Source organism: Zoogloea sp. (assembly GCF_041911615.1).
Taxonomy (GTDB): Bacteria; Pseudomonadota; Gammaproteobacteria; order Burkholderiales; family Rhodocyclaceae; genus Zoogloea.
The window spans coordinates 1-51,815 of sequence record NZ_JAYROR010000139.1; the positions used below are offsets into that span (position 1 = coordinate 1).

Sequence of the window (51,815 nt, forward strand, 5' to 3'; positions counted from 1 at the left end):
CATTGCGACGGGTGCTCGCTGCGCTGCTCGAACACCATCCGCACTGAACGCTCGCGCACTTCCGGGGCGTATTTCGTTGTCTTCTTCATGGCTCCATCTTCTCAAGAGTGGGAGCCTCCGCGAAACCCGGGGCGATTCAGAACTTTTTCCCCATCCATAACTTCCGCTCTCCGTAGCCGGAAAACCTTGGCCAGGATGGGCCCACCGCATTATTACAAAGTATTTATTTACTCTCTAATCAACCACGCATCAAGATCACCACCGTTATCCAGATAAGTTTGAATCCACGCCGGCTTGCGCCCCTTACCCGTCCACGTCAAAGATGGCTCGAGAGAGCTGCGATACTTGGGCGCCCCCTTTGCCTTTTTCTCAACAGGCCCCTTCTCTGCACGAGCCTTTCTCTTCTTAGGCTCCGCAACCGTCAAGCCTAGAATTTCAGCAATCTCGCTCTTATCGATACCGAGAGCATTCATTTTTTCAAAAATTTCATTCAGCGCAGACTTTTTGAATGCGCGCTCAGCATCCTTCAACTCAACCTCAACCTGCGCCTTTTCTGCAGTCAGTTTTGCAAGCTGCTCATCAAGCGTCGCAAGCTTAGCCTTCAGTTCATCAACTGTACTCATTAGCATTCCTTTCGTTATAGACATAACCAAGCTAACATAACGCAAAGAATACAGTCAATCGAATTGCCACGCACAGCGACTAGATACATATACGCATCATTACGGGCTAACACACGCCCATACAATACTTGACAAAAACAGTCAAGTATTGTATATTGGACACACCTGTTAAAGTCTTCCGACTCTGACTGTCTCTAGAGCGCAACGCTCACTCTCAGCCCCTCTTCTCGCTCCCCATCTCTTCTGAAAGATCACTATGAACGCAACTTTTGCGTCGGTGAGGCCCGTTCACGTCTCTGATACGGATGCTCTCGCTGCGCTTTACATTGCACGCTTGCTGCAGAAGCAAATTGTTCCTATCAGAGTATTCAACGACAGTCTCTATACAGAAGAGATTCGCGCTCTTGTTGGCATATCGCCCAGCGAAGGCAACATTCCAAAGGCCAAGGCGCTTCAATTACTGAAAGTGCAGCTGCCCCAACTCAACACCATGACGGAAAAGCGCACGCCGCGTTTACAACGCAACATCAGCATGCTCGGGAGACTGCTCAGCCTGACGGACATCGAAGAAGCGATCCTGACGTTCTTTGTGTTGGTGGACCATCATTTTGTGCTAGCAGATTTATTGTCAAGCGTAGTGATTATGGACAAAGACGCACTCGTGCGGCTCATGTCAATTGCACTCTCAATAGAGCGTGAAATAATCAATGCGCACATGCAGTCGAGTAGTACTCTGTTCGCGACAGGCTTGTTAGCGCAAGAGCTTCGTCCGGAAAGAATCGGCGTGAATATCAAGATTCCCCGAGGTATCAAAGACGCGCTGCTCAGCGAAGCAGATAGCATTGAGTCGCTGATGAAAGTTGTGCTTGAGCCAAGCCCCAAACCCACACTGCGCGCTCATGACTTCGAGCACCTGGGTGCCGAGACAGACCTCCTGCACACGTACTTGGCAGAGGGGATTCAGCAAGGCGTTACCGGAGTCAATGTGCTGATCTACGGGCCGCCTGGAACTGGCAAGACAGAATACGCCCGCTGGCTTGCCAACATGATCAAGATTCCGCTGTATCAAGTTCGTGCATGCAACGATAGCGAGGACTCGATCTCTGGCTCAGATCGCCTGTCGTACTTCCGGCTTTCACAACGTTTCCTTCAATGCAGCACGGCACTGATCTTGTTTGATGAGATTGAAGATGTGTTTCCCGATCCAGACATGGTCAATCCATCGAGTCTCGCAGCGCAAAAATGGCCGGGAAAGCTCTTCATCAACCGCCTCCTCGAGACCAACCCGGTCCCAACGATCTGGATTGCCAACGAGATAAGCCACATCGACAAAGCCTACCTGCGCCGCTTTGATTACTCGATAGAACTCGCCATCCCCCCGGTTCAAGTTCGCCGCCGCATCGCTAAACGTCACCTGCAGAAGCATCGACTACCGCCCACATTCCTTGAACACCTCGCCCAGCAAGACGAGCTGAGTGCGGCACAGATCAGCAAGCTTGCGAAGGTTCTCCACGTAGTCGGTAGCGACGACAAAACAGCACGTCACGACATCGCAGAGCAAGTCATAGAGCGCAGTATGTCTCTGCTCGCTCAGAAGCGCAGACAAGCCCGCACGGGCGCGGATACGTACTCGCTTGAGTTCTTGAACACAAGTCATGACGTCAGCGCGCTCATCCCGGCGCTACGCAGCGATCAAACCTCTTGTCGCGGCGCAATATGCTTTTACGGCCCGCCCGGCACCGGAAAGACAGTCCTGGCCCACCATCTCGCATCGGAACTCGGGATGCCGATCCACGCCAAGCGCGCATCCGACATTTTGAGCCCCTACGTTGGCGAAACCGAAGCCCGGATTGCCAAGATGTTTGCCCACGCAGCCGACACCGGCGCCCTCCTCCTGCTCGACGAGGCAGACAGCTTTCTAAGCGCACGGCAAGGCGCAAAACAGCACTGGGATGTCACGGCAGTCAACGAACTCCTTGTTCAGATGGAGCAGTTCGACGGGCTCTTCATCTGCTCGACAAACGCAATGACCTCGCTCGACAGCGCAGCGAAGCGCCGATTCGTGCTCAAGATCAAGTTTGACTACCTGAAGCCCGAGCAGCGTTGGCGCCTCTTCCTTCGTTACATCCAACAGAAACTCGGCGCATCAGAAAGCACTCGATTTCGCAGTGTCCTCGATACGCTGACGACGCTCACCCCAGGCGACTTCACGACCGTCAGCTGCGGAGCCAAACTCTTCGGAAGGAAGCAGCTTTTGCCCGAAGAGCTTCTAAATGGCTTGATAGAGGAGTGCAAACTGAAACGCGGAAACGCTGCCCAAGGTATCGGCTTCGTACCCAGCTACTAACCGCTGCCTTCAAACACGCCTTATATCCGTTTCTAAGCATTAAAACTTCAGCACTTCCTGTGCCGACGTAGTCCCTCCCTCTCCTGCAGTAACCAACCCCCGTTTTCACCTCAGATCGACAAACGCGCTTTCGCGCCTTTGTCTGCTTTCGCTCGCCTTTTGAAAAGGAGCCTCGACTCATCATGAACTTTGAATTCACAGACTCGAACCGTCCGAAGTCGCTCTTCCAACTCGGTCAAGTTGTTGCCACTCACGGCGCTCTTGATCTTCTTGATCGTAGCGCAACGAACGCTTTCGCGCTTCTGCAACGTCATCAATCGGGTGACTGGGGCGATATTCACCCAGATGATGTCACTGCAAATCGCGAAGCTGTTCAAAACGGCTTTCGCATTCTTTCTAGCTATCCGCTCGGCACTCAAGCAGAACGGCTCTGGATCATCACTGAAGCAGATCGAAGCGTAACGACGCTGCTACTGCCGTCTGAATACTGAGCACGCTCCGAACATCCGTTTGCTTGCGCTAAACGCGCAATCGTTCGATTACTGAGATGACGCTCTCCGGGGCGCAAACTCGAGAATTCGCATAAATTCGGAAGGTCATGTGTGAGATAGCGATATATCGCTTCCTCTGAGCGTCAGCCGGATTTATGCGAATTCTCGAGTTTGCGCCCCGAGATGCGTCGAACACCTCATCGAACAAATGCGCGCTGAGCGCATCAACGCTGATCACTACTTTTGCGCTAACTAGCGATAACAGTCATTAGCAAAGTGACTTGCAAGTACTGAGTTCGCTCATCAGCGCATTGAAAGAACACAATGAAAGACAACGAATTTTTTGACGCAAAACCACTAACAAACGCGATCGTTGAGTTCTCAAGAAAAGACGGCAACGCGTTTCTGATTCTTGGCCTCGTGCGTCGCGCAATCTTGCAAAGTGATAGACCCGAGCTTGCTGCTCAGTTTATCAAAGAAGCAACAGCGTACGATTACGACCACCTGCTGATGAGCTGCGCGAAGTACGTAACGATTGAATAGAGCGTGAAACATGAAAACACGTAACAACAATAGTAGCACTCGGCGCGAAGCGCACATTGAACAGGACGACGTATTTTCAAACAACGCACTGCTTGCGCTGATGGCAGACGACGAGCTTGATGCTGAGATACGACAATACTTAACCTCTGCGTTTTCAGACAACACAAAGCGGGCGTATCGCGCGGATTTAGCGCACTTCGAGGCATGGGGTGGCACAATACCCGCTTCACCAGCAATGATTGCACGCTATATCGCAGATCACGCACGAGAGCTCTCAAACTCAACGCTTTCCAGACGACTCGTAGCAATCGGACACGCACACACGGCACAGGGCCATTCCAACCCCACAGATGCGTTGCTTGTACGCGCTACGCTCAAGGGCATCCGGCGCACGGTTGGAACTGCTGTTAAACAGGCTGCGGCGCTCAAGTACGAAGACCTACTCAAAATGGTGCGAAAACTGCGTGGGCTACGCGGCAAGCGGGATGCAGCACTGCTGTTGTTCGGCTTTGCTTCTGCAATGCGGCGCTCGGAACTCGTCGCGCTCAACGTTGAGGATCTGCAATTCTGCGAGCAAGGCGTCATCGCAAACATCAGGCGCAGCAAAACGGATCAAGATCAGCGCGGGCGACTCGTCGCGATACCACGTATGAAGGCCGACGCGAACCGGCGGAGAACTCGGTACTGCCCGGTGCAGCATCTCGAGAACTGGTTGAAGGCTGCGGGTATCACCTCCGGCGCGCTCTTCCGGTCAGTGAACCGCTTCGACCACGTCATGCCCAGTCGGCTTAGCGGCCAGTCCGTATCGCTCATCATCAAGCAACGAGCCACCGAGGCCGGCATTGACGCGTCCCGGCTGTCAGGGCATAGCCTGCGGGCTGGGTTCGTCACCGCTGCGGCGCAAAGCGGCGCGCCGACAACTCGGATCAGGGCTCAAACTGGGCACGCGTCAGACTCGATGCTGCAGCGGTACATCAGGGACGCAGAGCTGTTCAGCAACAATGCGAATGCGGACCTTTGGCAAGGGCGTTGAAGGCCAAGGCCACCGAAACCAGTTGAGTCGCTAAGTACAAATCATACCCTTAGCATGCCATTAAGCTTTCCGTGTGCGCTACTATCGGCGTTCGCTCGGGCATCTTGAAAGACATCAGGACCAACAGCGGCTTCCTGCAGACTAGATTGCGCAACACACCTCCTAATCTGTGAAATGCAGTACATTTACAGTACAAAAGTTGGTGGGGGCAAGCAGCTATGAGGCAACTGAAGGTGGAGACGTTGTCCATTCGTACTTCTGCAAACATCAAACAGCTTCTGAAGCTGGCGGCGGCCAAAGAACACCGATCAGTCGCATCAATGATCGAGGTGCTCGTCTTGGCCTACGCGCAAGAGCACGGGTTGAAGGTTCCGGCAGAAGCTGAACGCAACATCGAGAAGCCGGAAGACACGCATGGAACTGATTGACAACATCACCCGCCTGCTTGGTGACGATCTCAAGACGACACTGAAGCCCAAGGCACGACTCAAGATCGCCGCTTCGTGCTTCTCGATGTACGCCTTCGAGGCCTTGAAGGCCGAGTTGGAGAAGATCGACGAACTCAGCTTCATCTTCACCTCTCCCACCTTCACGGCCAGCGAGGTCACCGACAAGATTCGCAAAGAGCGCAAGGAATTCCACATCCCCAAGCTCGACCGCGAGCGGAGCCTGTACGGCAGCGAGTTCGAGATTCAGCTGCGCAACAAGCTGACCCAGCGTGCCATCGCCAAGGAATGCGCCGACTGGATGCGCCGCAAGGCGCGGTTCAAGAGCAACCGCACCAAGGCACCCATGCAGCCTTTTGCCGTGGTCCAGGCCAACGGCGCAGACACCGCCTACATGCCGCTCCACGGCTTTACGGCAGTGGACTTGGGCTACCAGCAAGGCAACGCGGTGTCCAACCTCGTCAACAAGATGGACGAGCCCGCCTTCGCCGCCACCTACCTCAGCTTGTTCGACCAGATTTGGAACGATCCCGAGAAGCTGGAGGACGTGACCACGCAAATTTGCGAACACATCGCCTCGGTGTACCAGGAGAACTCGCCCGAGAGCATCTACTTCCTGATGCTCTACAACATCTTCAACGAGTTCCTGGACGAGATCGACGAGGACGTACTCCCCAACGACCGCACCGGCTACCAAGACACGCTGATCTGGAAGAAGCTCTTCAACTACCAGCGAGACGCAGCCACCGGCATCATCAACAAGCTGGAAACCTACAGCGGCTGCATCCTGGCCGACAGCGTGGGCCTGGGCAAGACCTTCACGGCGCTGGCCGTGGTCAAGTACTACGAGCTGCGGAACAAGTCCGTCCTGGTGTTATGCCCCAAGAAGCTGGCCGACAACTGGCTCAACTACAACCGCAACCTCAAGACCAACATCTTCGCCAAGGACCGTTTCAACTACGACGTCCTTTGCCACACAGACCTCAGCCGCACCAGCGGCGAATCCTTCGGCACGCCGCTGAACCGGATCAACTGGGGCAACTATGACCTCGTGGTCATCGACGAATCCCACAACTTCCGCAACAACGACGCCTACAAGGACAAGGAGACGCGTTACCAAAAGCTGATGAACAAGGTCATCAAGGAAGGCGTGAAGACCAAGGTGCTGATGCTGTCAGCCACCCCGGTCAACAACCGCTTTGCCGACCTGCGCAATCAGCTGGCGCTGGCCTACGAGGGTGACTCTGAAATCCTCAGCAAGAAGCTCAAGACGGGCAAGAGCGTCGAAGAAATCTTCCGAGGTGCGCAGACCGCGTTCAACAACTGGGCCAAGCTGCCCCCCGAGGAGCGCACCGCACGCGCCATCCTCGACTCGCTGGACTTCGACTTCTTCGAGTTGCTGGACAGCGTGACCATTGCACGCTCGCGCAAACACATCCAGACCTTCTACGACACCAAGGACATCGGCCAATTCCCCGAGCGCCGCAAACCCTTGTCGTATCACAGCCCGCTGACCGCACGCACGGACGTGATGGGCTTCAACGACATCTTTGCCCAGCTGTCCTTGCTGAAGCTATCGGTGTACGCACCGGTCAGCTACATCCTGCCCAGCCGGCTCAAGAAGTACGAAGAGGCCTACGACACCAAGGTGGGCGGCAAAGGCACCCTCAAGCAAGCCGACCGCGAGAAGAGCCTCCAGGCCCTGATGACGGTGAACCTGCTCAAGCGGCTGGAAAGCTCGGTCGAATCGTTCCGGCTGACTTTGAACGCCTTGCGCCGCAATCACCAAGGCACCCTGGCGAAGATTGCCACCTTCAACCAGTCGGGCGCGTCGGCCAGCGTGGGTGATCTGACCGAAGTGCTGGCGAACCTTGAAGGCGACGACGACGAACTTCCGATCCTCGACGATGAATCCGGCGAGATCGGTGGCAAGGTCAAGATCAGCCTCGGCGACATGGACCTGCCGTCGTGGGAGCGCGACCTGAAGGGCGACCTCGAACTCATCGACACGCTGCTGGCCTCGATGAACAAGATCACACCAGAGTGCGACGCCAAGCTCCAACACCTCAAGGCGCATGTGCTGGAGAAGATCGCTAACCCAATCAACCCTGGCAACAAGAAGGTGCTGATCTTCACCGCCTTTGCAGACACGGCCGACTACCTCTATGCCAACCTCGCCCCCGTGTTGCAAGAAGCCCATGGTCTGCACACCGCCAAAGTGACCGGCAAGGGCGCGCCGAAGTCCACGCTCAAGAAGGGCTACGACTTCCAGGAGTTGCTGACGCTGTTCTCCCCGCGCTCCAAGGAGAAAGCCGTTGTGCTACCAGGCGAGCCCGCCGAGGTCGATTTGCTGATCGGTACGGACTGCATCTCTGAAGGCCAAAACCTTCAGGACTGCGACTACCTCATCAACTACGACATCCATTGGAACCCCGTCCGCATCATCCAGCGGTTTGGCCGCGTGGACCGCATCGGTTCGCCCAACACCAGCATCCAGCTGGTCAATTACTGGCCCGACATCACCCTCGACGAGTACATCAATCTCAAGGACCGGGTGGAGAGCCGCATGATGATTGCGGACGTGACCGCCACCGGCGACGACAACGTGCTGTCCGCGCAAGCCAACGACGTGTCGTACCGCAAGGAGCAGCTGCGCCGCCTGCAAGATGAAGTCATCGAGCTGGAAGACCTGAAGACCGGCGTATCCATCACCGACCTCGGCCTCAACGACTTCCGCATGGACTTGCTCAACTACGTCAAGGAGCATGGCGAACTGAACAACGTGCCCAACGGCATGCATGCCGTGGTGCCCGCCAAGCCCACCATGGGCTTGCACCCCGGCGTCATCTTCACGCTGCGCAACCTCAACACGGGCGTCAACGTCAACCAGCACAACCGGCTGCACCCCTACTACCTCGTCTACATCGACCGGGCTGGCCATGTGGTGCACGACCACACCGAGGTCAAGCGGCTGCTGGACTTGGCTCGCACCTGCTGCAAGGGCCAAGACAAGCCCATTCCGCAAGCGACCCAGCTTTTCAATGAAGAGACGGCCGAGGGCCGACAGATGCAGGTGTACTCCGACCTGCTGGGCAAGGCCATCCGCTCCATGATCGAGGTGAAGGAAGAGAAGGACCTGGACAGCCTGTTCACCGGCGGCAAGACCACGGCGCTGACCAACACCATCTCCGGCCTAGACGACTTCGAACTCATCACCTTCCTGGTGATCCAGGAGGCGGAATGAGCGCCTTGTTCGCCTACCCCAAGCAAGCGGAGTTTGGCCGCGTACTGCCCAAGAACAAGATTTACGAGCACAGCGGCGCCAACACCCGCTTGAAAGACTTGTTTGTGGAGCAGGTGGAGCAGATAGTCTGGCGCTACAAGCTGGCACCAGAGACGATCAACCTAGCCGCAAAGCCGGATGTGCCGGAGATTCAAGTCTTCGCGATCCAACTGAAGACGGCAGAACTTCACCGAGAGGTACTGCGGTGCATCGACGGCGCAGTGCAATTCCCGATCATCTTTGAACTGACTCGGGGCCAAGGGGCCGAGGCCAGCATACAGGTGGTGGCCGCTTACAAGCGGCCCAGCGAAACCGATGCGGCAAGCTGGGTCTGCTCCGATTACTTTGAGTCAGGGTGGATGCCCGCAACGTCCGAGCGCGCAAGGCTGCCGCTGGCCCTCGACCTCGGCGGGCTCTATGAGCAAATGCTGCAACGGCTAATGCCAATCGCGGCCAGAACGCATGAGCCCTTACGCGACTTGATAGTCCGGGCTGAACAAGTGATGGCGAAGAAGCGAGAGATATCTAAGACGGAAGCTCGTCTTAACAAGGAGAAGCAGTTCAATCGCAAAGTGGAAATCAACGCGGAATTGCGCGCACTCCAAAACCTAGTCAAAGCACTTACAACCAACTGAGCAAATAACCGGCTCCCCATCAATCCAAGAAATCAATCGGAGGTCTCAATGAATATCAGTTTCTTTCCCGCAAACGTGACAGGCGCTTATTTGGAAGCAGAGGTGCATCCAAACGGAATTGAACAATTCGATGCCGATTACCTTCAGATTACTGGGGAAATGCCAGTGATCGGTCGTGGCTATCAGCGGCAACCAAACAAGTGGGGGACAGAGTGCCGCATTTACTTCAACTGCAACGGGGATCTCAATGATGAATTTGCGATGCTCGGTATCGACGTAGAGGAAGGCTCACGCCCTTACAAGCAAGAATGGCGATTTCGCGTGAACAACAATGAATTTTTCTGGGCATTGGTTCGAGCTGGCTACAGGCTCGGAAAAAACTAAAGAGTCAACTACATAAGTAAGCCGCGCCCATGAACCCCTTAAAAATGCACTCGCCGGATCTGGTTGAAAAAAACATTTCCCATCTTCGAGAACTATTCCCTCATTGTGTGACAGAGGGACGCGACGATGCCGGCAACCTAAGGCTGTCCGTTGACTTCGAGCAACTACAGCAAGAACTCTCCCCTGTATTGCTGGACGGGACACAGGAAAGATACCAACTAAATTGGCCCGGTAAGCGCGAGGCTGTTTTGACAGCGAATGCGCCCATCGCAAAAACATTGCGACCCATCCGAGAGCAAAGCGTTGAGTTCGACACTACGAAAAACTTGTTCATCGAGGGTGACAACCTAGATGCACTGAAAATGCTGCAGGAGACATATCTTGGACGGATAAAGATGATTTACATCGATCCGCCCTACAACACAGGCAGCGATTTCATTTATGAAGACGATTTTGCCCAAGAGACAGAAGAGTACCTGCGCGCATCTAACCAAAAGGACAACAGCGGTAATAAGCTGAGCGCAAACACTTCTGCGAATGGCCGCTTTCATTCAGATTGGCTGAGCATGATGCTGCCACGACTTCGGTTGGCAAGACATCTCCTGCGTGAAGATGGGGTCATCTTCATCTCTATCGACGATTCTGAGGCAGCAAATCTTAAGGTTCTTTGTGATGAGATTTTCGGGGCCCAAAACTTTTACTGCGTCTTTGTCTGGAAGCGCCGAAGTGGTGCAATGGACTCCGTGGATAACACCAGCGTAGATCACGAATATGTACTTTGCTACGGCAAAAATAAGGACCGGCTTGCAGGTATTGGCCGAACCTATGCTGGGTACACGAACCCGGACAATGATCCTCGCGGCCCTTGGAAAGCAGACAACCTGAGCGCGGGCAAGGCGGGTGGCGATGTCTACTACCCCATTAAAGACCCGAACACGGGAAACGAATTTCTACCGCCTCAGGGCCGCTATTGGCCTTACAGCAGAAAGACCATGGCAGAAAAGATATCCGAGGGCAGAGTCATCTTCCCTGCGGATGCATCTGGCCGACCTATGCTAAAGCGTTTCAAGAATGAGGCGAAATTCGACACGGTGCCGGTTTCAACTTGGATGGTTTCTAAAGCGGATGACAAAGTATCGAATTCACTGATCGCACCACCCAACACCCAGGCCACGCGAGAACTTCAGGACATATTTGACGCAAAGCTATTTCCGCACCCGAAGTCCACGCAGCTGATTGAATCGTTGGCCTCTCAGTGTCTTTCAGGCGATGAGGATATAGTCCTCGACTTTTTCTCAGGCTCTGGCACAACCGCACACGCGGTGTTTGCTCGAAATGCCGCGTGCGGCACGAACACAAGATTCATTCTTGTTCAGCTGCCCGAGCCTTGCCCACCAGAAAGTCCCGCAGCGGCCGCAGGATTTGCCTACATCTCAGATATAGCAAAAGAACGAATTCGACGTGCCGGCAATACATTCAGAAGCTCCAATACGAAGATTGACATCGGATTTCGCTGCCTAAAGATCGACACTTCGAATATGGCGGATGTGTATTACGCGCCAGACGCACATGAAAAGTTAAATCTAGACATGTTCGTTGACAACATCAAGCCCGATCGCTCGCCAGAAGACCTGCTGTTCCAAGTGATGCTCGATTGGGGCGTTGACCTTGCGCTGCCTATCGCCAAGCAAGCCATCCAGGGCAAAGACGTGTTCCTGGTGGACGGCAATGCACTGGCAGCTTGCTTCGATGCGCACGGCGACGTCGATGAGGAATTCGTGAAAGAGCTGGCCAAGGTGCAGCCGCTGCGCGTTGTGTTCCGCGACGCGGGCTTCAAGGACAGTTCGGTCAAGATCAACGTGGAGCAAATCTTCAAGCTGCTATCGCCCGCCACCGAAGTGAAGTGCATCTGAAGGGCCGACGATGAAACTCAAGTTCAAGACCCAGGCCTACCAGTCTGCGGCGGTGCAAGCCGTGGTGGACTGTTTCAAGGGCCAGCCGCCCGCATCCGCAGAGACCATCACCTATCGCATCGACCCCGGCCAAGCCAAGAAGGGTACGGAAGACCTGTTCTCCGACTCCGGCTTCAAGAACGCAGACCTGGCGCTGACCGACCTTGCTCTGCTGGACAACATCCAGCAGGTGCAACGCGGGCAGAACCTGCCCATGTCTGGCGCACTCGACGACTTCTTTACTGTCAACAGCAATCGCGAGCGAGTGCCAGCAACGAAGCAATACAAAGACATCGCGAAGGCCATTTCAAAGGTCCATCTTGATGTTGAGATGGAAACCGGGACGGGCAAAACCTATTGCTACATCAAGACGATCTTCGAGCTAAACCGCTGCTATGGCTGGAGCAAGTTCATCATCGTCGTGCCCAGCATTGCCATCCGTGAGGGCGTGGCCAAGTCGCTGGAGATCACCGCCGATCACTTCCTGGAGACCTACCAGAAGAAGGCGCGCTTCTTCATCTACAACTCCAAGCAGCTGCACCACCTGGAGAGCTTTTCTTCGGATGCGGGCATCAATGTCATGATAATTAATGCGCAGGCTTTCAATGCGCAGAAAAACCTGAAGGCCAACGCAAGCGATGAGGCACGACGCATTTACTCAGTGCTAGATGACTTTCAGTCTCGACGCCCGATTGATGTCATTAAAGCCAACCGCCCCATCGTCATATTGGATGAACCTCAGAAACTAGGCGGGGACAAGACGCTGGAAGCTCTGGTTGAATTCAATGCCTTGATGGTGCTGCGCTATTCAGCCACGCACAAGACAACGCACAACAAGATTCACCGCCTGGATGCGCTGGACGCCTACAACCAGAAGCTGGTGAAGAAGATCGCCGTGCGCGGCATCGCGGTGAAGGGTCTGGCGGGCACCGCAGGCTACCTGTACCTGCAATCCATCGAGATTTCGAGCAAGAAGCCGCCCGAGGCCCGTGTCGAGTTCGAGCAGAAGCTGAAGGACGGTGAACCCAAGCGCATCGTCCGGAAGCTAAAGAAGGGGGACAACCTATATGAGCTGTCCAACGGGTTGGAGCAGTACCGCGTGGGCTTCGTGGTGTCGGACATCAATGCCAACACCGACACCCTGAGCTTCACCAACGGGCTGCAGTTGACGGTGGGAGATGCCACCGGCGACGTGACCGAGGCCGCACTGCGCCGCATCCAGATTCGCGAGGCCATCAAGGCCCACTTCGACAAAGAGCAGGCCCTGTTCCAGCAGGGCGTGAAGGTCCTGACGCTGTACTTCATCGACGAGGTGGCCAAGTACCGCGACTATTCCCAGCCCGACGAAAAAGGCGAGTACGCCCGCATCTTCGAAGAGGAATACAACCTGTATCTCAACGAGATGCTGGACCTGGACGAAACGCCCTACGTCAATTACCTCAAGGGCATCACCGCCGAGCAGACCCACAGCGGCTACTTCTCCATCGACAAGAAGACGAAGAAGCTGGCCGATCCGACCGTGGCGGCACGAGGGGAGAACGCAGGCCTCTCTGACGATGTGGATGCCTATGACCTCATCCTGAAGGACAAGGAAACGCTTCTCTCGTACCCCTCGCCCAGCGACAGCCCAGAACTGCACGCAAAGAAGTCCGTGCGCTTCATCTTCTCGCACTCGGCCCTGCGCGAAGGCTGGGACAATCCGAACGTGTTCGTGATCTGCGCGCTCAAGCACAGCGACAACACGATCTCCCGCCGTCAAGAAGTCGGCCGGGGCCTGCGCCTGTCCGTCAACCAGCACGGCGACCGCATGGACCACCCGGCCATCGTCCACGACGTGAACGTGCTCACCGTGGTGGCCAGCGAGAGCTACAAGGACTTTGTCGCGGCGCTGCAGAAGGACATCAGCGACTCGCTGTCTGCCCGTCCGAAGGTGGCCGATGAAACCTTCTTCACTGGCAAGGTGTTGAAGACGGCCACCGGCGACGTGGAAGTCACACCGCAGCTAGCCAAGCAAATCTACAAGTACCTGCTCAAGAACGACTACACCGATGATGCCGACCGCATCACCGGCACCTATCACGATGCGAAAAAGGCTGAGACACTGGCCGAACTGCCGCCTGAACTGAAACCCTATGCGGCCCAGGTCTATCAGTTGATCGACAGCGTGTTCAGTGCCAGCCAGTTGCCAGAAATCGGCGACGACCGCCGCCCCAAGAAGAACCCGCTCAACGCCAACTTCGACAAGCAAGAGTTCAAGGCCCTATGGAGCCGCATCAACCGCAAAGCGGCTTACAGCGTCAGCTTCGAAGAGGCAGAGCTGGTCCAGAAGGCCGTGGCCGTGCTGAACGACAAAGACGCGGGCCTTCGCGTCACCCCTTTACAGTACACGATCCAGCGCGGCGAGCAGGCCGAGGCCGTCACCTACGACGGCATCAGGTCTGGCGAATCGTTCAAGCTCAAGGCCACGGAAACCGAGGTCAACCGGTTGTCGGTGCACTCAGCCGTGAAGTACGACCTGATCGGCAAGCTGGCCGAAGGCACGCAGCTCACCCGCCGCACGATTGCTGAAATTTTGAAGGGCATGAACGTCGCCGTCTTCGCGAAGTTCAAGACCAACCCCGAGAGCTTCATCGCTGAGGCCATCCGCTTGATTAACGAGCAGAAAGCCACGGTCATCATCGAGCACTTGGCCTATGACCCGGTGGAAGACAAGTTCGACCTCGACATCTTCACAGCGGGCCTGACCAAGCAGGACTTCAGCAAGGCTGGCGACAAGCTGCAACGGCACATCTACGACTACGTTCTGACCGACTCCAACATCGAACGCCAGTTCGTGAAGGAGCTGGACACCAGCAGCGAAGTCGTGGTTTACGCCAAGCTCCCCCGTGGCTTCCTGATTCCCACACCAGTTGGCGACTACAACCCCGACTGGGCCATCTCATTCAAGGAAGGCACGGTCAAACACGTCTACTTCGTAGCAGAGACAAAGGGCTCGATGTCCAGCATGGAACTGCGTGAGATCGAGAAAACCAAGATCAAGTGCGCCCGCAAGTTCTTCGACGACATCAATCAGAAGTTCGCCCCGGAACAGGTCAGGTACGACGTGGTGGACAGCTTCGGCAAGTTGATGGAGTTGGTGAAGTAACTAGAACATCAAATTTCAGGGAAAAAAAATGACAAAACACCTTCTGATCTTGGGCGCTGGCGTTGACCGAACGACCGGTATTGACTTTCCACTGGCCAACACCTTGTTGGCCGACGTGACCCGGTATCTCGATGGACCCGGCAAGGACGTGGAGACGGCGCTGCGCGACATGCTCCCAGGACTGCGATTCAACTTCAACAGCATGATCGCCCGCGCTGTGGACAAGATCGCCACCAGGGAGCCCCATGAACAGAAGGCTATGGTTCAGCGGGTGCAGGACGCCATTGCGCATCTTGGAGCCGACCAGGAAGGCATCCGCAAGCATGGCGAACTCATCATCCGCCTGTTCAATAAATTGGCCACCATCGCAGAAGAGAGCCAACTTGACGCGGACACAGAGGCCTTGATCCGCGAGGTGTTCCCGAAGGATGCCGACGAACTGATCGACAGCGACTCGATCCTCGACATTCACAAGCTCTCGCTGTCCGACACCTTCAAGACGGTGTTGAAGAGAACCTTGAAGCTGGGACTCAGCTCCGAGCGCCACGAGGTTGCTGCTGCGCTGGGCGCAGACATGCTCAACATCGAAACGCTGCTGATCGAGAAGTTCTTGGGCTTCTACAACGACAAGCCTGCCGACATCAAGAACTACCTGTACATCGCTTGGGCATTGTGGGCGTACCTTGTCGCGAAGCAGAAGGAGGTTCTCGAAGCGCATGCCGAAACGCCATTGCCGTTCTACGGTAACGTGCCCGACGACCTCCGTGCGATCACTCTGAACTACACCGCGTTCCTGGAGCAGAGCCTTGGTACCACGAAAACCATCTACTTTCACGGCGGCCTGAGCGACTACGTTCGCATGGACACACGCGATCTGCTCCCGGTTGACGACATCCTCAATTGCGACCCCGCGAAGTTTATTCGAGACGTCGTGACTCCGAACGTGGATGTCAGCGCCGAAGACATCCGGCAGCAGCGACATGTGATTCCCGCTTTAGTGCCGCCACTCCGGCTCAAGCCGATTCTGTCCCACAAGTACATAGAGCTCTGGAGCCAAGCATCCGACTGGGTCAAACAAGCGGAACACGTTGTAGTCGTGGGATATTCATTCAACAATGCCGACGAACACTTCAACGACATTTTGCGATGCCACCCCGGCCGACGCATCGATATCGTCGTTCCTGAAGCAACAACACAGCGATTCGTTGAAAGAATGGAAAAAGTCTTTGGCACCGCAACAAATCAATACAGCAGAATCAAAGTCGGTGACTTCAGTGCATTGAAGGCAAAAAATATTCGACTAATCGCCGCAAAAGCAGGAGATATCAATATATCGGAGCTATTTAAAAACTAGAAGCAACAGCCCATATATATAACTATCGATAAAGTTCGTTATCCCAAATCAGCATAACTGATAACATGCCATCGACCGACACCTCTCTTAATGACAATTAAAACTGTTCGTCCGTACACGCATAGTCTTTGCTGACCGAACCGGACGTGCAGAACACCTTAATCGAATCAAGTAAAGATCGCAGCACCTTCACTGCGACAACTTGGTCGCGTGTATATCGTCCCTGCGCCATCAGCGTTCCTGTTGTATAGAAACTCAAAACAATGCCGCAGGCCAACTTTATCTGCCACCCTGACGATATTTCTCTAGCCAAACATACTCTTAGGCCAATCTCAGACAAGAACTTTGTCCACAAAGCCACTGAGCGTTCTACATTCCCAAAGTCAAAAACAAGCCCCTGAACCCCATCGCAACCTAGTCGGCCGATCAACCCGCCTAGATCTGGCTCTAAATTGCTTCTTTGAGAAGCCCTATGCGCCGTCACCTCGACAACATTCCAAACAATCTTCACCATAACCTACTCTCTAAGAAGACAACGCAGGCCGCATCACACTAAAAAGCATCAGCCGGGAACAGGCTTGTTCGCTGCAACTGATCAAGGACCTGCCGCCATACCTCATCGGGCTTCCACCACAAAAAGGGGGTTTCCTTCAGCAGATTTCGATATCGAGACCTTCTTTGCCGATCCTTGATCAACTGCAACATTCCATCTGCACCGTACTTCTCCACTGAAGTCAAAAAGAAAAACAAATCACAGCTATCCCTACCTGAGCGGACATCAAAACTCCCAATAGCCAACGGAGCAAACGGATTTTTCAGTCTCTTGAAATCCGATACAGTTAAGCAACGACCGCGCTCCCTCTCTCTAAACCTAATCTCTACACGCCGCACTCCACTCATCGATTCATCGAACTTAGTATTCCACCGCTCAACCCCCTTATCGTAAATAATCACCTGATAGTCACTAAGACTTGACCCAAAGCAAAGAGTCTCAACCTCCCACGATTGAAAGTCTGCACCTCCACGTCGAATCCAAGTGGTCATATCCCTTGCTCGATTCGTAACAAAAAGCAATTTATTAGCCGAATTCAGAATATCAACAGTTGCATCAAAGCGTGTGATGCTTGCATTTGAGATTGCTTCTTTGTACTGCCCACCAAACGCAGACTCTAAAATCAAATGAACAATTTCGGAGTACTCCGTACGTAATGACCTTCCCGTGAACTCGACTCGGAAGAGGCCGGCACGTTTTCTCCGGGGCCCGCACTCAATCAGAAGTAGCAGCTCTGCCTCTTCCTTCAGCCGGACCTCAAATCGCTCTTTATAAGTGGCCGGATATCCTGAATACTTCTTTACAATTTTCGCTGCACCACCAGCTACGCTCCCGCCATCCGTTGCGAATTCTTGAAGTGTGGCCTTTTCCCCCTTGGACGGATTGAAGGTTATGGTCAGTCGATCACAGAATGCAGGCGAAAGATAAGTTGGGCTCAAGGCGGTTGCTACACATTCGTGCTCAAGATCAGAGCCTGTAGGTACAAAGAGACTATGGCTCTCAATCACAGGCCTCTGGCTCTTGCTTTGGTGGAGAGGTGTTACGTTTACGTGCTTGTTAGACGCCCTCGTATCCGCCCCTCCAGCCTTCGGGCGCAGGCAGCTATCTTGCGCACTTCTTGAAGCAGGTTTCTGCTGATCCGAACGTCGATTCTCGATGTACGCAGGAGATGTTACGTTTGCACTTTTGTTCAGGCTGCTAGACCTGCTGAGCAGATCGCGACGCTCTTGAGTTCTGCCTACAATGGGGCGCATGGATCGATCGTCAAACTCACCTGGTCTCATGATTTTTACAGGTCGGCCTACAGGGCGAGCAGGCTTTGATTTGGGGGCGAAGTAACTAGGAATATTTTTCATATCGGCTTTAAAGTCACGCAACAGAGGTCTAGAGGCATGAGGCTTGCATTTGATTAAGAATGAACTGATCTTGAAAGCAAGAAGGACTACTTTCAACCTTCTCTCAGTGACCTCAGGCGCTCTCTTAGATCTCCTACACGCCATCTTGTAGTGCGTGCTCCAAGTCTTATAGGTGCTGGCAATCGCCCATCTTTGCACCACCGCCATACCGTTGCCACCGAACACGAGAAAAGGTGACAAACATAACGTTTGTCAACGAGCACATCATCAGACAATTTCTCAAACACTTGATACCGATAGAGGTTGTTCAAATAGACCTCTTCTGCTTCGCACCTCTTCACCATGGGAACCTCAACACACCTTACAGGCATCCCATCTTCTTCATTTTGCCAACCACTGCAATCAATCGACTTCACATCATCCTCCTACATCGCTCCAAAGATTCGAGATGAAGTCTACCTACCTCGAAGGCACTCGATAAAGCCCCAAAGTTTTCAGCTCATAGTTTGGGGGTTGACAAGTGCCCCGCACTCAAGGAAAAGACGGAATGTCTTTGAGAGTGCGAGTCAAGCCACCGGACCAGCAGGCAAGAGCGGCCTGACCTACGCCCTCCAGAGAGAAGTCCAAGTCAAATAGGAGATTGATCTGATGGCATCAAAAATTGAGGAGGAGTATAGGGAGCGTCTTGCTAGAACTGCAGCAGGCCTTGGGATCACCAGCGATAGCGACTCAAGTGCAGAGTCGTCAGCCCTCATCGAGCTCCCACTCAGAAGCGAACTATCGCTTGGCTATATGGATGTCACAGAGGCAGAAAATCTATCCTATACGGAGTTCGCATGGAAGTTTCTTTGCCTTAACCGTATATTCATAGAAGAATCCAACGAAAAAATAAATGGGACCAAGGAAGAAAAGGCCGACGTTGCCGCCTTTTTCTCTATGAAACATTTCAAACACCACTCGGAGTCATTCCAGACGGGAATCACTCCAAGATTCAACAGCTCCTCAATTTCTTTCTGGAGCAATATCGACACAAAGACCCACGGAGAGAAACGCTCAATTCCTAGAAAACTAAGAGAGGAAGAGGTATTTGTGCTTTTCAACCTAAAGGAAGCCTCCGAGATAGCAGAGGAGTCGCTAGACATTCAACTTCGCCAAGCTGCATATAGACTAAGGAGGCTACTAAAGAAATACAAAGAAATAAAACACAGAGAAATAAAAGATACCAAAAAGAAGAAACCAAAAAGACTCACACTCGCGCCGCTTTATAGAAAAGCCTCACTTGCAAAGTACTACAATTTATATTTAGCTACCCAATTTCATCCAAACCTAAACAATAAAGAGGCATACAAGATTCACTTCCCTTTGGAGAGCGAAGAGTGCAGTGAATTTGACGATCCAGATGAAACTCTAAAAGACAGATCCACTCGCGCAATGGATCACGCGAGGCTCATAGTCTTTGAGGACTATAGAAAACTCGCGCTTTTTGATCAAAAGGAGTAAACCAGCAACAAAATTTTAATTCACTGGCATTTCACTCACAACCAACGACAAAATTAGAGAGAAGCTTCATTGCCGACCGCCGCTCCTCAAGATAGTCATGCTGATCATAAATATCGACCAGCGCACCGAGCGAGTGATTCAAACAACGCTCTGCGATCAACAGATCAACCCCGAGCCTACTGAGATGACTTCTCGCAGTAGAACGTAGGTCATGCGGCGTAAACCGCTGAGTGCTTTCTGAAAGGTGGATCTTCCAAAAATTGTTGAATGCTGCGTTGAGCGTCACCGGCTCCATATGAGTGTCACCAATGGCCTTTTTTCGAGATCGAATCGGAAGCACATAGGCTGATCCGAACGCGAGATCCTTGAGATCATGGAACCAGCCGACAACAGGCTCTGAAAGCGGTATAGAGAAGCCGCGCACGTCTTCACCGTTGCGTGCCCGCCCCTTCTTGCCCTTGATGTCTGTTGGCGGGATAAACCAGACGCGCTGCTCGAGATCAACGTTCTCCCACTTCGCGCCCACCAGTTCTCCGATGCGCACAGCAGTACAGAGCAGAATCTTGGCCATGAGCGCGTTCTGAATGCCCATCTTAGGAAGCAAGGGCAGGATGATTTTCAGCTCCGCTTCCGACAGCATCACCCGCGTCCTTGCGACAGGTCTCGGGCCAAGGACAGCGTTTGAACGAAGCTGAAATGCGGGGTCAACATCAATGACATGCCGCCCCACGCCATGAGCAAATATCGCCTTCTGGATACCCAGCACGAGCTTTGCTACGTGAAGGGACTTCTTGCTCGCTCGTTCGATGATTTTGATGAGATCAATCGGGCGCACTTCGTCGGCAGGAGTCGTACCCAGCACGGGGTAGACGTAGTCACGCAGGCGCTGCCGATGCCCCTTGAGCGTTGACTCTTCCAGTCGTCCAACCGACTTCTGCAGATAGTCCTCTGCGAGCTGACGAACGGTCCAGGCCGTAGAAGCTTCACGTTTCGCTTTCTGCTTCTCAGCAGCTACGTCCACGCCCTGCTGGACACGCGCCCTGTTTTCCGAAGCGAGCTTTCGTGCCTCAGCCAAAGAGATGTCGGGGTACTGCCCCAGCGTCTTCTCTCTGGCTTTGCCCCCTACTCGGTAGCGCAGCACCCAAGCGGCCCGCCCTGCCTTCGAGAGCGTGAACGTCAGCCCTCCCCCGTCTGCCTTCGCCACTTCAGCCGCGGACTTGATCCACTGCTTGATCTGAATGTCTGTCAGCGCCCCCACTCTCATACCCCTCATCTAAACATCATCTAGCTACACACGCCCCGCGCAGCTACACACCTAGCTACACAGGACTACTGCGATGCAATGATATTGAGAGGTTCGCTCCGAGGCAATAAATTCCTTTAAATCAAGAACTTACGACACTATCAGAGCCTACTTGAGACTAGCTGAAATGCACCTAAAGATTGCAGAAAGTCAGCTCGAAAGGCACATCCACCTCCACCTGCCCCGGCCGCGTAACGGTTTCGGCGTGCATGAAGCGGATGTTGAGGGCGTATTTGTTGGCGCTGGTTTCGGGCAGACACATCGCGCCGCTTTGCAGCCGGATGCGGATCATCTGCACCGTGCGCCCGCCCATCGTCTGCTGGAAGGCGCCGCGCTGGGCAACCAGGCCTTCAGGCCGGCCGCTGGCGCGCAGCAGGCGCAGCACGATGGCGAGCCCGTCGCGGATCGGCAGCAAGGGCTGCACCCAGGCCATCAGATCGCGACGACGCAGCTCGACATCGCGGTTGAGCCAGTGATGATAGGACGGCAGGTCGAACTCGCAGGCGCCACCGGGGATCGCCGCACGGCTGCGGATGTTCATCAGCCATTCGTTCTCACGTAGGTACTGGCCGGTCTTGCCCGCCATGGCGAGCAGCGACGCCGAGGCTTGTTCGATCTCGTACAGCGCGCCGGAGAGCGCTTCTTCGGAAATCTGCGGATTATTGCGGAAGGACAGGAGAATCTGGCGCTGGCGCTCGAGCTCTTGCACCAGATCGACCTTGAGGTCGGCGCGACAGGCGACTTCAAGAATTTCGAACAGGGTGACGAGTGCCACGTGGTGTTCGAGTGAGCCTTCGGCCCGGACGAAGTACATGACCTTCTCGAACAGGTCTTCGAGTCTCAGAAGCGTGCGGATCCTCTCGTTGAGCGGATATTCGTAAGTGATCACGCGCGCGCCTGAATGGGGAATGAAAGTTTGACAGACCGACCGGCCCGAATCATATCACAGGCCCTTCGCCCGCGCGGCCCGCGCCAGATAGCCGACATGCAGCGCATCGATGCGGGCCTGCAGTGCCGCCACGGTGCCGGCGTTGTCCACCACATCGTCGGCCACCGCGAGGCGCGCCTCGCGCGTCGCCTGGGCGGCCATGATCGCCCGCACCTGATGCGCGTCCAGCCCGCTACGCGCCATCACCCGCGCCACCTGGACCGCCTCCGGGCAGTCGACGACGCAGAGCCGGTCGATGCGCTCGCGGTAGGTACCCGACTCGACCAGCAGCGGCACCGCGAGGATGACGTACGGCGCCGCCGCGCAGCGGCAGCGCCGCTCGCTTTCGTCGCGGATCATCGGATGCAGGATCGCCTCGAGGCGCTTGCGCGCGGCGGTGTCCTCGAACGCCAGCGTGCGCATCGCCGGGCGATTGAGGGCGCCGTCGGCCGCGACCACCCCCGCCCCGAAGGCCGCCTCGATGGCCGGCATCGCGGCGCCGCCCGGAGCGGTGAGCTGATGAGCGATCTGATCGGTATCCACCACCGCGGCGCCCAGCGCGGCAAAACGGTCGGCCGCGGCGCTCTTGCCGCTGCCGATGCCACCGGTCAGACCGACGACGTAAGGCCGGGCACCGGCGCTCACGGGGCGCACTCCAGACGGGTCGTGCCGGGCAGGTTGCCGGACAGGTCGCTGGCGAGCGTGGCGAGACTGTCGCTCGGGCCGCGCACCTCGATGCGCAGCGCGCCGGCGCCGCGGGTCGCGATCTGCGCACTGCGCACGCCTTTTTCGCGCAGCAGGCTCAGGTGGCGGGTGGCTGCCGCCTCGCTCTTGAACAGGCCGAGGGAGATCGCGTACTGGGCCGCCCCCGCATCCTGCACGATGAACAGATCGTCGACGCCCAGCCGACGCACCTCGGCGGCCTTGCGGTCCGCCCCGTCCTTGCTGCCCTGGCTGGGAATGAAGACCCACCACGACGAGGGCGTGCCGGCCCGGCTCTCGGAAAGCTTGAAGCCGGTGCCGGCCTTGGCGATACGCGCGGACAGCTCGGCGGCCTGCTCGGCACTCAGACCACCGAACGCGACACAGGCCGGTGGCGCGGCGTCGGCGACTGGCGGCGCCGACACTGGCGGCACGGGCGCTTCGGCCTTGTCGACCGGTGCAGGCTCGGCGGCGACAGGTGGCGACACCGGTGCGGCCACTGGGGCACGCGCTTCCGACACCAGGCGAATTTTCTCGGGATTGAGCTGATTGCTCAGGCGCTCCGGCTCGCCGTGGGAAACACCGCCACCCAGCCAGCCTTTCCAGACCGCCAGGGCAAAGAGGTTCGCCAGCGCGAGAACGAGCACCGCTACACGTAAAGAGGCCATGACCGCAAGACTAACCGATCACGGTCGACGGGAAAAGGCACCGAACGCCCTGCAGGCGCGGCGAAACGCGGCGTCACAATTCGCGGAGCATGCGCGCGAGACCTTCGAGCACCAGGTTGTCGACCACCCGAAGCGGACATTCGAGGTGTGGCGCCAGACTGGCCGCCGCGCCGCCGTTGAGCAGGCAGAGCGCGCCCGGATCGGCGGCAACGACGCGGAACATGCGTTCGATCGCGCCGAGCTGGGCGTGCAGACAGCCGCTCACGATGGCATCGGCGGTGCGCCGGGGGGTGGCCTCGAAGCGTCCGTCGGCAAAGGGCAACTGGGCGGTGTCGCGGGCGAGGGACATGCGCATCAGGTCGAGCCCCGGCAAGATCACACCCCCCTGGAAGACGCCGGCCCCGTCGAGCACGTCGGCGGTCGTCGCGGTGCCGGAGGTGACCACCAGCGCGGCGGCGCCGTGGAGCGCCCGGGCACCGACCAGTGCAGCCCAGCGGTCGGCACCGAGCCGGGCGGGATCGAGGTAGGCGTTGCGCACCCCGAAGCCTTCGGCCCGCGGGCGGATCCACGCCGCCTCGAGCCCCCGGTCAGCCAGCAAGGCACCGATCCGCCCTCCCACAGTGGCACCAGCGACGTTCGCGCCGAGCATCCGCCGCAGCGGGCCGAATGCCGCCAGTACGTCGGCGAAGCCATCGAGCGCCGACAGCAGCACCGCGCCCTGCCCCTGCCAGCCGGCCCCGTCGTGCAGCCCCCACTTGAGGCGGGTATTGCCCACGTCGATGAGCAGATCCATCACGCCAGCCTCAGGGAGACTTCGCCGGACAACACCCGGCGCAGGCCGTCGGCGGTGTGGACGAGGAGCGCGCCGTCGTCATCGACCCCCGCGCAGGTGCCCACGATCTCGTCACGCTCGCCGAGGATGCGCACCGGCAGGTCGGCAAAGGCGTTGCGCTGCAGCCAGGCGCCGCGCAGGGCCGTGAAACCGGCCGCGGCATACAGCTGGAGCAGGGGCTGAAGCTGGGCCAGCAGCGCCGCCAGCAGGCGGTTCGGGCCGGGCGGCCCATCGAGACAGCTCGTCAGGTCGGTGACGCCGGTGGCGGCGTCCACCACGGCGTCGGGCGGCAGGCGCAGGTTGAGACCGATGCCGATCACCGCCGCCGTTCCACGCCCCCGCCCCGACGACAATTCGACGAGGATGCCGGCAAGCTTGCGGCCGTGGATCAGCACATCGTTGGGCCACTTGAGCTGCACGCCCTCGACGCCGAGCGCCTCGAGCGCGCGCGCCACCGCGAGCCCCACCACCAGCGAAAGCCCGGCCGGCACGTGAGGCGCAGGCACGAACGGCCAGCGTAGCGAAAAGGTCAGCCCGGCCCCGGGCCACGACAGCCAGCTGCGCCCGCGACGCCCACGCCCGGCGGTCTGCCGGTCGGTGGCGAGCACGGCGATGCGACCGTCCTCGGGCGGCGGGCTTTCGAGCAGCCGCGAATTGGTCGAGTCGCATTCGGGCACGACCGTCAGCACGAAAAGGCCGGCCAGTTCGCCCAGCGCGGCCGCCACCGCCCCCGCGTCGAGGGCTTCGTAATCGGTAGGTTTCAAGACGGATTATCCGATCGTTGCAACGAATCGGTAATTATGGCGGACGCGGGCGCCCCGTGACAGGCTCGATCGCTCCGGCTGGCCAGTCGACGACCGCGCCGCGCGGGCGAAAGACCGCGAGGCGGCACGCGTCATGCGTCGTCAGGCGTGGTCGGACTCTTCGAGGCCGAGCTCCTGGATCTTGCGGGTGATGGTGTTGCGCCCGATACCGAGGAGCTGGGCGGCCTCGATGCGTCGCCCGCCGGTGGCCGACAGCGCCCGCCGGATCAGGATTCGCTCGAAATCGCGGGACAGCATGTCGAACACCTCGCCCGGGTGCTGGGCCAGCGCACGGTCGGCCTCGGCCATCAGCGCGTCGCCCCAGTTGGCCGGCTGCTCGCGGGTCGGCTGATCCTTGAGCTCGGGCGGCAGGTCGGCCACCTCGACCGTCTGGCCCGGGGCCATCACGGTGAGCCAGTGGCAGAGGTTCTCGAGCTGCCGCACGTTGCCGGGAAAATCCAGGCTCTGCAGGTACTTCAAGGTGGCATCGGAGAGCCGCTTGGCCTCGACGCCGAGCTCCTGGGCTGACAGCGAGATGAAGTGCTTGGCCAGCGGCGCAATATCCTCGCGGCGCTCGCGCAGCGGCGGCAGCCGCAGGCGGATCACGTTGAGACGGTGGAACAGATCCTCGCGGAACAACCCCTGGCGAACGCGCTCCTCCATGTTCTGGTGGGTCGCGGCAATGACGCGCACGTTGGCCTTGATCGGCTGATGTCCGCCGACCCGGTAGAAGTTGCCGTCGGAGAGCACGCGCAGCAGGCGGGTCTGCAGTTCGGCGGGCATGTCGCCGATTTCGTCAAGGAACAAGGTGCCCCCTTCGGCCTGCTCGAAGCGCCCGCGGCGCATCGTCTGGGCACCGGTGAAAGCGCCGCGCTCGTGGCCGAAAAGCTCGGATTCGAGCAGGTCGCGCGGGATCGCCGCGGTATTGATGGCGATGAAGGGCGCATCCTTGCGGGGGCTGTGGCGATGCAGCGCGCGGGCCACGAGCTCCTTGCCGGTGCCCGATTCGCCGTTGATGAGCACGGTGGCGTGGGAATGGGCGAGGCGGCCGATGGCGCGGAACACCTCCTGCATCGCCGGCGCCTGGCCGAGGATCTCGGGCACCGAGCTGAGCGCCTCGACCGCGCCGGCCTGGTGGGCACTCTCGTCGATGGCGCGGCGCACCAACTCGACGGCCTGATCCACGTCGAAGGGCTTGGGCAGGTATTCGAAGGCGCCTCCCTGGAAGGCCGCGACGGCGCTTTCGAGATCGGAGTAGGCGGTCATGATGATGACCGGCATCTGCGGAAAGCGCGCCTTGACCTTGGACAGCAGCGCCAGACCCGATTCGCCGGGCATGCGAATGTCCGACACCAGCACCTGCGGCGGCTGGCCGGCACCGTCGAGCGCGGCCAGCACGTCGGCGGCGGTGCCGAAGCTCTTGAAGGGGATGTCCTCCCGCGCCAGGGCTTTTTCGAGCACCCAGCGGATCGAGCGGTCGTCATCAACAATCCAGACTGAATTCATGGCATTCACGCGTACAAAAGTGACACAGGACAAGGGTTATCGCCGGGCGGACGGCGGGCTGCAGGCACCAAAGCGGTGCGCGCTCACGACGACGCGTCGGCATGACCGTCACGCGTGATCGGCAGGTAAATGGTGAAACAGGTGCGCCCCGGCCGCGAATCCACATCGATGGCGCCGTGGTGCTGCTCGATGAAGCTCTGGGCCAGCGACAGACCGAGCCCGCTGCCGTTCTCGCGCCCCGACACCAGCGGGTAGAAAATCTTGTCGCGGATTCCCTCGGGGATGCCCGGGCCGTTGTCGATGACCTGCAGCTGCAGGGCGAGCTTGAAGCGGCGCTTGGCCATCGTCACCTGGCGCGCGGCACGGGTACGCAACACGATCTCGCCGGTGCCCAGCAGCGCCTGGGCGGCGTTGCGAACGATATTGAGGATGGCCTGGATCAGCTGCTCGCGGTCGCCGGTGACGGACGGCAGGCTGGTGTCGTAGTCGCGACGCACCTCGACCGCCGGAAACTCGGCGAGGATCAGGCGCCGCACCCGCTCGAGCACATCGTGCAGATTGAGCTGGGTGGGCTGCATCATCCGGTGGGAGGTGAGCAGGCGGTTCATCAGATCCTGCAGGCGGTCGGCCTCGGCGATGATGACCTGGGTGTATTCGCGCAGCTGCGGGTCGTCGAGCTCACGTTCGAGCAGCTGGGCGGAGCCGCGAATACCACCGAGCGGATTCTTGATTTCGTGGGCAAGATTGCGGATCAGCTCCCGGTTGGCCTGCTGCTGGTGGGCGAGCTGCTCTTCCCGCGCCACCTTGAGATGCGCATCCATCGGCCGGAACTCGAGGAGCAGGCGGGCGTCGTTGCATTCGACCGGCGTCACCGTGCAGTCGAGGTGCAGGGGCTCCAGATCGGGGCGCAGCACCGTGAGGTTGTGGCCGGTGTAGCTCCAGTTGTCGCGCAGCACGTTGTTGAGCGCGTTCCCCAGGCCCGCCGGATCGCCGAGCAGGCGATGCAGTGCGTAGCCGACGATCTTGCGGCTGCTGACGGCAAAGAGGTTTTCCGCGCCCGGATTGAGATAACGGACGACCAACTGGTCATCCACCAGCACGACTGCCGACGAAAGCAGTTCGAGACCGGAAAAGGCGGGAGGCGTGGAATCGGGCTGGTCGTTTTGCATATCGATACCAATGCAAGAAGCAGACCATGTCTGCGGGGCGTCCGCCTCCGGCGCCCCGAAACCCGCGTCAGCGCAGGTTGCCGATCTCGCGCTTGAGCGCCTCGATGTTGCGCTCGTGGAGCTGGACCTTGTCTTTGTACGGCTGAACCCGGTCGATCACCTTCTGGTAGTTGCGTTCGTTGCCGTAACGCACCGATTCCTGCTCGTCGAGTTCCTTGCGGGCAGCCTCGAGGCTACGCTGCTCGGTGGCGAGTTCTTCTTCGAGAATGCGCCGACGGTCGTTGTCGCGCGCCTTCTGAGTGCCCGAATCGACACGCGGGAAACCCGCACTCCCGGATGATGCACCACTTTGGGGCGCAGGCACCACTGCCGGGCGAGTCGCAGGTGCGCCACCGGGCACCGACGAAACCGCCTGATCACGGGACAGGGTATTGCACCCCTTACCCGATGGCTTGTTGTTGGTGTAGGTAACGTGCCCCGCCTCGTCGACGCACTTGTAGATGTCCGCCATGGCAAGCGGAGAGCACAACAGGACGGCCAGCAGCAGGGGAATTCGTGGATTCATGGTCGGCACAATAGGCGGCAGAGTCCCGATTAGTTTAGAGGCGCGGCCCGCCGATGACAAACCTCGGCAGCATGGGGTTACAAAAAACAAGGGGACGAGCCACAGCCCGTCCCCTTGTTCAACGCACGAACCGGCCAGCACGCTGACCGGCTCCGATCCGAAGGATCAGATGGCGTAGTACATCTCGAACTCGACCGGGTGCACTTCGACGCGCAGACGGTTCACTTCGTCCTGCTTCAGGGCGATGAAGGAGTCGATGAAGTCGTTGCTGAAGACGCCGCCACGGGTCAGGAACTCGCGATCCTTGTCGAGGGCGTCCAGCGCCTGATCGAGGCTGGAGCAGACGGTCGGGATGAGCGCGTCTTCTTCCGGCGGCAGATCGTACAGGTTCTTGTCGGCCGGATCGCCCGGGTGGATCTTGTTCTGGATGCCGTCGAGGCCGGCCATCAGCAGTGCGGCGAAGCACAGGTAGGGGTTCGCGCCCGGATCCGGGAAACGGGTCTCGATGCGGCGGGCCTTCTCGCTGTTCACGAACGGGATGCGGATCGAAGCGGAACGGTTCTTGGCGGAGTAAGCCAGCTTCACCGGGGCTTCGTAGTGCGGAACCAGACGCTTGTAGGAGTTGGTCAGCGGGTTGGTGATCGCGTTCAGGGCCTTGGCGTGCTTGATGATGCCGCCGATGTAGTACAGGGCGGTTTCGGACAGACCGGCATAGCCGTTACCGGCGAACAGGTTCTTGCCGTCTTTCCAGATGGACTGGTGCACGTGCATGCCGGAACCGTTGTCGCCAACGATGGGCTTCGGCATGAAGGTGGCGGTCTTGCCGTACTGGTGGGCGACGTTCTGGACGATGTACTTCAGGATCTGGGTCTGATCGGCGCGGCGAACCAGAGTGTCGAACTTGGTACCGATTTCGTTCTGACCGGCGGTCGCGACTTCGTGGTGATGCACTTCGACCGGCACGCCGCAGGCTTCGAGGGCCAGACACATGGCGGCACGCATGTCGTTGAAGGAGTCGACCGGCGGAACCGGGAAGTAGCCACCCTTGACGGCGGGACGGTAGCCGGTGTTGCCACCTTCGAACTTCTCGTCGGAGGCCCAGGCGCCTTCTTCGGAGAAGATCTTGTGGTAGGCGCCAGCCATGTTCACCTTCCACTCGACGGCGTCGAAGATGAAGAATTCGGGTTCCGGACCGAAGAACGCGGTATCGCCGATACCGGAGGACTTCAGGTAGGCCTCGGCGCGGTTGGCGATGGAGCGCGGATCGCGGTCGTAGCCCTTGCCGTCGGCCGGGTCGATCACGTCGCAGGACAGGACCAGGGTGGTTTCGTCGAAGAACGGGTCGATGTAAGCGGTCTTGGGATCCGGCATCAGCAGCATGTCGGAGGCCTGGATACCCTTCCAGCCGGCAATCGAGGAACCGTCAAAGGCGTGGCCGCTTTCGAACTTGTCTTCGTCGAAGGCGCTGATGGGCACGCCGACGTGATGTTCCTTGCCCTTGGTGTCAGTGAAACGGAAGTCGACGAACTTGACTTCGTTTTCCTGGACGATCTTCATGACGTCTTGCGGGGTCATATAACTCACTCCTAACGGGTTGAAGCTGCTGCGCTGTGGAAAAGATTTCAGTAATACGACAATTCAGTCTTCGAACGCAGCAAGCAGAAAACGTGCCAACGCTCAAAACCAAAACACTTCATTGTGCCACAAGGCACTAGGGCCGCGCCCCGACATTTGGAAAGCACCAACACGGTGCATCCGCGCGCCGTGCGCACCATCACGGTGCAACACGGCAGAGCAACGCGATCCGCCCCCAGTGCGCCGATGCCTCGACGCGCGCCTTCACGCGGCGCTGCAGGGCATCCAGACGCGCCGCATCGGCACACCACTCGAAAGGCAGGAACACCTCGGCCTCGACCTGATCGCCGACGTAATGGAGCACCGCCGGCGCCGCCTGGGGCACGTCGCCGCCGAGCACGTCGTCGAGCTCGGCCACCAGCGCCGCCCGGCCAGGCAGCACGCGCCCGGCCGTTCCCATCTGATCCTCCTCGGTATCGACGTGCACCAGCACGTCGAGCACGTCCGGATGGGCGCTACGGACGCGCGCGCGGGCGAGTTCGGCAATCCGATGCCCCTCCGAGACGCTGATTCGCGGATCGACGCGGACGTGGGCATCCACCAGCACCCGGTGAGCCATGCGGCGCGTGCGCAGCTCATGGACGTCGAGCACGCCGCAGGTGGCGGTGACGGTGTCGCGGATCTTCGCCACCTCCTCGGCGTCGACGCCGGTGTCGATCAGCTCGCGCAGCGCCTCGAAGGCGAGCAGCACGCCCATCCGCAAGATCATGAAGCCCACCAGCGCCGCCGCCAGGGGTTCGAGGAAGCGATAGCCGGCGAGGCTGCCGCCGATGCCGACCGCCACCACCAGCGACGAGGCCGCGTCGGCGCGGGCGTGCCAGGCGTTGGCCACCAGCATCGGCGAGCGCAGGCGCTGGGCGACGGCCAGCATGTAGCGGAACAGGCCCTCCTTGCCAGCCAGGGTGACCAGCGCCATCCACAGCGCCGCCGGATGGAGCTGCGGCAGGGCGTCGAGGCTCTGCAGCCGTCCGGCCGCGGTGAGCAGGAACCCCGCCCCGACGCCGGCGAGGATCAGACCGAGCACCATCGACGCGGCGGTCTCATAGCGGCCGTGGCCGTAGGGGTGACGCTCGTCGGCGGGATTGGCGCCGTGGCGACTGGCGAACATCACCATGAAATCGCCGAGCAGGTCGGACAGGGTGTGCATGCCGTCCGCCACCAGGCTCTGGGCGTGGGCGAACAGGCCCACGGCGATCTGACACACGGTGAGGACGATATTAATCGCGATGCTGACCCAGGTGGCACGCTGGGCCTCGCGGGCGCGGTCGGCGTCGAGGGCGGGGTCGCCCGCGTGGGCGTGGTGTGAGGCTTCGTGAGACATGACTTGCAGGCCGGGGGGCCGGCGGTATACTCGCAGGTCCGCCATTTTAGCCGGATGTCAGCCATGGGAAAATTAAGCGAAACCCTCTCCCTCGCCCAGGAGCGCGCGCGCGGCTTGAGCCTCGCCTACGCCGGCGCCCTAGCCCCCCGTGAGGCCTGGGAGGTGCTGCAGCTCGCCCCCGGCGCCAAGCTCGTCGACGTGCGCACCCGCGCCGAGTGGGACTGGGTCGGCCGCGTCCCGGGCGCCGTCGAGATCGAGTGGATGCTCTACCCCGGCAACGAACCCAATCCTCACTTCCTCGCCCAGCTCAAGCGCCAGGTCGATCCCGAGGCCCTGGTGATGTTCCTGTGCCGCAGCGGTGCGCGCTCCAACGCCGCCGCCAACCTGGCCGCCGCCTCGGGTTTCACCAACGCCTACAACATCCTGGAAGGCTTCGAAGGCGACAAGGACGCCAACGGACACCGCAACCGCGTCGGCGGCTGGCGTCACGCCAACCTGCCGTGGACCCAGGGCTGAACACCACAGGACCCCATCGATGCAAGTCGCTCCGATCAGTTTCGACCGCTTCAACACCCTGGCCGACGCCGACGCCCACGAACGTATCCGCGCCGCCCGTGCCCGCCTGGGCGACAAGGCCGTGCTGCTGTGCCACCACTACCAGCGCGCGGATGTTTACCAGTACGCCGATCTCACCGGCGATTCGCTGAAGCTCTCGCGCCTCGCCGCCGAGACCGACGCCGAGTTCATCGTGTTCTGCGGCGTGCATTTCATGGCCGAGGTGGCGGACATCATGTCCAAGCCCCACCAGCAGGCCATCCTGCCCGACCTCGCCGCCGGCTGTTCGATGGCCGACATGGCCAACCTCGCCAAGGTCGAGCGCTGCTGGCGCGAACTGACCGAAGTGCTCGAAACGCCCGACGCGCAGATCACGCCGGTCACCTACATCAACTCCGCGGCCGATCTCAAAGCCTTCTGCGGTGAACACGGCGGCATCGTGTGCACCTCGACCAACGCCCCGGTGATCCTCGACTGGGCGTTCAAGCAGCGCGAGAAGGTGCTGTTCTTCCCGGATCAGCACCTGGGCCGCTGGACCGGCTTCAACAAGGGCATTCCGCTCGACGAGATGGTGGTGTGGGATCCGGACCAGGAGTACGGCGGCCTCACGCCCGAGCAGATCAGGAAGGCCAAGATCCTGCTCTGGAAGGGCCACTGCTCGGTGCACCAGATGTTCCAGCCGGCGCACATCATCAAGTTCCGCAACCAGTACCCGGAAGGCAAGGTCATCTCCCACCCGGAGAGCGCCCTCGAGGTGTGCCGTCAGTCCGATTTCGTCGGTTCCACCGAGTACATCATCAAGGTCGTCAAGGAATCCGCCCCGGGCACCCGCTGGCTGGTGGGCACCGAGCTGAACCTCGTCAATCGCCTTGCCGAGGAAGTGAAGCACGAAGGCAAGATCGTCCAGTTCATGGCCCCCACCGTGTGCATGTGCTCGACGATGCAGCGCATCGACCCGCAGCATCTGGCCTGGACCCTCGAGAACCTCGCCGACGGCAACGTGGTCAACCGCATCACCGTGCCCGAACACGAAGCCGCGCTGGCCAAGGTTGCCCTCGAGCGGATGCTCGCGGTCTCCTGAGGCCCTCGCCCCACGGCTCAAGACGGCGCCCCAGGGCGCCGTCTTCACGTCCGGGAAGCGCGTGCAGAAGCCGGCCCGAACGCGCAGAATGAAGACAAAGACAGGAGGCCCGATGAATACCCTGCGCATCTGCACTTACAACATCCACAAAGGCTTCTCCCAGTTCAACCGGCGCCTGTCGATCCACGACCTGCGCGAGCGCCTGCGCCTGCTCGGCGCCGACGTGGTCTTTCTGCAGGAAGTGCAGGGCATGCACCTGCGCCACGCCCAGCAGCACCCGGACTGGCCGGGCCAGCCGCAGCACGAGTTCCTGGCCCGCGACGTCTGGCAGCAGACCGCCTACGGCGGCAACGCGATCTACGACCACGGCCATCACGGCAACGCCATCCTGAGCCGACACCCGATCCTCTCCCAGGCCAATCAGGACGTCTCCGACCACCGCTTCGAGAGCCGCGGCCTGCTCCATTGCGAGATCAATGTGGTCGGCGTCGCCCAGCCGGTGCACTGCGTCTGCGTGCACCTCGGGCTCACCGCCGGCAGCCGACGGCGCCAGATGGCGGCGCTGGTCAAGCGCCTCGACGCCCTCGCCCCGGACGGCGCGCCGCTCATCATCGCCGGCGACTTCAACGACTGGCGCAACCACGCCGACGACTGCCTCACCGACCAGCTCGGCGTCGCCGAAGCCTTCGTGTCGGTGCGCGGGCGGCCGGCGCGCAGCTTCCCGAGCACGCTGCCGGTGCTGCGCCTCGACCGCATCTACGTGCGCGGCTTCGCGGTGGACAAGGCCGAGGTGCACTACGGCCAGCCCTGGAGCCGCATCTCGGATCACGCCGCGCTGACCGCCCAGCTGCGCCCGCAATGAGCAGCGCCTGGCAAACCGGCAACGCGCTGACGCTGCTGGAGAACGGCACCGAGTTCTTTCCGGCCCTCGAGACGGCCATCGACGGGGCGACGGTCGAAATCTTCCTCGAGACCTATATCTTCGCCAACGACGAGATCGGCCATCGCATCGCCGCGGCCCTCGGCCGCGCCGCCGGCCGGGGCGTCACCGTACGGCTGCTGGTGGACGGCTTCGGCGGACGCGAATTCGTCGCCACCCTGATGGACGGCCTCGTCGCCGCCGGCGTGCATGTGCTGATCTACCGGCGCGAGGTCGCCGCCTTCTCCCTGCGCCGCCATCGCCTGCGGCGCCTGCACCGCAAGCTCGCCGTGATCGACGGGCGGATCGCCTTCGTCGGCGGCATCAACATCGTCAGCGACTACGATCCCCCCAGCCTCGCCGCCCCACGCCAGGATTACTCGGTCCGCGTCGAAGGCCCGCTCCTCGCGCCGATTCACGACAGCGTCGCGCGCGTCTGGGAGATCGTCGCGTGGGCCTCGTTCCGCCAGCGCCGGCGTCTCGCCGCCAGCCGCCCGGTGTGTCCGCTGCCCTGCGGCGACGTGGAAGCCGGCTTCCTGATCCGCGACAACATCCGCCACCGGCGCGACATCGAGGACGCCTACCTCCTCGCCATCGCCGCGGCCCGGCGCGAAGTCGTGCTCGCCAACGCCTATTTCCTGCCCGGCCGACGATTCCGCCAGGCGTTGCTGGCCGCCGCCCGGCGCGGCGTGCGGGTCACCCTGCTGACCCAGGGCTGGACCGACCACCCGCTGCAGCAGCGCGCCACCCGCGCGCTCTACGGCCAGTTCCTCGCCGGCGGCGTGCGCATCTTCGAATACCACCGCAGCCACCTGCACGCCAAGGTGGCGGTGGTCGACGAGCGCTGGGCGACCGTCGGCTCGTCCAACATCGACCCGTTCAGCCTGCTGCTGGCCCGCGAGGCCAATGTCTTCGTGCGCGACGGGCGCTTCGCCGGCGAACTGCGCCGCCGCCTCGACCGCGCCATGCACGACGGCGGCCACGAAATCCACGCCGACGCCTGGGAACGCGGCCCGCGCCTGCAGCGCTTCGTCAACTGGCTGTCCTACGGGCTGGTGCGGGTGATGATCGGCCTCGCCGGCTACGGCGGACGGCACTGAATCCGCGCAAAGTGGGACAATCGTCCGATCGTCCGCCCACCCCCACCGCCTCCACGCCATGTACCCCGCCCCGTCCTTCGAAGCCAAGTGCTGCCCGCCCGACCAGCTCGTCACCCGCGTCGCCACCCTGCCCCGCCCGCTGGTGTTCACCAACGGCTGCTTCGACATCCTGCACCGGGGCCACGTCACCTACCTCGGGCAGGCCCGTGCCCTGGGTGCCGCGCTGGTGGTCGCCCTCAACAGCGACGCCTCGGTGCGCCGTCAGGGCAAGGGGGCCGACCGTCCGATCAACACGCTCGAAGACCGCCTCGCGGTGATCGCCGCCCTCGACTGCGTCGATCTCGTCACCTGGTTCGACGAGGACACCCCGATCGCGCGCATCCTCGAATGCCATCCCGACGTGCTGGTCAAGGGCGGCGACTGGCCGGTCGAACGCATCGTCGGCGCGCCCGAAACCCTGGCCCGCGGCGGCAGCGTGCACTCCATCCCCTTCGCGCATCAACGCTCCACCACGGCCCTGCTCGAAAAGATCCGCCGGTTATAAGCGGCCTCTTCTGAAAGGATTCTTTTCTTATTCCAATTTCAGCTATTGACGCAGATCAATGCGCACTAGAATCAATAAGTGAATGAAATCCCGCCGGGAAGAAGGAGAAGCCTGATGCGTATCGCCAACAACGTCGCCGAGCTGGTCGGCAACACCCCGCTCGTCAAACTCAACCGCCTCGCCCCCGCGAGCGGCGCCACCGTCGCCCTCAAGCTGGAGTTCTTCAACCCGGCCCACAGCGTCAAGGACCGGATCGCCGTCGCCATGCTCGACGCCGCCGAAGCCGCCGGCAAGCTCAGCGCCGACACCATCGTCCTCGAGCCCACGTCCGGCAACACCGGCATCGGGCTCGCCATGGTGTGCGCCGCGCGCGGCTACAAGAGCGCCTTCGTGATGCCCGAGACCATGAGCCGCGAGCGCAAGCTGCTGCTCAAGGCCTACGGCGCCGAACTGATCCTCACCCCGGGCGCCGAAGGCATGCCCGGCGCGATCAAGAAAGCCAACGAGCTCGCCGCCGCCGATCCCCGCTACTTCATCCCGCAGCAGTTCGACAATCCCGCCAACCCGGCCGTCCACCGCGCCACCACGGCCGAGGAGATCTGGGCCGACACCGACGGCCAGGTGGACATCTTCGTGGCCGGCGTGGGCACCGGCGGCACCGTCACCGGCGTCGGCGAAGCCCTCAAGGCCAAGAAGCCGGGCGTCAAGGTCATCGCCGTCGAGCCCGCCGCCAGCCCGGTCCTGTCTGGCGGCGCCCGCGGCCCGCACCCCATCCAGGGCATCGGCGCCGGCTTCGTACCCGGCATCCTCAACACCCAGGTCTACGACGAGATCGTGCAGGTGCCCAACGACGCCGCCCTCGACACCGCCCGCCGCCTGGCGAAGGAAGAAGGCCTCCTGGTCGGCATCTCCTCCGGCGCCGCGGTGTGGTCCGCCCTGCAGGTGGCCGAGCGCCCGGAAAATGCCGGCAAGCTGATCGTGGTCATCATCCCGTCCTTCGGCGAGCGCTACCTCTCCACCGTACTCTTCCAGCACCTGGAAGTCTGAGCCGCCGACGCACCCAACCGCGGGGGCCGACGTTCGCGTTCGCCCCCGCGGGCCGTTTACACTTGCAACCTTCCCCCTATTCCCGGATGCCCGCGTGACCGCCTTCGACTTCTCCACCGGCCCCGAGCGCGCCGGCTCCGACAGCATCAAATGGCGGCGCTATGCCGGCCGCGACGTGATCCCGATGTGGGTCGCCGACATGGACTTCGCCGCTCCGCCGCCGGTGCTCGACGCCCTGCGCGCCCGGCTCGACCACGGCGTGTTCGGCTACGCCGACCCGTGGCCATCGGTGCTTGACGCGGTGATCGAAGGCATCGCCCGCGACCACGGCTGGCGCATCGAGCCCGACTGGCTGGTGTGGCTGCCGGGCGTCGTCACCGGCTTCAACGTGGCCGCCCGCGCGGTGGGCCAGCCGGGCGACGGCGTCTTCACCGCCACGCCGGTGTATCCGCCCTTCCTCCACGCCCCGGCCCATTCCGATCGCCGCCTCGTCACCACCCCGCTGGTGCGAAACGGCACGCGCTGGGAGTGGGACTGGTCCCGCACCGAGGCCGCGGTGGCCGACGGCGTTCGCCTCTTCATGCTGTGCAACCCCCACAACCCGGTCGGCCGCGCCTTCAGCCGCGAGGAGCTCGGCCGCATCGCCCAGCTCGCCGAACGCCACGACCTCGTCATCTGCTCCGACGAGATCCACTGCGGGCTGGTGCTCGACCCGGCCACGCCGCACATCCCCATCGCCGCGCTCGACGAATCCGTCGCCCGCCGCACCATCACCCTGATGGCGCCGTCCAAGACCTGGAACATCCCGGCGCTCTACTGCGCCTTCGCGATCATCCCCGACGCCACGCTTCGCACCCGCTACAAGCGCGCGATGGCCGGCATCGTGCCCCACGTCAATGTGCTCGGCCTCACCGCCACCGAGGCCGCCTATCGCCACGGCGGCCCGTGGCGCGCGGCGCTCATCGACACCCTGCGCGCCAACGCCGCGCGCGTCGTCGAAGCCATCGACGCCCTGCCCGGCCTTTCAACCACGCCCGTCGAGGCCACCTACCTGGCCTGGATCGACTGCCGCGACCTGCTTGCCGAGCGTGGGCTCGCCAACGCCGCCGCCCACTTCGAGGCCCACGGCGTCGGCCTGTCCGACGGCAAGGACTTCGGCCTGCCCGGCTTCGTGCGCCTCAACTTCGGCTGCCCGCCCGCACGCCTCGACGAAGGCCTGGCCCGCATCGCACGCGCCGTCGCCCCGTGAGCCCGCGGCCGACGCCGGCCCACAACCGCGACTTCCGGCTGTACCTCGTCATCAGCGTCATCAACGCCATCGTCCACTTCGGGCAAGGCGTCGCGGTCGGCTGGTCGGTGTATGAGCTGACCGGCTCGTCGATGGCCCTGGGCCTCGTCGGCCTCGCGCAGTTCCTGCCGATCCTGCTGTTCTTCCTGCCCGCCGGCCACCTGGCCGACCGCTTCGAGCGGCGCCGGATGGTGGTGGCGAGCCTCGCCTTCACCGTCGTCGCCACCGGCCTGCTGGCGGTGGCCGCGTGGCGCCAGCTGGGGGTCGGCTGGATCTACGGCGCGTTGCTGTGCTCGGGCACCGCCCAGATTCTCAACCGCCCCGCGCGGGACGCCCTGCTGCCCGCGCTGGTGGGCGCCGAACACCTCGCCCGAGCCATCGCGCTCGCCACCTCGCTGCATCAGGTCGCGTCGATGGCCGCACCGGCGCTGGCCGGCCTCGTCCTGGCCGCCTGGCACTCGGCGCTGCCGATCCATGCCGCCAACTGCCTGCTGTCCCTCGTCGCGGTGGTCGCCACCCTGGCCATCCGCCAACGCTCCCGCGGCCAGCCGGCGGCGGCCGGCAGCGGTCGGCTGGCCGAGGTGCTGGCCGGCTTCGCCCACGTGTGGCGGGCGCGCCTGCTGCTGGCGGTGATGTCGGTGGATCTCGTGGCCGTACTGTTCGGCGGTGCGGTGGCGCTGCTGCCGGTCTACGCCAAGGACATCCTGCAGGTCGGCCCGGCCGGGCTCGGCATCCTCAGCACTGCGCCGGCGGTCGGCTCGGCGGTGGCCGGGCTGCTGATCGCCCGCTTCGGCGTGGCGCTGGACGGACGGCTGTTCCTCGGCGCGGTAGGCGGCTTCGGGCTGATGACCGTGGTGTTCGGACTGAGCACGTCCTTTCCCCTGTCGCTGGCAGCCCTGGCCCTGCTCGGCGGGCTCGACAGCATCAGCGTGGTGATCCGCCAGACCGTCATCCAGCAGGGCACGCCGGACGCGCTGCGCGGCCGGGTCGGCGCGGTGAATCGGGTCTTCATCAGCTCGTCCAACGAACTCGGCGCCCTCGAATCCGGCCTGCTCGCCGCCGCCATCGGGCCGGTGGCGGCGGTGGTCGGCGGCGGGGCGGTGACGTTGCTGGTCGCCCTCGCCAGCCCCCGCGTGTTCCCCCAGCTCCGATTGCTGCGCCGCAGCGCAAACACCTGATCCGTCAGCCTTTTCTGATCTGGCTCAACCCCGGCCCCGGTGCCGGGCGCATACTCGTCAGGGTGCGCTCCGCAGGAGAAGTCCGTGACGAACACCGTTCAGCCCAGTCTGGCCGATCTCGACGCCGTCCTTGCCCGCCACGGCCATGATCCCCATCGCCTGCTGCAGATCCTGATCGACACCCAGGATCTCGCCGGGTGGCTGCCCGCGCCAGCCCTGACCCACCTCGCCGCCGCCCTCGGGCTCCCCCGCGCCCGCGTCGAAGGGGTGGCCGGCTTCTACAGCTTCCTCTACACCCGGCCCGTGGGCCGCTACCGGGTGCTGTTCTCCGACAACATCACCGACCGTATGCTCGGCAACGCCGGGCTGATGGACGCCCTGTGCCGCAAGCTGTGGGTGGAGCCCGGCCACGTCTCGGAAGACGGGCTGGTGAGCGTCGCCACCACGTCCTGCACCGGCCTGTGCGACCAGGGCCCGGCGATGCTCGTGAATGGCCACGCCATCGGCCGCCTCAGCCACCAGCGCATCAACGAGATCGCCGAGCTGATCCGCCAGCAAAAGCCGCTCGACCAATGGCCGGCGGACTACTTCCGCATCGACGACAACATCCGCCGGCGCGATGCGCTGCTGGGCCTCGAGATGCCGCCGGGCGACGCCCTGCGCGCCGCCATCGCCCGCGGCCGGGATGGCTGGCTGGGGGAGATGCGCGCCTCGCGCCTGCGCGGCCGGGGCGGCGCCGGGTTTGCCACCGCAGTGAAGTGGGAGAGCGCCCGCAACGCGCCGGGCGCCGACAAGGTCATCGTCTGCAACGCCGACGAAGGCGAGCCCGGCACCTTCAAGGACCGCGTGCTCCTCCACAACTACGCCGACCTCGTCTTCGAGGGCATGACCCTCGCCGCCTGGGCCATCGGCGCGCAGACCGGCTTCCTCTACCTGCGCGGCGAGTACCGCGACCTGCGCCCACAGCTCGAAGCCGTGCTGGCCCGCCGACGCGCGGCCGGGCTGCTCGGCGCCGGCATCCTCGGCACGCCGGGCTTCGACTTCGACATCCAGATCCACCTGGGCGCCGGCGCCTACGTGTGCGGCGAGGAATCCGCGCTCATCGAATCCCTCGAAGGCAAGCGCGGCACCCCGCGCATCCGCCCGCCTTTCCCCGTCACCCACGGCTACCTCGGGCGGCCGACGGCGGTGAACAACGTCGAAACCCACGCCAAGACCTGCCTCATCGCGCTCTCTGGCGGCGAAGCCTTCGCGGCCACCGGCACCGCCCAATCCACCGGCACCAAGCTGCTGTCCATCTCCGGCGACTGCGCCGCGCCGGGCATCTACGAATACCCGTTCGGCGTGCCCATCACGCGCATCCTCGAAGACTGCGGCGCCAGCGACACCCAGGCGGTGCAGGTGGGCGGCGCGGCGGGCGTGTGCATCGCCAGCTACGAATTCCACCGCCTCATCGCGTATGAAGACGTGCCCACCGCCGGCGCCTTCATGATCTTCGACGGCAGCCGCGACCTCTTCGACGTGGCCCGCGCCTTCGTGCATTTCTTCGCCCACGAGAGCTGCGGCTTCTGCACCCCGTGCCGGGTCGGCACGGCGCTGCTCAAAGGCTTCATGGACAAGCTGGCCGACGGCCACGGCGCCCGGGCCGATCTCAACGACATCGAATGGCTCGACCGCCTGCTCAAGAACGCCAGCCACTGCGGCCTCGGCAGCGCCGCGCCAAACCCGGTGATCGACACCCTGCAGAAGTTCCGCCCGGCCTACGAGCGGCGGCTGGTGTCGCTGGATTTCGAGCCTGCCTTCGACCTGGACGCCGCACTGGCCGAAGCCCGCCAGCTCACCGCCCGCGACGACCCCGGCGCCCACCTGCAAACCCACGAGGAGGATGCGCGATGAAACAGTTTCTCCTCGACGGCCAGCCCGTCCCGTTTGACGACGGCCAGACCATCCTCGAAGCCGCCCGCGCCGCCGGCCATTACATCCCCAGCCTGTGCTGGCACAAGGATTTTCCGCCCCACGGCAGCTGCAAGCTGTGCGTCGTGAAGAGCGCCGGCCGGCATGTTTCGGCCTGCGCCACGCCGGCCAAGGACGGCGCCGAAGTCGAGAGCAACACCCCCGAGATGAACGGCGAGCGCCGCGGCATCCTGCAGATGCTGTTCGTCGAGGGCAACCACTTCTGCCCGTCCTGCGAGAAGAGCGGCAACTGCGAGCTGCAGGCGCTGGGCTACGAGTACGAGATGCTCACCCCGCGCTTCCGGCACTTCTTTCCGGATCGCCCGGTGGATGCCTCGCACCCCGACGTGCTGCTCGATTTCAACCGCTGCATCTTCTGCGAGCTGTGCGTGCGCGCCAGCCGCGACATCGACGGCAAGTCGGTGTTCGCCCTCACCGGCCGCGGCATCGACAAGCATCTGGTGGTCAATGCCGAATCCGGCCGCCTCGCCGACACGGATTTCAGCAAGGACGACCGCGCCGCGAACATCTGCCCGGTGGGCGTGATCCTGCCCAAGCGCACCGGCTTCGCGGTGCCCATCGGCGAACGCCGCTTCGACAGCACGCAGATCAGCGCCGAGACGCTGAAGGAGGAACCATGAGCGCCCACGCCCGGCCGCCCGAAGTGGGCGCGAACCCTCCCTTGGGGAGGTGGTCACGCAGTGACCGGAGGGTCATCCAATGAGCGCCCCCCGCAAGCTGCGCATAGCCACCGCCTCGCTGGCCGGCTGCTTCGGCTGCCACATGTCCTTCCTCGACATCGACGAGCACCTGTTCGAACTGGTGGATCTGATCGAGTTCGACCGCTCGCCGCTCACCGACATCAAGCACGTGGGGCCGTGCGACATCGGCCTCATCGAAGGCGGTGTGTGCAACGCCGAGAACGTGTACGTGCTGCGTGAGTTCCGCCGCAACTGCAAGACGCTGATCGCGCTCGGCGCCTGCGCCGTTACCGGCGGGCTGCCGGCCCAGCGCAACCAGCTGTCGCTGTCGGAGTGCATGCGCGAGGTCTATCAGTTTCGCCCCGGCGTCGAGAACGGCCAGATCCCCAGCGACCCGGAGCTGCCGCTGCCGCTGGACAAGGTGCGGCCGATCCACGAGGTGGTGCGCATCGACTACTTCATCCCCGGTTGCCCGCCCTCCGGCCCGGCGATCTGGAAATTCCTCACCGACCTGATCGCCGGCCGCACCCCGCGGCTGACGGGCGGGCTGCTGCATTACGACTGAAAGACGATGAGGCGTCAGGCGTGAGGAGACCTTCATTGAGCCTTGTGCGCTGGCGATCGTGAGCGCCACAAGATTCAGAAAGACCTCCTCACGCCTCACCGCCCCAAAGGAGCCCCCATGAGCTTCGAACTGGAAACCGCCGCCAACCGCGAAAACCTGCGCCGGGTCGCCATCGACCCCGTTTCGCGGGTCGAAGGCCACGGCAAGGTCACGCTGCTGCTGGACGACGCCGGCCACGTGAAGGAAGCGCGGCTGCACATCGTCGAGTTTCGCGGCTTCGAGAAATTCATCCAGGGCCGGCCCTACTGGGAAGTGCCGGTGATGGTGCAGCGCCTGTGCGGCATCTGCCCGGTAAGCCACCACCTCGCCGCCGCCAAGGCGCTCGACCCGGTGGTGGGCGCGGTGCCGATCACCACCAGCGCCGAGAAGATCCGCCGCCTGATGCACTACGGCCAGATCCTGCAATCCCACGCGCTGCACTTCTTCCACCTGTCGTCGCCGGACCTGCTGTTCGGGTTTGAATCGCCGGTGGAGCAGCGCAACATCGTCGGCGTAGCCGCCGCCTATCCCGAAGTAGCGCGCCAGGGCGTGCTGCTGCGCAAGTTCGGTCAGGAGGTGATCCGCGTCACCGCCGGCAAGCGGGTGCACGGCACCGGCGCGGTGCCGGGCGGCGTGAACAAGCACGTGAGCCGCGAAGACCGCGATCTGCTGCGCGCAGATGCCGACCAGATCATCGCCTGGAGCCGCGACGCGGTGCACCTCGCCCGCAAGCTCCACGAGACCAACGGCGCGCTGTACGACGAGTTCGGGCTGTTCAGGAGCCACCTGCTGAGCCTGGTGCGCGCCGATGGCGCCCTCGACCTCTACGACGGCGTGCTGCGCCTGCGCGACGCCCGCGGCCTCATCGTGCGCGACGGCGTGCCCTGCGCCGACTACGACGTGTACCTGCGCGAAGAGGTGAAGAGCTGGAGCTACATGAAGTTCCCGTACGTCGAGGCGCTCGGCCCCGCCAAGGGCTGGTACAAGGTCGGCCCGCTGGCCCGGGTGCAGAACTGCGACTTCATCCCCAGCCCGCTGGCCGAGGCCGAGCGCCTCGCTTTTATTGACCACGGCGAGGGCGAGCCCATCCACGCCCCGCTGGCCTACCACTGGGCACGGATGATCGAGATGCTCCACGCCGCCGAGGTCATCCGCGATCTGCTCGACGACCCGGACATCCTGACCGGCGAGACGATGACCGACGGCCCTCGCGCGAGGGAAGGCGTCGGCATCATCGAGGCGCCGCGCGGCACGCTGATCCACCATTACCGGGTGGGCGACGACGATCTGGTGAGCTACTGCAACCTGATCGTCTCCACCACCCACAACAACCAGGCCATGAACGAGGCCGTGCGCCAGGTGGCGCGGCGCTATCTGGATGGCCGCCAGCTCACCGAGGGCCTGCTGAACCACATCGAGGTCGCCATCCGCGCCTTCGACCCGTGCCTCTCGTGCGCCACCCATGCGCTGGGCAAGATGCCGCTGGCGGTCGAATTGCTCGACCCCGACGGCACGCCCCTCGACGCAGCCAGCCGCGGCGCCTGATCCGCCATGACCGTGGTCGTCTTCGCGGTCGGCAACCCGTCACGGGGCGACGACGCCATCGGCCCGCAACTGCTGGCCGAACTCGAAGCCCGCGCCCTGCCCGACGTGCGTCTGGTGGGCGACTTCCAGCTCCAGATCGAACACGCCCTCGATCTGGACGACGCCGATCTGGCGCTTTTCATCGATGCCGGTACCGGCACGCCGGGGCCGTTTCGGTTCTACGAAATCGCGCCCCGCGCGAACTGGCAGGTCAGCTCCCACGCCATCGCGCCGGACGCCGTGCTGCAGGTATTCGCCGATCTGCGGCGCAGGCCACCGCCGCCCGCCTTCGTGCTGTGCGTGCGGGGTGAAGCGTTCGAACTCGGGGAAGGATTGAGTGCCGCCGCCCGGCAGCACCTGGACGCCGCGCGGCGTCATCTGGAAAGCTGCCTTGCCCACCCCGACGCCGCCCAATGGCGTCGGGGTGGGCACTGCGAGCCTCTCGCCTAAACCTTGGCCTGCTGCAGGTGACGCCGGCCGTATTCGTGCAGGAACAACGCAATCGCCTCGTCGGCACCGCCCGGCAGCCCGTCCGGACTGCGCAGTTGCGCCGCCAGCGCCACCCGTCCCTGCCCCCGCACCACCAGGTCGCCGCGCACCAGCAACAGGTGATCGCAGGGCCAGTCGTGCCAGGCCGCCGACTGCACGTCGATGTCCACCTCCAGCGCAAACTGTCCCGTCGCCAGCCAGTCCTGCACCGCGTCGGCAAACCCGGCGCACGACAAGCTCCGCGCCGATTCGCCGCAGCGACCGAAACCACTGGTCCACGCCAGCGACTCGTTGAACGTCTCCCCGGTGGCGTGCATGAATCCGATCGCGACCCGCTCGGCGCCCAGCGCCCGCAGCAGTTGCCGCAACGCGCGCAGGCTGGCGAAGCGGGCGTCGTCGAGATGCCGTACCAGTGCCGCGCCGGTGATCGCCGCCTCGGTGACCGGATCGCTCAGGCCGCGGCCGGCATCGGACAGCGCACCGAAGGGCACGCCGTCGAACAAGGACACGGGGGACTGCTCATTCCACAACATTCGTTCCACCACCGTTCTCGGGACACCCGCCCGTCGAGGAAGTCGTCGGGCCGGAGTGCAGCGCCGGGCAATCGTCAGAAATTCACATATCTACAAAAAACACAAATAAATTGTGATTTTCTATTAAATCGTGACATCTGAATAAATTTAGCATTCGACCCGCCAGAGGACTCCGTGAAATATTCGAAGCCGCTTGCGATTTGACGAAATTTTATAAATCAGACGAATATTCTGGCGTGCCAAATTGCCCACGGCGGGGTGGTCGGCCGGGGAATATGTCACGGCCAATCCCAAAATCATGCCGGCTGCGGAGCGCCATGCCAGCGCCGTCGCACGGACGGCGGCCAGAAAAGCAAAAGGCCGGCAAATGCCGGCCTTGCGGTGAAACCCCTCGTGGCAACGCCTTCAGGCGGCGCGCCCCCGACGCTGCATGGCCATGATCTTGGCCTGCACGTAGCCCTTGAGCTCGCGGAACGGCACGGGCTTGCTATAGAAGATCACGTCCGGCGGCAGGCCGCCGTTCTCGAGGATTTCCTCTTCGGTGAGACCGCTGACGACGACGATGTCCAGCTCCTGGAGCTGCGGGTCGGCGCGCAGGCGGCGGATCATCTCGAAGCCGTCGATGCCAGGCATTCGCAAGTCGGTGATGAGCAGATCGGGCGGCACGCGACCGATCTCCAGCAAGCCGTCGATGCCGCTGGAGACCATGCGGATCTGCAACGGCAGGCCCCACGACGACAGGGTGTGCTCGTAGAGCTTCTGCAGGATGCGGTCGTCCTCCGCCACCAGCACCTGCAGGCTGTTGGGCGACGGGCGCGGCTGGCTCTGGGCGCTGTTGCCGGCCATGGCCCGCGCGCGGAACTCTTCGATCGAACTGACCCGGATGCGCCGATGGCCGCCAGCCGTCTTCCACCCCTCCAGCTGGCCGTTCTCGACCATCTGCTGGACGGTACCCAAAGACAGGCCCAGACGCTGGGCGGCTTCGGAAGTGCTGCAATATTCCTTTTCAGGAGATTCGGGCGTAACGGCCATGGAACGATGAAGGGGAAAGAACTAAAAATTTCAAGGATGGTAACAGTTTAGCCGGGAATATCGCCAAGCCAAGCCGGGACCACGGGTCAGGATGGATTTTGGCAGAACGACCAGCGTTGCCAAAACAGTGTAATCAAACACTCGCCTTCGTCAAAATCAACAATTTACTCAAAATCAAGGCACAAATTGGCGGGCGATTCGATAAGTCTGGCGGGCCCATGACCTGCGGCGACCGTCAGATTCATCAAAGTATATCGCCCCCCGGCCTTGCCTGCCCCCAAGCCTGTCACGCCCGACAACGCGTCAGTGTACCAGTTCGCCCGCATCGCGCCGGACTTTGCCCATTATGGGTTCGATCTGCACTCACCACGGTCGCCCGCGAGCTCAGCGCAGCGGTGGGTGGTTGCAGCAGGCGGCCGGGGCGACGTGGGCCGCGCTCGCGCGCTCGTTGTACTCGGCATAACGCCACAGCCCCCGCCGCAACGCATGTAAGCCGCCGCGCAGCACACCGCCGGCCGCCCGGATCGCCGCTTCGAGCTGGCGAAGCGTCACCCGGCGCAGATCGTAATCCACGACCAGCCCCGCCCCCGCCGGCCGTGCCGCGTGCACGCCGTCGATGGCCTGGAGCACGCGGCACAGGGTGCCGGCCCCGTCGCCGCCGGCTACGACGAGCCGCAGGTGACGACGCTTCGGGATCGCCGTCTCCGCGCGCGGCAGCGCGACATAACGCCCCGGCGCCGCCAGGAAGCGCGCCCGACAGCGGGGCGAACAGAAATGGACCACCCGCCCCCGGTACGTCGCCCGGCACGGGGACGGGAGCTGCGACAGCGCCTCGCCACAGACCGGATCGCGCGCGTCGTGCACCTCAGACCTCCCGCCCATGCCGCAGCCGCCACGTCTTGACCAGCGCGTAGAGCGCCGGGATCACCGCCAGGGTCAGCACGGTGGACGACAGCATGCCGCCGACCATCGGCGCCGCGATGCGGCTCATCACCTCCGAGCCGGTGCCACGACTCCACAGGATCGGCAACAGGCCCGCCATGATCGCGACGACGGTCATCATCTTCGGGCGCACCCGCTCGACGGCGCCCTCCATCACCGCGGCGTAAAGGTCGTCGACGCCGGGCGAGCGCCCTTCGGCCCGACAGCGCGCCTGCCGGTCGGCCCAGGCGTGGTCCAGGTAGATCAGCATCACCACGCCGGTCTCGGCCGCCACGCCGGCCAGGGCGATGAAACCCACCGCCACCGCCACCGACAGGTTGTAGCCGAGCAGCCACATCAGCCACACCCCGCCCACCAGCGCGAAGGGCACCGACAGCATGACGATCAGCGTTTCGGTGAGGCGCCGGAAGTTGAGGTAGAGCAGCAGGAAGATGCTCGTCAGGGTGATCGGGACGACGATCTTCATCCGCGCGATGGCCCGCTCCATGAATTCGAACTGCCCGCTCCAGGCCACGTAGTAGCCCGGCGGAAACTTCACCCGCGCGGCCACCGCCAGCTTCGCGTCGGCCACATAGCCGGCGATGTCGCGGTCGCGGATGTCCACGAAGATGTAGGCCGACAGCAGCGCGTTCTCGGTGCGGATGCCCGGCGTGCCGCGGGCGATGCCCACCTTCGCCAGCTGGCCGAGGGGCAGCATCGCGCCGCCCATCACCGGCACCAGCACCTCGCGGGCGATCTGCTGTGGGTCCGCGCGCAGCTCGCGGGGGTAGCGCACCGTGACGCCGAAGCGCTCGCGGCCCTCGACGGTGCTGGTCACCATCTCGCCGCCCAGGGCGCTGGCGATCACATCCTGCACCTCGCCGACCGTCAGGCCGTAGCGGGCGAGTTGCGCCCGGTCGGGCTCGATGTCGAGGTAGTAGCCGCCGGTGATGCGCTCGGCGAAAGCGCTGGTGGTGCCCGGCACGGTCTTCACCACCGCCTCGATCTGGCGGGCCAGCGCCTCCATCTCGCCCAGATCCTTGCCGAACACCTTGATGCCGATGGGCGTGCGGATGCCGGTGGACAGCATGTCGGTGCGCGCCTTGATCGGCATCGTCCAGGCGTTGGCGACGCCGGGAAACTGCAGCGCCTTGTCCAGTTCGGCGATCAGGCCGTCGGTGGTGAGGCCCGGCCGCCATTCGGACCGCGGCTTGAGATTGATGACCGTCTCGAACATCTCGGTGGGCGCCGGATCGGTGGCGGTGGCGGCGCGCCCGGCCTTGCCGAACACCGACGCCACCTCGGGAAAGCTGCGGATGATCTTGTCCTGCACCTGCAACAGCTCGGCCGCCTTGGTGATCGACATGCCCGGCAGCGAGGTCGGCATGTACAGCAGCGTGCCCTCGTCGAGGGTCGGCATGAACTCGGCGCCCAGCCGCGACGCCGGGTAAAGCGTCGCCGCGAGGGCCAGCAGCGCCAGCCCGACGGTGAGCTTCTTCCAGCGCATCACCGCGGCGATCAGCGGGCGGTAGAGCCGGATCAGCAGCCGGTTTACCGGATTCTTCGCCTCGGGCATGACCCGGCCGCGGATGAACAGCAGCATCAGTACCGGCACCAGCGTCACCGACAGCAGCGCCGCGCCGGCCATCGCGAAGGTCTTGGTCCAGGCCAGCGGCGAGAACAGCCGGCCCTCCTGCCCTTCCAGCGTGAACACCGGCAGGAAGGACACGGTGATGATGAGCAGCGAGAAGAACAGCGCCGGCCCCACCTCGCGGCACGCCGCCAGCATCGCCGCGGCGCGCGCGCTCGCCGCGGCGTCCTCGGGCAGGCGTTCGAGGTGCTTGTGGGCGTTCTCGATCATCACGATGGCGGCGTCGATCATCGCGCCGATGGCGATGGCGATGCCGCCCAGGCTCATCAGGTTCGAGTTCATGCCCAGCAGGCGCATCGCGATGAAGGCCATCAGCACGCCCACCGGCAGCATCAGGATCGCCACCAGCGCGCTGCGCACGTGGAGCAGGAACACCACGCACACCAACGCGACGATCAGCGACTCCTCCACCAGCGTGGTGCGCAGGGTGTCGATGGCGCGGTGGATCAGCTCGGCGCGGTCGTACACCGGCTGCACCGTGACGCCCTCCGGCAGGCCCGGGCCGATCTCGGCGAGCTTGTCCTTCAGGTTGTGGATCACCGCCAGCGCGTTCTGGCCGTAGCGGGCCATCGCGATGCCGGCCACCACCTCGCCTTCGCCATTGAGCTCGGCGAGGCCGCGCCGCTCGTCGGGCGCCAGCTCCACGCGGGCGATGTCGCGCACCAGCACCGGCGTACCGCGCTCCGCCTTCACCACCAGTTGCTCGATGTCGGCCGCGCCGCGCAGGTAGCCCCGCCCGCGCACCATGTACTCGGTCTCGGCCATCTCGACCACGCGGCCACCCACGTCGCGGTTGGAATCGCGGATCGCCTGGGCCACCTTCATCAGCGGAATGCCGTAGGCGCGCAGCTTCACCGGATCGACGGTGACCTGGTAGGTCTGCACGAAGCCACCGATCGACGCCACCTCGGCGACGCCCGGCGCCTTGGCGAGCTGGTAGCGCAGGAACCAGTCCTGGATCGTGCGCAGTTCGGCGAGGGTCTTGTCGCGGGCGACGAGGGCATACTGGAACACCCAGCCCACGCCGGTGGCGTCCGGGCCGAGCTGCGGCGCCACGCCCCGGGGCATTCGCCCGGCCGCGGCGTTGAGATACTCCAGCACCCGCGAACGCGCCCAGTAGATGTCGGTACCGTCCTCGAAAATCACATAGACGAAGGACGCGCCGAAGAACGAGAAGCCGCGCACGACCTTCGAACGGGGCACCGCCAGCATCGCGGTGGTGAGCGGGTAGGTGACCTGATCCTCCACCACCTGCGGCGCCTGCCCCGGGTATTCGGTGTAGACGATGACCTGCACGTCGGACAAATCGGGCAGTGCGTCGATGGGCGTGCGCAGCACCGCGAACACCCCGGCGGCCACGATGAACGCGGTGACGAGCAGGACCAGGAAGCGGTTCCGGCCCGACCAGTCGATGAGCCTCGTCAGCATCGCGCCCCCGTCAGTGCCCGGCGTGGGCGCCGGACGCCGGCACCGCCGAAGTGATGACCCACTCGCCGGGCTGACGCTCGACGAACTCGATCGCCACCGTCGCGCCGGGCTTCAGGGTCGCTCCCAGCGCGGGGCTGGCCAGCTTGAAATCCATCGTCATCGCCGGCCAGCCCAGACTTGCCACCGGGCCGTGGCTGAGGCTCACCGTACCGTCGCCGGCATCGACGCCCTCCACGCGACCGACCGCCCGGTGCCCGACCGCACGCGGCGCCGACGGCGGCGCGCTCGCCGCCCCGGGCGCTGCGAAGCCGGCCAGGGCCGCCTTCAGATTGCTCTCCGCGTCGATCAGGAAGTTGGCGGCCACCACCACCTCGTCGCCGGCCTTGAGCCCCTCGCGCACCTCCACGTAGCCCTCGCCGCGGGCGCCGAGCCGCACCTCGCGCGGTTCGAAGCGCCCCTCGCCCCGCGCCAGCAGCACGATCTGCCGGATACCGCTGTCGATCACCGCCGAACCCGGCACCGTCAGCCCGCGCGCGCCCTCGCCGGCCGACAGTTCCACCCGGGCGAACATCGCCGGCTTGAGCAGCAGGCCTGGGTTGGCCAGCTCCACCCGCACCGGCACGGTCCGCGTCTCGGCGTTGAGGGTCGGGTACACGTAGCTCACGCGGCCCTCGAAAACCCGCTCCGGATACGCGTCGACCCGCACCTTCGCCGATGCGCCGGGGCGCAGCGCGCCCGCCTCCTGCTCCGGCAGGTCGGCCAGCACCCACACCGCCGACAGGTCGGCCACCTGGTAGAGCGTCTCGCCGGGCATGAAGCGCATCCCCTGCACGGCCTTCTTCTCGGTCACCACGCCGGCCACCGGCGAGCGGAAAGTCAGGGTGCGGCGGGCCGCGCCGGATTTCGCCAGGGCGCGCACCTGCTCGTCCGGAATATCCCAGTTGCGCAACCGCGCGAGGCTCGCCTCGGCGAGCTGGCGCATCCCGCCGAGGGCGTCGCCACCCGCCTCCTTCAACGCTTCGACGCCCTGGGCGGCGATCGCGTACTCCCGCTGGGCCGACACCAGTTCGGGGCTGTACACCTCGAACAGCGGCTGGCCCCGGCTCACCGGCTGGCCGGTGACGCTCACGTGGAGGCGCTCCACGTAGCCTTCGAACTTGGGCGCGATGGCGTAGCTGCGCCGCTCGTCCACCTCCACCCGACCAGCCGCGCGCAGCGGACGCTCGAGGCTGCGCACCGCCGCCACCTCGGTGCGCACGCCGAGTTGCTGCACCTTGGCTGCGTCGATCCGGACGGTCCCGGGGGCGGCATCACCCGGCGACGGGGCGTCGCCCTCGTACACCGGGATGTAATCCATCCCCATCGGGTCCTTCTTCGGCGTCGGCGAGGTATCGGGCAGCCCCATCGGGTTGCGGTAGTAAAGCAGTGCACGGGCCGGCTTCGCCCCGGCGGCGGGGGCCTTGGCAACCGGCGTGCCGCCCGCGGGCTGGCGCCCCAGCCAGTAGCCGCCCGCGGCGGCCAGGGCGACGGCAAGTCCGACCGCCAGCGCGGCACCGGCTTTCATAGGTCTTCTCCAACGAGACGTTCGACGTCCGCCAGGCGTAGCTGCGCCTCGGCCTGGGCCTTGATGCGACGCTGGCGGGCCTCGCGGATCTGGCGCTGGGCGTCGAGCACGGTGGCGAAATCCACCCGTCCGGTCTCGTAGCCGGCCAGTGCCGCCTTGAAGCCAAGTTCCGACTGGGGCAGCAGACTGGTCGCCACCAGCGCCTCGGTACGCCGCGCCGCCTCCAGCCCCGCGAGGTTTTCGGCCAGCTCGCCCAGCACCTGGTTGGCGGTGGCGTCGCGACGCGCGCGAGCGGCCGCCAGCATCGCCTCCGATTCACGCTCCTGGGCCCGCCGCGTGCCTTGCTGCAACGGCAGGTTCAGCTCGACCATCAGTTCCCACTCGCGCACCGCGCCCTGGTACTGGATCGGCGAGACACCGAGGGTGAAGTCCGGGTAGCGGTTGGCGTAGGCCAGCTCGCGGCCCTTTTCGGCGGCACGCACGCGGGCCTCGTCGGCGAACAGCTGCGGGTTGCGCGCCCGCACCCGCTCGGCCAGCGCCACCGGGTCGAGGCGGGCCGGCGGCGGC

46 protein-coding genes are annotated in these 51,815 nt (G+C 62.7%); 25 read left to right on the forward strand and 21 right to left on the reverse strand.

Annotation, left to right across the window (positions count from 1 at the left end; translation table 11 throughout):
• Nucleotides 1–227: 227 nt before the first annotated feature.
• Nucleotides 228–623 (reverse strand): H-NS family nucleoid-associated regulatory protein, encoded by a 396-nt coding sequence (locus ACE3P2_RS18575; RefSeq protein ID WP_374267227.1) that lies wholly within the window; start codon nucleotides 621–623, stop codon nucleotides 228–230.
• Nucleotides 624–879: 256 nt separating this feature from the next.
• Between ACE3P2_RS18575 and ACE3P2_RS18580 the strand changes: the two genes are divergently transcribed.
• From ACE3P2_RS18580 to ACE3P2_RS18630, 11 genes are all read left to right on the forward strand, one after another.
• Nucleotides 880–2,970 (forward strand): AAA family ATPase, encoded by a 2,091-nt coding sequence (locus tag ACE3P2_RS18580; protein WP_374267229.1) that lies wholly within the window; start codon nucleotides 880–882, stop codon nucleotides 2,968–2,970.
• 182 nt (nucleotides 2,971–3,152) lie between these two features.
• Complete coding sequence (locus ACE3P2_RS18585) at nucleotides 3,153–3,461, forward strand: hypothetical protein (RefSeq protein WP_374267231.1); 309 nt, start codon at nucleotides 3,153–3,155, stop codon at nucleotides 3,459–3,461.
• Between the two features lie 324 nt (nucleotides 3,462–3,785).
• A complete protein-coding gene (locus ACE3P2_RS18590; protein ID WP_374267233.1) occupies nucleotides 3,786–4,004 on the forward strand; it encodes a hypothetical protein in 219 nt (72 codons plus the stop codon).
• 10 nt (nucleotides 4,005–4,014) lie between these two features.
• Complete coding sequence (locus ACE3P2_RS18595; protein WP_374267235.1) at nucleotides 4,015–5,037, forward strand: site-specific integrase; 1,023 nt, start codon at nucleotides 4,015–4,017, stop codon at nucleotides 5,035–5,037.
• A 218-nt stretch (nucleotides 5,038–5,255) separates the two neighbouring features.
• Nucleotides 5,256–5,465, forward strand: a complete 210-nt coding sequence (locus tag ACE3P2_RS18600) for a hypothetical protein (RefSeq protein ID WP_374267237.1) — start codon at nucleotides 5,256–5,258, stop codon at nucleotides 5,463–5,465.
• Nucleotides 5,452–8,727 carry a helicase-related protein gene (locus ACE3P2_RS18605; RefSeq protein ID WP_374267239.1) on the forward strand — a complete coding sequence of 1,092 codons (3,276 nt, stop codon included), beginning with the start codon at nucleotides 5,452–5,454 and terminating at the stop codon, nucleotides 8,725–8,727. The genes ACE3P2_RS18600 and ACE3P2_RS18605 overlap by 14 nt, the downstream gene beginning before the upstream one ends.
• Nucleotides 8,724–9,401, forward strand: coding sequence for a DUF4391 domain-containing protein (locus tag ACE3P2_RS18610; protein ID WP_374267241.1), 678 nt, complete (start codon nucleotides 8,724–8,726; stop codon nucleotides 9,399–9,401). Before ACE3P2_RS18605 ends, ACE3P2_RS18610 begins: the two co-directional genes overlap by 4 nt.
• Nucleotides 9,402–9,449: 48 nt before the next feature.
• Nucleotides 9,450–9,785, forward strand: a complete 336-nt coding sequence (locus ACE3P2_RS18615) for a hypothetical protein (protein ID WP_374267243.1) — start codon at nucleotides 9,450–9,452, stop codon at nucleotides 9,783–9,785.
• Nucleotides 9,786–9,814: 29 nt separating this feature from the next.
• Complete coding sequence (locus ACE3P2_RS18620) at nucleotides 9,815–11,698, forward strand: site-specific DNA-methyltransferase (protein WP_374267245.1); 1,884 nt, start codon at nucleotides 9,815–9,817, stop codon at nucleotides 11,696–11,698.
• A gap of 10 nt (nucleotides 11,699–11,708) precedes the next feature.
• The gene (locus tag ACE3P2_RS18625; RefSeq protein ID WP_374267247.1) at nucleotides 11,709–14,882 is read left to right on the forward strand and encodes a type III restriction-modification system endonuclease; all 3,174 of its coding nucleotides are present in this window, start codon (nucleotides 11,709–11,711) and stop codon (nucleotides 14,880–14,882) included.
• A 28-nt stretch (nucleotides 14,883–14,910) separates the two neighbouring features.
• Nucleotides 14,911–16,236 (forward strand): hypothetical protein, encoded by a 1,326-nt coding sequence (locus ACE3P2_RS18630; RefSeq protein ID WP_374267249.1) that lies wholly within the window; start codon nucleotides 14,911–14,913, stop codon nucleotides 16,234–16,236.
• Nucleotides 16,237–16,333: 97 nt separating this feature from the next.
• Here the strand turns inward: ACE3P2_RS18630 and ACE3P2_RS18635 are convergent, their stop codons facing one another.
• Genes ACE3P2_RS18635 through ACE3P2_RS18645 form a run of 3 tightly spaced genes read right to left on the reverse strand, consistent with a single transcriptional unit; the run spans nucleotide 16,334 to nucleotide 18,515 of the window.
• On the reverse strand, nucleotides 16,334–16,750 hold the full coding sequence (locus ACE3P2_RS18635; protein WP_374267251.1) for a hypothetical protein: 417 nt from the start codon (nucleotides 16,748–16,750) through the stop codon (nucleotides 16,334–16,336).
• Nucleotides 16,751–16,788: 38 nt separating this feature from the next.
• Nucleotides 16,789–18,240, reverse strand: coding sequence for a hypothetical protein (locus ACE3P2_RS18640; RefSeq protein WP_374267253.1), 1,452 nt, complete (start codon nucleotides 18,238–18,240; stop codon nucleotides 16,789–16,791).
• The gene (locus tag ACE3P2_RS18645; protein WP_374267316.1) at nucleotides 18,237–18,515 is read right to left on the reverse strand and encodes a helix-turn-helix transcriptional regulator; all 279 of its coding nucleotides are present in this window, start codon (nucleotides 18,513–18,515) and stop codon (nucleotides 18,237–18,239) included. Before ACE3P2_RS18645 ends, ACE3P2_RS18640 begins: the two co-directional genes overlap by 4 nt.
• A 277-nt stretch (nucleotides 18,516–18,792) precedes the next feature.
• Between ACE3P2_RS18645 and ACE3P2_RS18650 the strand changes: the two genes are divergently transcribed.
• On the forward strand, nucleotides 18,793–19,644 hold the full coding sequence (locus ACE3P2_RS18650; RefSeq protein ID WP_374267255.1) for a hypothetical protein: 852 nt from the start codon (nucleotides 18,793–18,795) through the stop codon (nucleotides 19,642–19,644).
• A gap of 31 nt (nucleotides 19,645–19,675) precedes the next feature.
• On the opposite strand, the gene ACE3P2_RS18655 is transcribed toward ACE3P2_RS18650, so the two are convergent.
• From ACE3P2_RS18655 to ACE3P2_RS18705, 11 genes are all read right to left on the reverse strand, one after another.
• Nucleotides 19,676–20,902: a tyrosine-type recombinase/integrase gene (locus ACE3P2_RS18655; protein WP_374267257.1), complete on the reverse strand. Its 1,227-nt coding sequence runs from the start codon at nucleotides 20,900–20,902 to the stop codon at nucleotides 19,676–19,678.
• A gap of 178 nt (nucleotides 20,903–21,080) precedes the next feature.
• Nucleotides 21,081–21,836 carry a cell division protein ZapD gene (zapD, locus tag ACE3P2_RS18660; RefSeq protein WP_374267259.1) on the reverse strand — a complete coding sequence of 252 codons (756 nt, stop codon included), beginning with the start codon at nucleotides 21,834–21,836 and terminating at the stop codon, nucleotides 21,081–21,083.
• Nucleotides 21,837–21,890: 54 nt separating this feature from the next.
• Complete coding sequence (gene coaE / locus ACE3P2_RS18665; RefSeq protein WP_374267261.1) at nucleotides 21,891–22,520, reverse strand: dephospho-CoA kinase; 630 nt, start codon at nucleotides 22,518–22,520, stop codon at nucleotides 21,891–21,893.
• Nucleotides 22,517–23,245 carry an SPOR domain-containing protein gene (locus ACE3P2_RS18670; protein WP_374267263.1) on the reverse strand — a complete coding sequence of 243 codons (729 nt, stop codon included), beginning with the start codon at nucleotides 23,243–23,245 and terminating at the stop codon, nucleotides 22,517–22,519. Before ACE3P2_RS18670 ends, coaE begins: the two co-directional genes overlap by 4 nt.
• 73 nt (nucleotides 23,246–23,318) lie before the next feature.
• Complete coding sequence (locus ACE3P2_RS18675; RefSeq protein ID WP_374267265.1) at nucleotides 23,319–24,038, reverse strand: type III pantothenate kinase; 720 nt, start codon at nucleotides 24,036–24,038, stop codon at nucleotides 23,319–23,321.
• On the reverse strand, nucleotides 24,038–24,841 hold the full coding sequence (locus tag ACE3P2_RS18680) for a biotin--[acetyl-CoA-carboxylase] ligase (RefSeq protein WP_374267267.1): 804 nt from the start codon (nucleotides 24,839–24,841) through the stop codon (nucleotides 24,038–24,040). Before ACE3P2_RS18680 ends, ACE3P2_RS18675 begins: the two co-directional genes overlap by 1 nt.
• A 141-nt stretch (nucleotides 24,842–24,982) precedes the next feature.
• On the reverse strand, nucleotides 24,983–26,386 hold the full coding sequence (gene ntrC, locus ACE3P2_RS18685; protein ID WP_374267269.1) for a nitrogen regulation protein NR(I): 1,404 nt from the start codon (nucleotides 26,384–26,386) through the stop codon (nucleotides 24,983–24,985).
• 83 nt (nucleotides 26,387–26,469) lie between these two features.
• Nucleotides 26,470–27,555, reverse strand: a complete 1,086-nt coding sequence (glnL, locus tag ACE3P2_RS18690; RefSeq protein ID WP_374267271.1) for a nitrogen regulation protein NR(II) — start codon at nucleotides 27,553–27,555, stop codon at nucleotides 26,470–26,472.
• Between the two features lie 67 nt (nucleotides 27,556–27,622).
• Complete coding sequence (locus ACE3P2_RS18695) at nucleotides 27,623–28,120, reverse strand: DUF4124 domain-containing protein (protein WP_374267273.1); 498 nt, start codon at nucleotides 28,118–28,120, stop codon at nucleotides 27,623–27,625.
• A gap of 165 nt (nucleotides 28,121–28,285) precedes the next feature.
• Nucleotides 28,286–29,695: a type I glutamate--ammonia ligase gene (gene glnA, locus ACE3P2_RS18700; protein WP_374267275.1), complete on the reverse strand. Its 1,410-nt coding sequence runs from the start codon at nucleotides 29,693–29,695 to the stop codon at nucleotides 28,286–28,288.
• Nucleotides 29,696–29,894: 199 nt separating this feature from the next.
• Nucleotides 29,895–31,076 carry a cation diffusion facilitator family transporter gene (locus ACE3P2_RS18705; RefSeq protein ID WP_374267277.1) on the reverse strand — a complete coding sequence of 394 codons (1,182 nt, stop codon included), beginning with the start codon at nucleotides 31,074–31,076 and terminating at the stop codon, nucleotides 29,895–29,897.
• Between the two features lie 63 nt (nucleotides 31,077–31,139).
• On the opposite strand from ACE3P2_RS18705, the gene ACE3P2_RS18710 reads away from it, so the two are divergent.
• From ACE3P2_RS18710 to ACE3P2_RS18770, 13 genes are all read left to right on the forward strand, one after another.
• Complete coding sequence (locus tag ACE3P2_RS18710) at nucleotides 31,140–31,592, forward strand: rhodanese-like domain-containing protein (RefSeq protein ID WP_374267279.1); 453 nt, start codon at nucleotides 31,140–31,142, stop codon at nucleotides 31,590–31,592.
• A 19-nt stretch (nucleotides 31,593–31,611) separates the two neighbouring features.
• A complete protein-coding gene (gene nadA / locus ACE3P2_RS18715) occupies nucleotides 31,612–32,712 on the forward strand; it encodes a quinolinate synthase NadA (RefSeq protein WP_374267281.1) in 1,101 nt (366 codons plus the stop codon).
• Nucleotides 32,713–32,824: 112 nt separating this feature from the next.
• Entirely contained in the window at nucleotides 32,825–33,574 is a 750-nt protein-coding gene (locus tag ACE3P2_RS18720) for an endonuclease/exonuclease/phosphatase family protein (protein ID WP_374267283.1), read from the forward strand.
• Nucleotides 33,571–34,731, forward strand: coding sequence for a cardiolipin synthase ClsB (gene clsB, locus ACE3P2_RS18725; protein WP_374267285.1), 1,161 nt, complete (start codon nucleotides 33,571–33,573; stop codon nucleotides 34,729–34,731). Before ACE3P2_RS18720 ends, clsB begins: the two co-directional genes overlap by 4 nt.
• Nucleotides 34,732–34,789: 58 nt before the next feature.
• Nucleotides 34,790–35,275, forward strand: a complete 486-nt coding sequence (gene rfaE2 / locus ACE3P2_RS18730; RefSeq protein WP_374267287.1) for a D-glycero-beta-D-manno-heptose 1-phosphate adenylyltransferase — start codon at nucleotides 34,790–34,792, stop codon at nucleotides 35,273–35,275.
• A 114-nt stretch (nucleotides 35,276–35,389) separates the two neighbouring features.
• Nucleotides 35,390–36,322: a cysteine synthase A gene (cysK, locus tag ACE3P2_RS18735; protein WP_374267289.1), complete on the forward strand. Its 933-nt coding sequence runs from the start codon at nucleotides 35,390–35,392 to the stop codon at nucleotides 36,320–36,322.
• Between the two features lie 94 nt (nucleotides 36,323–36,416).
• Nucleotides 36,417–37,571: a MalY/PatB family protein gene (locus ACE3P2_RS18740; RefSeq protein WP_374267291.1), complete on the forward strand. Its 1,155-nt coding sequence runs from the start codon at nucleotides 36,417–36,419 to the stop codon at nucleotides 37,569–37,571.
• A complete protein-coding gene (locus ACE3P2_RS18745) occupies nucleotides 37,568–38,788 on the forward strand; it encodes an MFS transporter (RefSeq protein WP_374267293.1) in 1,221 nt (406 codons plus the stop codon). The genes ACE3P2_RS18740 and ACE3P2_RS18745 overlap by 4 nt, the downstream gene beginning before the upstream one ends.
• A gap of 84 nt (nucleotides 38,789–38,872) precedes the next feature.
• Complete coding sequence (locus ACE3P2_RS18750) at nucleotides 38,873–40,684, forward strand: NAD(P)H-dependent oxidoreductase subunit E (RefSeq protein ID WP_374267295.1); 1,812 nt, start codon at nucleotides 38,873–38,875, stop codon at nucleotides 40,682–40,684.
• Nucleotides 40,681–41,382 (forward strand): 2Fe-2S iron-sulfur cluster-binding protein, encoded by a 702-nt coding sequence (locus tag ACE3P2_RS18755; protein ID WP_374267297.1) that lies wholly within the window; start codon nucleotides 40,681–40,683, stop codon nucleotides 41,380–41,382. Before ACE3P2_RS18750 ends, ACE3P2_RS18755 begins: the two co-directional genes overlap by 4 nt.
• Before the next feature lie 79 nt (nucleotides 41,383–41,461).
• Nucleotides 41,462–42,007, forward strand: coding sequence for an NADP oxidoreductase (locus ACE3P2_RS18760; protein ID WP_374267299.1), 546 nt, complete (start codon nucleotides 41,462–41,464; stop codon nucleotides 42,005–42,007).
• 117 nt (nucleotides 42,008–42,124) lie between these two features.
• Nucleotides 42,125–43,591 (forward strand): Ni/Fe hydrogenase subunit alpha, encoded by a 1,467-nt coding sequence (locus ACE3P2_RS18765; RefSeq protein WP_374267300.1) that lies wholly within the window; start codon nucleotides 42,125–42,127, stop codon nucleotides 43,589–43,591.
• Nucleotides 43,592–43,597: 6 nt separating this feature from the next.
• Complete coding sequence (locus ACE3P2_RS18770) at nucleotides 43,598–44,080, forward strand: hydrogenase maturation protease (protein WP_374267302.1); 483 nt, start codon at nucleotides 43,598–43,600, stop codon at nucleotides 44,078–44,080.
• Here ACE3P2_RS18770 and ACE3P2_RS18775 read toward each other — a convergent pair.
• The 6 genes from ACE3P2_RS18775 to ACE3P2_RS18800 form a co-directional block, all read right to left on the reverse strand.
• Nucleotides 44,077–44,628, reverse strand: coding sequence for a hypothetical protein (locus tag ACE3P2_RS18775; RefSeq protein WP_374267304.1), 552 nt, complete (start codon nucleotides 44,626–44,628; stop codon nucleotides 44,077–44,079). The two genes, ACE3P2_RS18770 and ACE3P2_RS18775, sit on opposite strands and share 4 nt — an antisense overlap.
• Nucleotides 44,629–45,057: 429 nt before the next feature.
• Entirely contained in the window at nucleotides 45,058–45,684 is a 627-nt protein-coding gene (locus tag ACE3P2_RS18780; protein ID WP_374267306.1) for a response regulator, read from the reverse strand.
• A gap of 384 nt (nucleotides 45,685–46,068) precedes the next feature.
• Nucleotides 46,069–46,566 carry a hypothetical protein gene (locus ACE3P2_RS18785; protein ID WP_374267308.1) on the reverse strand — a complete coding sequence of 166 codons (498 nt, stop codon included), beginning with the start codon at nucleotides 46,564–46,566 and terminating at the stop codon, nucleotides 46,069–46,071.
• Nucleotides 46,550–49,684, reverse strand: coding sequence for an efflux RND transporter permease subunit (locus ACE3P2_RS18790; RefSeq protein WP_374267310.1), 3,135 nt, complete (start codon nucleotides 49,682–49,684; stop codon nucleotides 46,550–46,552). The genes ACE3P2_RS18785 and ACE3P2_RS18790 overlap by 17 nt, the downstream gene beginning before the upstream one ends.
• 10 nt (nucleotides 49,685–49,694) lie before the next feature.
• Nucleotides 49,695–51,248 carry an efflux RND transporter periplasmic adaptor subunit gene (locus tag ACE3P2_RS18795; RefSeq protein ID WP_374267312.1) on the reverse strand — a complete coding sequence of 518 codons (1,554 nt, stop codon included), beginning with the start codon at nucleotides 51,246–51,248 and terminating at the stop codon, nucleotides 49,695–49,697.
• The coding region (locus tag ACE3P2_RS18800) for a TolC family protein (RefSeq protein ID WP_374267314.1) at nucleotides 51,245–51,815 on the reverse strand (571 nt) is incomplete at its 5' end. The genes ACE3P2_RS18800 and ACE3P2_RS18795, both read right to left, overlap by 4 nt.

What these genes read in the sequence shown, in the direction of transcription:
- ACE3P2_RS18575 (WP_374267227.1), bottom strand. Translation starts at nt 623, where the DNA reads ATGAGTACAGTTGATGAACTGAAGGCTAAGCTTGCGACGCTTGATGAG.
- ACE3P2_RS18580 (WP_374267229.1), top strand. Translation starts at nt 880, where the DNA reads ATGAACGCAACTTTTGCGTCGGTGAGGCCCGTTCACGTCTCTGATACG.
- ACE3P2_RS18585 (WP_374267231.1), top strand. Translation starts at nt 3,153, where the DNA reads ATGAACTTTGAATTCACAGACTCGAACCGTCCGAAGTCGCTCTTCCAA.
- ACE3P2_RS18590 (WP_374267233.1), top strand. Translation starts at nt 3,786, where the DNA reads ATGAAAGACAACGAATTTTTTGACGCAAAACCACTAACAAACGCGATC.
- ACE3P2_RS18595 (WP_374267235.1), top strand. Translation starts at nt 4,015, where the DNA reads ATGAAAACACGTAACAACAATAGTAGCACTCGGCGCGAAGCGCACATT.
- ACE3P2_RS18600 (WP_374267237.1), top strand. Translation starts at nt 5,256, where the DNA reads ATGAGGCAACTGAAGGTGGAGACGTTGTCCATTCGTACTTCTGCAAAC.
- ACE3P2_RS18605 (WP_374267239.1), top strand. Translation starts at nt 5,452, where the DNA reads ATGGAACTGATTGACAACATCACCCGCCTGCTTGGTGACGATCTCAAG.
- ACE3P2_RS18610 (WP_374267241.1), top strand. Translation starts at nt 8,724, where the DNA reads ATGAGCGCCTTGTTCGCCTACCCCAAGCAAGCGGAGTTTGGCCGCGTA.
- ACE3P2_RS18615 (WP_374267243.1), top strand. Translation starts at nt 9,450, where the DNA reads ATGAATATCAGTTTCTTTCCCGCAAACGTGACAGGCGCTTATTTGGAA.
- ACE3P2_RS18620 (WP_374267245.1), top strand. Translation starts at nt 9,815, where the DNA reads ATGAACCCCTTAAAAATGCACTCGCCGGATCTGGTTGAAAAAAACATT.
- ACE3P2_RS18625 (WP_374267247.1), top strand. Translation starts at nt 11,709, where the DNA reads ATGAAACTCAAGTTCAAGACCCAGGCCTACCAGTCTGCGGCGGTGCAA.
- ACE3P2_RS18630 (WP_374267249.1), top strand. Translation starts at nt 14,911, where the DNA reads ATGACAAAACACCTTCTGATCTTGGGCGCTGGCGTTGACCGAACGACC.
- ACE3P2_RS18635 (WP_374267251.1), bottom strand. Translation starts at nt 16,750, where the DNA reads ATGGTGAAGATTGTTTGGAATGTTGTCGAGGTGACGGCGCATAGGGCT.
- ACE3P2_RS18645 (WP_374267316.1), bottom strand. Translation starts at nt 18,515, where the DNA reads ATGCCTGTAAGGTGTGTTGAGGTTCCCATGGTGAAGAGGTGCGAAGCA.
- ACE3P2_RS18650 (WP_374267255.1), top strand. Translation starts at nt 18,793, where the DNA reads ATGGCATCAAAAATTGAGGAGGAGTATAGGGAGCGTCTTGCTAGAACT.
- ACE3P2_RS18670 (WP_374267263.1), bottom strand. Translation starts at nt 23,245, where the DNA reads ATGGCCTCTTTACGTGTAGCGGTGCTCGTTCTCGCGCTGGCGAACCTC.
- ACE3P2_RS18675 (WP_374267265.1), bottom strand. Translation starts at nt 24,038, where the DNA reads ATGGATCTGCTCATCGACGTGGGCAATACCCGCCTCAAGTGGGGGCTG.
- ntrC (WP_374267269.1), bottom strand. Translation starts at nt 26,386, where the DNA reads ATGAATTCAGTCTGGATTGTTGATGACGACCGCTCGATCCGCTGGGTG.
- glnL (WP_374267271.1), bottom strand. Translation starts at nt 27,555, where the DNA reads ATGCAAAACGACCAGCCCGATTCCACGCCTCCCGCCTTTTCCGGTCTC.
- ACE3P2_RS18695 (WP_374267273.1), bottom strand. Translation starts at nt 28,120, where the DNA reads ATGAATCCACGAATTCCCCTGCTGCTGGCCGTCCTGTTGTGCTCTCCG.
- glnA (WP_374267275.1), bottom strand. Translation starts at nt 29,695, where the DNA reads ATGACCCCGCAAGACGTCATGAAGATCGTCCAGGAAAACGAAGTCAAG.
- ACE3P2_RS18705 (WP_374267277.1), bottom strand. Translation starts at nt 31,076, where the DNA reads ATGTCTCACGAAGCCTCACACCACGCCCACGCGGGCGACCCCGCCCTC.
- ACE3P2_RS18710 (WP_374267279.1), top strand. Translation starts at nt 31,140, where the DNA reads ATGGGAAAATTAAGCGAAACCCTCTCCCTCGCCCAGGAGCGCGCGCGC.
- nadA (WP_374267281.1), top strand. Translation starts at nt 31,612, where the DNA reads ATGCAAGTCGCTCCGATCAGTTTCGACCGCTTCAACACCCTGGCCGAC.
- ACE3P2_RS18720 (WP_374267283.1), top strand. Translation starts at nt 32,825, where the DNA reads ATGAATACCCTGCGCATCTGCACTTACAACATCCACAAAGGCTTCTCC.
- clsB (WP_374267285.1), top strand. Translation starts at nt 33,571, where the DNA reads ATGAGCAGCGCCTGGCAAACCGGCAACGCGCTGACGCTGCTGGAGAAC.
- rfaE2 (WP_374267287.1), top strand. Translation starts at nt 34,790, where the DNA reads ATGTACCCCGCCCCGTCCTTCGAAGCCAAGTGCTGCCCGCCCGACCAG.
- cysK (WP_374267289.1), top strand. Translation starts at nt 35,390, where the DNA reads ATGCGTATCGCCAACAACGTCGCCGAGCTGGTCGGCAACACCCCGCTC.
- ACE3P2_RS18755 (WP_374267297.1), top strand. Translation starts at nt 40,681, where the DNA reads ATGAAACAGTTTCTCCTCGACGGCCAGCCCGTCCCGTTTGACGACGGC.
- ACE3P2_RS18760 (WP_374267299.1), top strand. Translation starts at nt 41,462, where the DNA reads ATGAGCGCCCCCCGCAAGCTGCGCATAGCCACCGCCTCGCTGGCCGGC.
- ACE3P2_RS18765 (WP_374267300.1), top strand. Translation starts at nt 42,125, where the DNA reads ATGAGCTTCGAACTGGAAACCGCCGCCAACCGCGAAAACCTGCGCCGG.
- ACE3P2_RS18770 (WP_374267302.1), top strand. Translation starts at nt 43,598, where the DNA reads ATGACCGTGGTCGTCTTCGCGGTCGGCAACCCGTCACGGGGCGACGAC.
- ACE3P2_RS18780 (WP_374267306.1), bottom strand. Translation starts at nt 45,684, where the DNA reads ATGGCCGTTACGCCCGAATCTCCTGAAAAGGAATATTGCAGCACTTCC.
- ACE3P2_RS18785 (WP_374267308.1), bottom strand. Translation starts at nt 46,566, where the DNA reads ATGGGCGGGAGGTCTGAGGTGCACGACGCGCGCGATCCGGTCTGTGGC.
- ACE3P2_RS18790 (WP_374267310.1), bottom strand. Translation starts at nt 49,684, where the DNA reads ATGCTGACGAGGCTCATCGACTGGTCGGGCCGGAACCGCTTCCTGGTC.
- ACE3P2_RS18795 (WP_374267312.1), bottom strand. Translation starts at nt 51,248, where the DNA reads ATGAAAGCCGGTGCCGCGCTGGCGGTCGGACTTGCCGTCGCCCTGGCC.